A 51,190-nucleotide genomic window follows, 5' to 3' on the forward strand; every position below is an offset into this window, starting at 1 on the left:
CGCGTTGACAGGCACGTTTCTGCAAGGTCATTTAGGGACAACTGCCTGTGAAACAAAGCCAGTTAAACGATCCAATGGCACTACGTAACTTGTCTGCACGCATGGGCCTGCCGAGTCCCCGATGTTTCGAAGAGGTCTCAACTCACCTTCACGGGTGATGCGCGCTACGGCGCGAGCCACCGGCGCATAGATATATGTGACCGCGCCCCCGTGATTCGTCTGTCTTCGTACGGTGATGCCCTTGATGCCTGTGAGGCTGACGGGGTTCGCTCTCACCTGTACGCAGCGGAGCCCAATCCTCATAAGGTGAGCAGTATTGGAGCCGGCTGCCGGAGTCGGCCGCCATGCGTCGGTGGTCATGAGGAGGACTGCGGTGAGCGAGACAAGCCCCAAGCTGCGTGCCGAGCTGGAGGGTATCCCCACGTACAAGCCGGGCAAGCCCGCCGCTGCCGGCGGTCCCGTGGCCTACAAGCTGTCCTCCAACGAGAACCCCTATCCGCCGCTGCCGGGCGTGCTGGAGACGGTGACGGCCGCCGTCTCCTCCTTCAACCGCTACCCGGACATGGCCTGCACGGGCCTGATGAACGAGCTCTCCGAGCGCTTCGGCGTTCCGCTCTCGCATCTGGCCACCGGCACCGGCTCCGTCGGCGTCGCCCAGCAGCTGATCCAGGCGACCTCGGGACCGGGCGACGAGGTGATCTACGCGTGGCGGTCCTTCGAGGCGTACCCGATCATCACGCAGATCAGTGGTGCCACCTCGGTGCGGGTACCGCTGACGGCGGGCGATGTGCACGACCTGGACGCGATGGCCGACGCGATCACCGAGCGGACCCGGCTGATCTTCGTCTGCAACCCCAACAACCCGACGGGCACGGTCGTGCAGCGGGCCGAGCTGGAACGCTTCCTCGACCGGGTGCCGAGTGACGTGCTGGTGGTGCTGGACGAGGCCTACCGAGAGTTCATCCGCGACCCCGAGGTGCCGGACGGCGTGGAGCTGTACCGCACGCGGCCGAACGTCTGTGTGCTGCGCACCTTCTCCAAGGCATACGGCCTCGCGGGCCTCCGGGTCGGCTTTGCGATCGCCCACGAGCCGGTGGCCGCGGCGCTGCGCAAGACGGCGGTGCCCTTCGGGGTGAGCCAACTGGCACAGGAGGCGGCGATCGCCTCGCTGCGGGCCGAGGACGAGCTGCTGGGTCGGGTCGGCTCGCTGGTCTGTGAGCGCAACCGTGTGGTGGAGGGGTTGCGAGCGCAGGGCTGGACGGTGCCCGAGACCCAGGCCAACTTCGTGTGGCTGCGGCTGGGGGAGCGCACGGTCGACTTCGCCGCGGCCTGCGAGCAGCACGGTGTGGTCGTGCGGCCCTTCGCGGGCGAGGGTGTGCGCGTGACGGTCGGGGAGGCCGAGGCGAACGACATCTTCCTGAAGGTGGCAGAGGGCTTCCGCAAGGAGCTGTGACGCGCTGCTGAGAGGCCGCTGCGGGCCGGGGTTTCACGTGAAACCCCGGCCCGTCGTGCGCCAGGGGCCGATCGGTCCCTTCAGGTGTGACCTATCGGACCCGTCCAGGGACCCCCCACCCATCCCGTGTCGAACTGCCATGCGTCATAATTGCTTGTGAATGTGAACGCGTTCACAAGCGCTTCACTTTGCAAGCATTTGTTCCCGAGCCTGTGAGGTAAGGAGCGGCGACGTGGACCTGGCTCTGGCGCCGGAGACCCTGGCGCGCTGGCAGTTCGGCATCACCACCGTCTACCACTTCCTGTTCGTCCCCCTGACGATCTCGCTGGCCGCCCTCACGGCCGGCCTCCAGACCGCCTGGGTGCGTACGGAGAACGAGCGGTACCTCAGGGCCACCAAGTTCTGGGGCAAGCTCTTCCTGATCAACATCGCGATGGGTGTGGTCACCGGCATCGTGCAGGAGTTCCAGTTCGGCATGAACTGGTCCGACTACTCGCGCTTCGTCGGTGACGTCTTCGGTGCCCCGCTCGCCTTCGAGGCCCTGATCGCCTTCTTCTTCGAGTCCACCTTCATCGGCCTGTGGATCTTCGGCTGGGACAAGCTGCCCAAGAAGATCCACCTGGCCTGCATCTGGATGGTCTCGATCGGCACGATCCTGTCGGCGTACTTCATCCTCGCGGCCAACTCCTGGATGCAGCACCCGGTCGGCTACCGGATCAACAAGGCGAGGGGACGCGCCGAACTCACCGACTTCTGGGCGGTGCTGACCCAGAACACCGCACTCGCCCAGGCCTTCCACACGCTCAGCGCGTGCTTCCTGACCGGAGGCGCGTTCATGGTCGGTATCGCGGCCTTCCACCTGTTCCGCAGGAAGCACATCCCCGTGATGAAGACCTCGCTGCGGCTGGGCCTCGTCACCGTGGTCATCGCCGGCATGCTCACCGCCATCAGCGGTGACACCCTCGGCAAGGTCATGTTCAAGCAGCAGCCGATGAAGATGGCGGCCGCCGAAGCGCTGTGGGACGGCCAGGACGCCGCCCCGTTCTCGATCTTCGCCTACGGCGACGTGGAGAAGGGCCACAACAGCGTGGCCATCGAGATCCCGGGCCTGCTGTCCTTCCTGGCCAACGACGACTTCACCTCGTACATCCCCGGCATCAACGACGTGAACAAGGCCGAGCAGCAGAAGTACGGGGCGGGCGACTACCGTCCCAACATCCCCGTCACCTTCTGGGCGTTCCGCTGGATGATCGGCTTCGGCATGACGTCCTTCGCCATCGGCCTCGCCGGACTCTGGCTGACCCGCAAGAAGTTCATGCTCCCGCAGCACCTGAGGGTCGCCGACGACGAGGTGCCGCATCTGGTCCTCTTCAAGAACAAGGCCCTCAGCCCCAAGCTCGGCAGGCTCTACTGGCTCGCGGCGATCTGGACCCTGGGCTTCCCCCTGATCGCCAACTCGTGGGGCTGGATCTTCACCGAGATGGGCCGCCAGCCATGGGTGGTCTACGGCGTCCTGCAGACCCGGCACGCGGTCTCCCCCGGCGTCTCCCAGGCCGAGGTCCTCATCTCGATGATCACCTTCACGGCCCTGTACGCCATCCTCGCCGTCGTCGAGGTCAAGCTGCTCGTGAAGTACGTCAAGGCCGGTCCGCCCGAGCTCACCGAGGCCGACCTCAACCCGCCAACGAAGATCGGCGGCGACACCCGTGACGCCGACAAGCCGATGGCCTTCTCGTACTAGGCCGAGGGAGATCGAGTCATGGAACTTCACGACGTCTGGTTCGTGCTCATCGCCGTCCTGTGGACCGGCTACTTCTTCCTGGAGGGCTTCGACTTCGGGGTCGGTGTCCTCACCAGGCTGCTCGCCCGCAACCGGGTCGAGAAGCGTGTCCTGATCAACACCATCGGACCCGTCTGGGACGGCAACGAGGTGTGGCTCCTGACGGCGGGCGGCGCGACCTTCGCCGCCTTCCCCGACTGGTACGCCACGCTCTTCTCCGGGTTCTACCTGCCGCTGCTGGTCATCCTGGTCTGCCTGATCGTCCGGGGTGTCGCCTTCGAGTACCGGGCCAAGCGGCCCGAGGAGAACTGGCAGCGGAACTGGGAGACCGCGATCTTCTGGACCTCACTCATTCCCGCGTTCCTGTGGGGTGTGGCCTTCGGCAACATCGTGCACGGGGTGAAGATCGACCAGCACTTCGAGTACGTCGGTTCCTTCTGGGACCTGCTCAACCCGTACGCCCTGCTCGGCGGACTGGTGACGCTGACGCTGTTCACCTTCCACGGAACGGTGTTCACGGCCCTGAAGACCGTCGGGGACATCCGGGAACGGGCGCGAAAGCTGGCGACCAAGGTCGGCCTCGTCACGGCCACGCTGGCATCCGTCTTCCTTCTCTGGACGCAGGTCGACAGCGGGGACGCCAAGAGCCTGGTCGCGCTGGTGGTGGCTGTGGCCGCGCTGGTCGCCGCCCTGGTGGCCAACCAGGCCGGGCGTGAGGGCTGGTCGTTCGCGCTGTCGGGCGTCACCATCGTGGCCGCCGTGGCCATGCTCTTCCTGACGCTCTTCCCGAACGTCATGCCGTCCTCGCTCGACACGGACTGGAACCTGACGGTCACCAACGCCTCGTCGAGCCCGTACACCCTGAAGATCATGACCTGGTGCGCGGGGATCGCCACACCGATCGTCCTGCTCTACCAGAGCTGGACCTACTGGGTGTTCCGCAAGCGCATCGGCACGCAGCACATCGCCGAAGCCGTGCACTGAGCCCAATATGGGGCGTGTTTCACGTGAAACGTGCCCCTTGAGAAGAGGGTGTGTTTCACGTGAGACCGATCGACCCGCGTCTGCTCCGGTACACCCGGGCCACCCGCCTCTTCCTGGTGGCCGTCGTCGGGCTGGGCGGCGTCGGGGCCCTGCTGGTCATCGCTCAGGCGATGCTCATCGCCGAGGTCGTGGTGGGCGCGTTCCAGCATGGCCTGCCGGTCGCTGAACTGCGGACTCCCCTGCTGCTGTTGGCGGCTGTGGCGGTCGGCCGTGGACTCGTCTCCTGGCTCACCGAGCTCGCGGCCCACCGGGCGAGCGCGGCGGTGAAGTCGGAGCTGCGGGGACGGCTGCTGGAGCGGGCCACCGCGCTGGGGCCCGGGTGGCTGAGCGGGCAGCGGACGGGGTCCCTCGTCGCTCTCGCCACCAGGGGAGTCGACGCCCTCGATGACTACTTCTCGCGCTATCTCCCGCAGTTGGGGCTGGCGGTGGTCGTGCCGGTGGCGGTGCTGGCGCGGATCGTGACCGAGGACTGGGTCTCGGCTGCCATCATCGTCGGGACCCTGCCCCTCATCCCGGTCTTCATGGTGCTGATCGGCTGGGCCACCCAGTCCCGGATGGACCGTCAGTGGCGGCTGCTGTCGCGACTGTCGGGGCACTTCCTGGACGTCGTCGCGGGGCTGCCGACCCTGAAGGTGTTCGGCCGGGCCAAGGCGCAGGCCGAGTCCATCCGGCGCATCACCGGCGAGTACCGGCAGGCGACCATGCGCACCCTGCGGATCGCCTTCATCTCCTCCTTCGCCCTGGAGCTGCTGTCGACGCTCTCGGTGGCGCTGGTCGCCGTGACGATCGGGATGCGCCTCGTCCATGGCGAGATGCACCTGTACGACGGCCTGGTCATCCTCATCCTGGCTCCTGAGGCGTATTTGCCGCTGCGCCAAGTGGGCGCGCAGTACCACGCGGCGGCGGAGGGACTGGCGGCCGCCGAGGAGATCTTCTCGGTGCTGGAGACGCCGGTACCCGCATCGGGCACGGCCGCGGCGCCCGCCGGTGCGCTGGCCTTCGAGCAGGTCACGGTCAGGTACCCCGGCCGCTCGGGGGACGCCGTCACGGACCTGTCCTTCGAGGTCGAGCCCGGGGAGACGGTGGCGCTGGTCGGGCCCAGCGGGGCGGGCAAGTCGACGCTGCTGAACGTCCTGCTGGGCTTTGTACGGCCGGCCGAGGGGCGGGTGAGGATCGGAGGAACCGATCTCGCCGAGACCGACCTGGAGGAGTGGCGGTCACGCGTCGCATGGGTGCCGCAGCGGCCCCAATTGTTTGCCGGGACGATCGCCGAGAACGTGAGGCTGGCACGACCTGACGCCGACGAGGCCGCGGTGCGGCGGGCGTTGGGGGACGCGGGGGCGTTGGAGTTCGTGGACGCCCTTCCTCTGGGGGTCGACACCGTACTCGGCGAGGACGGGGCCGGACTCTCCGCCGGGCAGCGGCAACGGCTCGCGCTGGCCCGGGCGTTCCTCGCGGACCGGCCGGTCCTGCTCCTCGACGAGCCGACTGCGGCGCTCGACGGAGCCACCGAGGCGGAGGTCGTGGCGGCGGTACGGCGGCTGGCGGCCGGACGCACGGTGCTGCTGGTGGTGCATCGACCGGCGTTGCTCGCGGTGGCGGACCGGGTGGTGCGGCTGGCGGAGCCTACGGCACCGGCTCCTGCGGACGCCATGGTCAGGACGTCCACGGCACGCACGGTCGCCGAGGACGGTGGCCCCGCGTCATCGGAGCCCGGGACGACCGAGCCGTCGGCAGAGGCGCGCAGCGTGCTTGCCCGCGTGCGCGCCATGTCCGGCCCCCGACGAGGCCGGCTCGCGCTCGCGCTGCTGCTCGGCAGCCTCGCGCTCGCCAGCGCCGTAGGACTGATGGCCACCTCCGGTTGGCTGATCTCACGGGCCTCGCAGCAGCCGCCCGTGCTGTATCTGATGGTGGCCGTGACGGCGACCCGCGCCTTCGGGATCGGGCGGGCCGTGTTCCGGTACGCGGAGCGGCTGGTGTCGCACGACGCCGTGCTGCGCATGCTCGCCGACACCCGGGTCGCCGTGTACCGGCGCCTGGAACGGCTGGCGCCCGCCGGACTGCGCACGACCCGCCGCGGTGATCTGCTCTCGCGGCTCGTCTCCGACGTGGACGCCCTCCAGGACTACTGGCTGCGCTGGCTGCTGCCTGCCGGTGCCGCCGTCGTGGTGTCGGCGGCCTCCGTAGGTTTCACGGCCTGGCTGCTGCCGGAGGCCGGTGCCGCGCTCGCCGGGGGCCTGCTGGCCGCGGGTGTCGGTGTCCCGCTCCTCACGGGAGCCGTGGCCCGCCGCGCCGAGCGCAGGCTCGCCCCCGCCCGCGGGGAACTCTCGACCCGCGTGACCGATCTCCTCACCGGGACCGCGGAGTTGACCGTCGCCGGTGCCCTGCCCGCCCGTACCGCCCAGGCACGGCGGGCCGACGGCGTCCTCACCCGGATCGCCTCCCGCGCCGCCACCGCCACCGCACTCGGTGACGGCCTCACCGCTCTGATCTGCGGCCTGACCGTCACCGCCGCCGCCCTTGTCGGCGCCCAGGCGGTCGGTTCCGGGAGGCTCGGCGGGGTCGCCATGGCCGTCGTCGTGCTCACCCCGCTGGCAGCCTTCGAGGCCGTCCTCGGACTGCCGCTCGCTGTGCAGTACCGCCAGCGGGTGCGCAGGAGTGCGGAGCGTGTCCACGAGGTGCTGGACGCGCCCGAGCCGGTGCGGGAGCCGGGACACGCCCGGCAGGCGCCCGCTTCGCCGTTCCCGGTCGTCCTCAAGGGGCTGACCACCCGGCACGAGGGCCAGGACCGGGACGCCCTCGCGGGCCTCGACCTGACCCTCGTGCAGGGCCGGAGGATCGCCGTGGTCGGCGCCTCCGGTTCCGGCAAGACGACGCTCGCGCAGGTGCTGCTGCGTTTCCTGGACGCGAAGGCCGGCACTTACAGCCTGGGCGGTGTGGATGCGTACGGGCTGCACAGCGACGACGTACGGCGGCTGGTGGGGCTGTGCGCCCAGGACGCCCACCTCTTCGACAGCTCGGTGCGCGAGAACCTGCTCCTCGCCAAGAAGGACGCGACCGAGGACGAGCTGCGGGACGCGCTGCGGCGGGCCCGCCTGCTCGACTGGGCCGAGAGCCTGCCCGATGGACTCGACACCCTGGTGGGGGAACACGGGGCGTGGCTGTCCGGCGGTCAGCGTCAGCGGCTCGCGCTGGCCCGGGCGCTGCTCGCCGACTTCCCCGTCCTCGTCCTGGACGAGCCTGCCGAGCATCTCGACCTGCCCACGGCCGACGCCCTCACCGCCGATCTGCTGGCCGCCACGGAGGGGCGTACGACACTCCTCATCACGCACCGTCTGGCGGGACTGGAGTCGGTGGACGAGGTGGTCGTACTCGACGAGGGACGAGTGGTGCAGCGGGGCCCTTACGCGGAGCTGGCGGGGGCGCAGGGGCCGTTGCGGAGGATGGCCGAGCGGGAGGCGGAGTCGGAGTTGCTGGTGGCGGCGCGCTGAGGACGGTGACGCCCGCGCCCCTCGGGCGCGGGCGGGAGTCAGTCGGGCAGGAGCGGCAACTACAACCGCTCCAGCATCCGCTCGATCACAACGGCCACCCCGTCGTCGTTGTTGGCGACGGTCCGGCCCGAGGCCGCGGCGATCACGTCGGGGTGGGCGTTGCCCATCGCGTACGACTGTCCCGCCCAGGTGAGCATCTCGACGTCGTTGGGCATGTCCCCGAAGGCGACGACCTGTTCGTGCGAGATCCCGCGCTCGGCGCAGCACAGGGCGAGCGTGCTGGCCTTGGAGACTCCGGGGCCGCTGATCTCCAGCAGGGCGCTGGGGCTGGACCGGGTGACGTTGGCGCGGTCACCGATGGTGAGGCGGGAGAGGGTGAGGAAGGCGTCCGGGTCGATCGAGGGGTGGTAGGCGAGGATCTTCAGCACCGGCTCGGCGGCACCGGGGCCGCCCTCGGCAAGCAGTTCCTCCGCGGGGGCGAGGTTGTCCGGGATCTCCATGTGCAGCTTGGGGTAGTCCGGCTCCTGGTAGAAGCCGTACGTCTGCTCCACCGCGTACACCGTGCCGGGTGCCGCCTCGCGCAGCAGCCGTACGGCGTCCAGCGCGTTCTCCCGGGCCAGTGCGCGTACTTTCACGAACCGGTGGGCACCGGGGCCACCGTGCAGGTCGACCACCGCGGCGCCGTTGCCGCAGATGGCGAGGCCGTGGCCGTGGACGTGGTCGCTGACGACGTCCATCCAGCGGGCCGGCCGGCCGGTGACGAAGAAGACCTCGATACCGGCCTCCTCGGCGGCGGCGAGGGCCGCGACCGTGCGGGGGGACACCGACTTGTCGTCGCGCAGCAGGGTGCCGTCGAGATCAGTGGCGATCAGGCGCGGCGGTATGTCGGCGGCCGGGGTTTCGGGCTCTCGAGTCGCTGAGGTCACCGGGTCATTCTCCCGCATATGCCTGCACGACCGTGCGGGTGCCCACACAGGTGAGACATAGATGACGCGAGGGCGGACCCCACCCGCCCCGGTGCGTCTGTCTCAGCCCAGCTGTGCCGGTGCCTCCATGGCGATCTGCTCGAAGACCTTCTGCTCGGCGGCGAAGTCCGAGTCGGGGATCGGCCAGTGGATCACGAGCTCCGTGAAACCGAGCTCCCGGTGGCGGCCCGCGAAGTCGACGAACGCGTCGAGGGATTCGAGCGGGCGGCCGCGGTCCGGGGTGAAGCCGGTGAGGAGGATCTTGTCCAGTGTGCTCGCCTCCCGGCCGAGCGCCGCGCAGGCGTCGGTGAGCTTGTCGACCTGGCCGCGAAGGGCCTGGAGGGACTGCTCGGGTGTGCCGTTCTCGTACAGCTTCGGGTCGCCGGTGGTCACCCACGCCTGCCCGTGGCGTGCGGCGAGCTTCAGGCCGCGCGGTCCGGTGGCGGCCACCGCGAAGGGCAGCCGGGGCCGCTGGAGGCAGCCGGGGATGTTGCGGGCCTCGTGCGCCGAGTAGAAGTCGCCCTCGTAGGACACGGAGTCCTCGCTGAGCAGACGGTCGAGCAGCGGGATGAACTCGGCGAGCCGGTCGGCACGCTCGCGCGGGGTCCACGGGTCCTGGCCGAGTGCGGTGGCGTCGAAGCCGGTGCCGCCCGCGCCGATGCCGAGGGTGACCCGGCCGCCGGAGATGTCGTCGAGGGTGATCAGTTCCTTGGCGAGGGTCACCGGGTGCCGGAAGTTCGGCGAGGTCACCAGGGTGCCCAGGCGCAGCCGGTCCGTGACGCCCGCTGCGCCGGTCAGGGTGGGCACGGCTCCGAACCAGGGGCCGTCGCGGAAGGTGCGCCAGGACAGGTGGTCGTAGGTGTAGCCGGTGTGGAAGCCGAGTTGCTCCGCGCGCTGCCATGTCTCGCGGCCCCCCTCGTTCCAGCGGCGGTGGGGGAGGATCACGGTGCTCAGACGCAGACTCATGTGTCCGAGCGTATGCGGCCGACGCTGTTTCACGTGAAACAGTGACTCACGGTCACTGTGTGCGGCTGCTGAGCCAGGGGCTGAGACCGCTGAGTCCGACCGGGATGAACTCCTTGTGCACGCGGTCGCCCGGGAGCGGCACCATCAGGAAGTGGCTGGGCGGGAAGCGGCGCGCCTTCACCCAGGCGTGGCCTTCATAGAGGGCGCGGAGGAAGGCGGGGACGTCGTCGCGGGCGACGTCGGGGCACTCGACCCCGTCCACGGTGATCAGGGCGTCGTCGTCCGGGAACAGGCGCACATCCACGCGGGGCCGGCCGCCGAGCTCGACATAGGCCTCGTGGGGCATTGTGCCGTCCGGGTCGGTGGTGACGCCGACGCCCGCCGCGCTGCGGCGGGAGGTCTGGTCGGCGCCGATGTCGTGGGTCACCTCGATGACGAGCGCGTACTCGGCGGCGAGAGCGCGGAGCGCGGTGACGGCGGCCTCGGTGGTGGGGAGGTGGTCCCTGCCGTTGTCCATGGCGTCGATCATCTCCCACCGGGTTCAGTGAGACTGGGGAAACCGCAGGTAGCGCGGTGGCACGGCCTGGGTCAGCCACACCCCGTTGGCGCTGACGTGGAAGATGTGGCCGTCGTGGTGCATGGCGTGCGCGTCCACGGAGAGGACGACAGGTCGGCCGCGGCGGGCGCCGACCCGGGTCGCGGTCTCGCGGTCGGCCGACAGGTGTACGTCGTGCCGGTTCATGGGGCGCAGTCCCTCGGCGCGGATCGCGTCCAGGTGGGGGGCCACGGTGCCGTGGTAGAGGTACGGCGGCGGGGTCGCCGGTGGCAGGCCGAGGTCGACGTCGATGCTGTGGCCCTGGCTGGCGCGGATGCGGGTGCCGTCGATCGCGAAGCGCTGTTTGTCGTTGGCGGCGACCACGTGGTCCAGTTCGTCCCGGGTGAAGCGGAAGCCGTGCGCGGTGGCCGCGGCGATCAGTACGTCGATCTCGACCCAGCCGGCCTCGTCCAGCGTGAGCCCGATCCGCTCGGGCTGGTGGCGCAGATGCTTCGAGAGGTACTTCGACACCTTCACGGTGCGTCTCTCGTCGCTCTCGCGTGGATTGTTCTCGTTCATCCCGTCAGAGTGCCGGGAGAGACGTGAATCACGCGAATGATTTTGGCCCCGATGTTTGATCCACAACCAACTGTAGTTATCCACAGGTTACTTGGCGTTTCTGTGGACAACTCCCTGTCATGTCAGCCCTCTTCGTCAAGATCGACTGGCAGCCTCCCACTTGACGTGAGCGCATCCAACTTCCTTGCCCGTACCTCCCGTTCAGCCGCCAGCACGAAGAACTCCGCCACCCGCTCCGTCCCAACCAGCCCCTGCACCGCCCGCAACGTCTCCTCGGGAACGGCCACGGAACGTGACACGGGACGGCCTTCCGACGTCTCCTCGGAACCGAGGTGCTGTCGCAGTTGCTGTGCCGCCAACAGCCTCATCGCACGGGCCAGTTCGGCGTCCACCGTGTGCTGCGCGAGGGGGCGCAGCCGTCGTACGAGGGAGGTGGCTTCGGTGGCTTCGGCGTCGGTCGGGCGGTGTGGTCCTCGCAGGTAGCGGGCGAAGACGTGCTCGGTGGTGAACTCCAGGAAGCGCGCGGCGATGTGCTCGACCTGGCCCCTCAACTCCCGCAGATGGCCGGAGATCGCCGACAGCGGGACGCCGGCCGCGTGCAACTCGACTGCCACAGCGAGCTCTTGGGGGCTGGGCACGAGGAAGAGGTCCTCGGTTCCGGGCACCGGCTCCAGTACGCCGAGTTCCACCGCCTCGGCGACCGCTGCCTCGTCGGGGATGCCGCCGAAGCGCGCGTCCAGTTCGGCGCGGGAGATGCGGACGGCTTTCTCGTCGGTCCACGGTCCGTCGACCTCGGCGACCAGCCCGAGGATCCCGCCGAGGCCGCGGCCGGAGTCGTATGCCTCCAGGAGCTCCTTGATGGAGGCCAGGCCGTAGCCGCGGTCGAGGAGGTCGGCGATCTGCCGCAGCCGGGCGAGGTGGGTGTCGGTGTAGATGTTGGCGCGGCCGCGGCGCTCGGGGCGGGGGAGCAGTCCGCGGTCCTGGTAGGCGCGGATGGTGCGGACGGTGGCGCCGCTGAGATGGGCGAGGTCCTCGATCCGGTAGGCGGGGGTGTCGCTCACGAGGCCGCCCTCGCCGCCGGTGACTGCTTCAGGTACGCCACCGCACGGCTCAACGACCCTTCCCGCGAAGGGTGGTAGGACCGCCGGAGGTAGCGCGGTACGGCAGCGCCGAGCGCCCCCCAGGCCGGCAGCAGGCCCCTGCGTACGGCCTTCTGGTGTTCCTTGAAGGAGTAGCGCTGCCGCCCGGCCGGCTGTGGATCGTGGCGCATCAGGTAGGCCGTCCCCCATACCCACAGGTACAGCATCACCGGGGCCGTCACCGCCATGCCCGCGATGCGGCGGGTGTAGCGGGGTGTGCCGGTGCCGCCGCAGTGCTGGTACAGGTCGAAGGCGACCGCGCGGTGTTCCACCTCCTCGGCGCCGTGCCAGCGCAGCAGGTCGAGCATGACCTCGTCGGGCGCCGGCCCGTCGAGGCCGTCGGCGGCCAGGACCCAGTCGCCGAGCACCGCCGTGAACTGTTCGACAGCGGCGACGACCGACAACCGGAACCGCAGCCACTCTCGCGCGGGGACGGGCGCGTTGAGCGGGGGGCGCTCGCCGAGCAGCCGCTCGAAGAGGAGTTCGACGTACTGGGTGAAGCCGGCGGTGTCGAGCCGCTGCGCCGCCAGATGGTCCAGTACGTGTGTGTGCTGGACGCTGTGTGTGGCCTCCTGGCCCATGAATCCCTTGACCTGGGCGAGGAGTTCGGGGTCTTGGACGAGCGGCAGGGCCTCCTTGAAGACCTTCACGAACCAGCGCTCCCCCGTCGGCAGCAGCAGGTGCAGCACGTTGATGACGTGGGTGGCGGTGGGCTCGCCGGGGATCCAGTGCAGGGGCGTGCGGGACCAGTCGAAGGTCACTCGGCGCGGGGCGATCTGGTGGCTCACTGCGGTGGCTCCAGCCGTGCGATGGCGCGGAGTGCCTTGGGCGCCCACCGGGCCAGGACGTGCGCGCCGCGGGCCTCGGGGGTGACCGGTACGACGGCCTGGTTGCGCACGACCGCTCTCAGGATCGCGTCGGCGACCTTCTCGGGCGGGTAGTTGCGGAGCTTGTAGAGGCGGGCCGTGCGCTTCTGGCGGCGTTTCTCCTCGTCGGCGTCGACACCCGCGAAGCGCGCGGTGGAGGTGATGCCGGTGTTGACGAAGCCGGGGCAGATCGCCGAGACACCGATCCCCCGGCCCGCCAGTTCCGCGCGCAGGCTCTCGCTGAGCATGAGGACGGCGGCCTTGGAGGTGCCGTAGGCGGACAGCGCCCTGGAGGGCTGGTAGGCGGCCGCCGAGGCGGTGTTGACGATGTGGCCGCCCTGTCCGCGCTCCGCCATCTGCCTGCCGAAGAGCCGGCAGCCGTGGATGACGCCCCACAGGTTGACGTCGAGGACCTTTTTCCAGTCCTCGGTGGTGGTGTCGAGGAAGGGGCCGCCGAGGCCGATGCCGGCGTTGTTGACCAGGACGTCGACCACGCCGTACTCGGCGGCGACCTTGTCGGCGAGTTGCTCCATGGCCTGTTCGTCGGAGACGTCGACGGTCTCCGCCCAGGCCTCGGGGGCGCCGAGCAGCCGGGACAGTTCGGCGGTGCGGGCGGCGGACTCGGTGTCCCGGTCGACGGCCACCACGCGCGCGCCGGCCTCGGCGAAGGCGAACGCGGTGGCCCGTCCGATGCCGCTGCCCGCGCCGGTGACGAGGACGAGCTGTCCGCCGAACCGGTCGGCGTACTTCCCGGTCGCCTGCGCGATGGTGCGGCCGCCTTCGACGGACATCACGAACTCCGTGATCCACGCGGAGAGCTGGTCGGGCCGGGAGCGGGGGATCCAGTGCTTGGCGGGGAGGGTGCGCCGGGTCAGCTGTGGCGCCCACTGCTCCAGGCCGTCGTAGAGCTTCTCGGAGAGGAACGCGTCGCCCAGGGGCGTGATGAGCTGCACGGGTGCGTGTGCGTACGCGTCGGTGCGCGGGCGGCGCAGCCGGGACCGGACGTTGTCGCGGTACAGCCAGGCGCCGTGGGCCGCGTCGGTGGGCAGCGAGGAGGTCGGGTAGCCGTCGGCGGGGACCTTCTCGGCGCGCTCCAGCATGCGGGGCCAGGCCTTGCCGAGTGGGCCGCGCCAGGCCAGTTCGGGCAGGGCTGGGGTGTGCAGCGCGTACACGTACCAGGACTTGGCGCCCTGGCCGAGGAGCTGGACGACCCGGCGGGGGGTGGGGCGCCTGAGGCGGCCCGCGATCCAGTGGCCGAAGTGGTCGAGGGACGGTCCGGACATGGAGGTGAAGGAGGCGATGCGGCCCTCGGTGCGCCGGACGGTGACGAACTCCCAGGCCTGTACCGAGCCCCAGTCGTGTCCTACCAGGTGCACGGGCCGGTCCGGGCTCACGGCGTCCGCGACGGCCAGGAAGTCGTCCGTCAGCTTCTCCAGGGTGAACCCTCCGCGCAGCGGCTTCGGTGCCGTGGAGCGGCCGTGGCCGCGGACGTCGTAGAGGACGACGTGGAAGCGGTCGGCGAGGCGGGAGGCGACCTCGGACCAGACCTCCTTGCTGTCCGGGTAGCCGTGCACGAGGACCACGGTCGGCTGCCCGGGGTCGCCCAGTTCGGCCACGCACAGTTCGATGCCGCCGGTGCGTACCCGGCGCTCGCGCACACCTTCGAGCAAGGTCACTTCTCCTCCGCCCAGCGCCGCACGTGCGGCAGGTCGTCGTCCAGCCAGAAGGCGCTCTGCTCGGGGTCCGCGGAGTCGGTGACGACCAGGATCTCCTCGAACTTCGCGCCCGTCCCCCGGAATCCGAGGTGGGGTTCGACCGCCCACAGGCCCGGCTGCGGCGGGTGGTCGGAGAAGCGGTACGGCGACCACAGGGGCGACCAGCCCTCACGGTGACCGTGCAGCGCGTCGGCCGCCAGGCCCTTCAAGGACTGGGTGCCGAACCCGAGGACGTGGGGTGACCAGCGGCGCTGCTTGACCTGGTCGACCTTGTGGGCGATCACGCCGAAGGGGTACGCGCGGTGCCGGTTGGCGTAGCCCTGGCGGATCATGAGGCGGTCCACGTCCTCGTAGATCTCGCGCAGCGACCGCCGCTCCCGGACCTCGCGCAGGATCAGCTCGCGGTGTGCCTCCAGGTCGGCCATCAGCCTGTCCTGGACGGGGTTGACGCCGAGCGAGCCGGAGTAGCCGATGTCCGCGGTGTATCCCTCGTACACCGGGGCCATGTCCAGGATGAACGGCAGCCCCGGCTCCAGGCGGCGGTCGGTCGGGAAGAACTGGAGCGGAAGGCGGAAGCCCGTGAACGCGGTGCGGTCCCCGAACCAGGCGAAGGGCAGGTGGAACCAGTCCCGGACACCCCGCTCGCGCAGCCACTCGCGCTGCATCCGGGCGGCCTGCCGCTCGCTCACGCCGGGCTCCAGACGGGCCGCGACCGCCTCCGCGCATGCGTACGCGAGCCGCTGGACCTGCCGGAATCCCCGCAACCGGGTGGAGAGTTCGCCGTTCGCTGCCGTCGTCATGCCGCCTCGTCCCCGTCGACCGCGGTACGTGCCCGTAACGTGACACTGGCGAATGTGACAGTCATCAGAGGCTGCGTCAATAGGGCCCGGCCGGCCTGTGGAAAAACCCGCCGATGTGGAAAACGGAGGCCGCGTTGTGGGACTTCAGGGTGACCCCTAGGTGCCCGTACGCCTGGAGTCTGATGCCGATGCAGCTCTGCGGGGTGACGACCTGAGTGGTCCGCGTCACTACTGTCGGGGACGTGACTGTGATCGCGACCGAAAGCCTGAGCAAGCGGTTCCCCCGGGTGACCGCGCTTGACCGGCTCTCCTTGGACGTCGGACCCGGTGTGACCGGACTCGTCGGAGCCAACGGAGCCGGCAAGTCCACCATGATCAAGATCCTGCTGGGTCTGTCTCCCGCCTCCGAGGGCCGTGCCGAAGTGCTCGGGCTCGACGTCGCGACCAAGGGCGCCGCCATCCGTGAGCGGGTCGGCTACATGCCGGAGCACGACTGCCTGCCGCCCGACGTCTCGGCCACCGAGTTCGTCGTGCACATGGCCCGCATGTCCGGCCTGCCGCCCACCGCCGCGCGCGAGCGCACCGCGGACACCCTGCGCCATGTCGGCCTGTACGAGGAGCGCTACCGTCCCATCGGCGGCTACTCCACCGGCATGAAGCAGCGCGTGAAGCTCGCGCAGGCCCTGGTGCACGACCCGCAGCTGGTCTTCCTCGACGAGCCGACCAACGGCCTCGACCCGGTCGGCCGCGACGACATGCTGGGCCTGATCCGCCGTATCTACACCGACTTCGGCATCTCGGTCCTGGTCACCTCGCACCTGCTGGGCGAGCTGGAGCGGACCTGCGACCACGTCGTCGTCATCGACGGCGGCAAGCTCCTGCGCTCCAGCTCCACCACCGACTTCACCCAGACCACGACGACCCTCGCGGTCGAGGTCACCGACACCGACGAGCACCCGGACGGCACCCGCGCGGTGCGCGAAGCGCTCCACGCGCGCGGGGTGGAGGTCCTCGACGCCCAGAGCGGTCTGCCGGGCGCCGGCCACATCCTGCTGCTGACCGCACAGGACGAGGAGACCTACGACGTCGTCCGCGACGTCGTCGCCGACCTCGGCCTCGGCCTGGTGCGCATGGAGCAGCGCAGGCACCACATCTCGGAAGTCTTCACGAACGAGGACGAGCAGCGGAAGGAGGCCGTAGGCCATGGCAGTTGAGCACCCGGTCACCGCCCCCTCGGGTGACCAGTCCCGCATCCACAACATCGGCTACCGCAGCTACGACGGCCCGCGCCTGGGCCGCTCCTACGCCACCCGCTCGCTGTACTCGCAGTCCCTGCGCGGCGCCTACGGCCTCGGCCGCTCGGTGAAGTCCAAGGTGCTGCCGATGCTTCTGTTCGTCGTGATGTGCGTGCCCGCGGCCATCATGGTCGCCGTCGCGGTCGCCACGAAGGCCAACGACCTGCCCGTCGACTACACCCGCTACGCGATCATCATGCAGGCCGTCATCAGCCTGTACGTCGCCTCGCAGGCACCGCAGTCCGTCTCGCGCGACCTGCGCTTCAAGACGGTGCCGCTGTACTTCTCGCGGCCGATCGAGACGGCCGACTACGTGCGCGCGAAGTACGCGGCGCTGGCCTCCGCCATGTTCATCCTCACCGCGGCTCCCTTGATCGTGCTCTACGTGGGCGCGCTGCTGGCCAAGCTGGACTTCGCCGACCAGACCAAGGGCTTCGGGCAGGGACTCGTCTCCGTGGCGCTGCTCTCGCTGCTCTTCGCCGGCATCGGCCTGGTCATCGCGTCGGTCACCCCGCGCCGCGGCTTCGGCATCGCGGCGGTGATCGCCGTCATGACCATCTCCTACGGCGCGGTCTCCACCCTCCAGGCGATCGCCGACGCCCAGGGCAGCACGTCCGCCATCCCGTGGATCGGCCTGTTCTCCCCGGTCACGCTCATCGACGGACTCCAGTCGGCCTTCCTCGGCGCGAGCTCGGCGTTCCCCGGCGCAGCCGGACCGAGCAACGGCGAAGGGGTCGTCTACGTCCTCGCCGTCCTCGGCCTGATCGCCGCGAGCTACGGCCTCCTGCTGCGCCGCTACAAGAAGGTGGGACTGTGACCACGCTCCAGATCGACCACGTCTCCCGCTGGTTCGGCAACGTGGTCGCCGTCAACGACATCACCATGACGATCGGCCCCGGCGTCACCGGCCTCCTCGGCCCCAACGGCGCCGGAAAGTCCACCCTCATCAACATGATGGGCGGCTTCCTCGCCCCCTCCACCGGCACCGTCACCCTCGACGGACAGCAGGTGTGGCGCAACGAGGCGATCTACCAGCACATCGGCATCGTCCCCGAGCGCGAGGCGATGTACGACTTCCTCACCGGCCGCGAATTCGTCGTCGCCAACGCCGAGTTGCACGGCCTCGGCGCCAAGGCCGCCCAGAAGGCGCTGGCCACGGTCGAGATGGAGTACGCGCAGGACCGCAAGATCTCCACGTACTCCAAGGGCATGCGCCAGCGCGTCAAGATGGCGTCCGCCCTGGTCCACGACCCCTCGCTGCTCCTGCTCGACGAGCCGTTCAACGGCATGGACCCCCGCCAGCGCATGCAGCTCATGGACCTGTTGCGGCGCATGGGCGACGAGGGCCGCACCGTGCTGTTCTCCTCGCACATCCTCGAGGAGGTCGAGCAGCTCGCCTGGCACATCGAGGTCGTCGTCGCGGGCCGGCACGCGGCCAGCGGCGACTTCCGCAAAATCCGCCGCCTGATGACGGACCGCCCGCACCGCTACCTGGTGCGCTCCAGCGACGACCGCGCCCTCGCGGCCGCGCTGATCGCCGACCCGTCGACGTCCGGCATCGAAGTCGACCTGGCGGAGGGCGCGTTGCGCATCCAGGCCGTCGACTTCGGCCGCTTCACCGCGCTGTTGCCGAAGGTCGCGCGCGACCACGGCATCCGGCTGCTCACGGTCTCGCCGTCCGACGAGTCCCTCGAGTCCGTCTTCTCGTATCTCGTCGCGGCGTAGGAGGCCCAAGATGTACGACCCCACAGTCGCCCGACTCACCTACCGGGCCCTGCTCGGCCGTCGCCGGGCCCTCATCCTGGGCGCCCTGCCGGTGCTGTTGATCCTCATCTCCGTGATCGTGCGCGGCCTCGTCGGCGCCGACGACCAGACCGCTTCCGACCTGCTGGGCGGGCTCGCGCTCGCGACCATGGTGCCGATCATCGGCGTCATCGCGGGAACCGGCGCGATCGGCCCGGAGATCGACGACGGCTCGGTGGTGTACCTGCTGTCCAAGCCGGTCAAGCGGCCGACGATCATCTTCACCAAGCTGATCGTGGCGATCGCCGTGACGATGGTGTTCTCGGCCCTGCCGACGCTGATCGCGGGCTTCATCCTCAACGGCAACGGGCAGCAGATCGCCGTTGCCTACACGGTGGCCGCGCTGGTCTCCTCGATCGCCTACGCGGCGCTCTTCCTGCTGCTGGGCACGGTGTCCCGGCACGCGGTGGTCTTCGGGCTCGTCTACGCGCTGGTCTGGGAGGCCCTGTTCGGCTCCCTGGTCGCCGGGGCGCGGACCCTGAGCGTCCAGCAGTGGTCGCTGGCCGTGGCCCACAAAGTCGCGGGCGGGGATCTGGTCACCTCGGACGTCTCACTGCCGACGGCCACGGTGCTGCTGGTCGTGGTGACCGTCCTCGCGACCTGGTACGCGGGGCAGAAGCTGCGGTCGCTGAAGCTGGCGGGCGAGGAGTAAGCGCCCCTGACGTCCCGCTTATTGACGGGGACTTCATCCTTGTCCGGGAACACTGGACAAAGGGGAACGTTCGGCTGCGAGTCGAAGGGAACGGGCATGGCAGACGACTGGGACGACCTCGTCCTGGACGAGGACTTCATACGGTCCGCCGGGACGACCGAGCCGTCTGCACGCGCCCGCATGCTGGCAGCGCGCTGGCGCGACGAGCAGCCCGAACCACAGCCCTGGCGCTCCGACGAGCCACCTGCCGGGTGGTTCTTCAGCAAGCGCCGACGGCGGTGGCGGCGCCGGTAGGCTCGAACACACGGCCGGATTTAATCGGTGGCGCCCAACACGTCGTACCGGCACAGTGGTTGTGTCCACACCGCCGGACGATCGTCCGGCGCCGCGTTCTGGGAGAGGAGCCGGGCGATGTCCATGCACGACAGTACGTCCAGCTCCCGTCGGGGCGGCCCGCGGAGGACTCCGGTGTAGTTACGCCACCGTCGAGTCCACCCGCAGGACTGCCCGGGGCGGCCGCTTCGAGCACGCGATGTCGCTCTCGCGTGAGGCCGCCCACCCGGAGGATTGGCCGAGTGGTAAGGCACTGGCTTGCTAAGCCAAGGTCGGGCCTGGAAAGCCCGCGCACGTTCGATTCGTGCATCCTCCGCAAGACGTTGTCACTGGGACCTGGCCGGACTTACTGGCCCGGGTAGGTCGCGACGTTTCGCTTGGCTCGGCGGACACGCCGATGTGTGGGCGGTGTTCCGGAACACCGGGATCACCGCCGTCTGCGGTGTCGCGAGGGCCTCTTCCCCGGCCCCAAGACCGAGCGGACCACCTCACCGGACTACCGTCGGCTCCGGATGCAGCGGAGCTCCGGGCGGCCGGTGACCGGCTCGTACCGGCCGACGACTGGATCGAGACCGGCGAGCAGGCCGTCGCCGTCAGGGCCAGGGTCGAGGAGCGCGGCGGTGGGTGGCCGGGTGCAGCGTGCACGGTGACCAGCTCGGCCCCGGCCTCGAAGCGGCAGTGGGACCGGTACACGCGCTGCCGGCCTTCGACGAACTCCCCGCCCGGCGGGACGGCCCGTAGCCGTCAGCCGAGCAACCGCTCCAGCACCAGCGCGATCCCGTCCTCCTCGTTGGAGGACGTCACCTCGTCGGCCACCGCCTTGAGTTCCTCGTGCGCGTCCGCCATCGCCACGCCGTAGGACGCCCAGGCGAACATCGGGATGTCGTTGGGCATGTCGCCGAAGGCGATCGTGTCCGCGGCCTTCAGCCCCAGGCGGCGGGCGGCCAGGGAGAGGCCGGTCGCCTTCGACAGACCCAGCGGGAGCAGCTCGACGATGCCCTCGCCCGCCATCGCGACCGTGACGAAGCCGCCGGCGGCCCGCTGGGCGGCCTGGGCCAGTTCGTCGTCCGACAGCGTCGGATGCTGTACGTAGATCTTGCTCAGCGGGGCCGCCCACAGGTCCGCGACGTCGGTGAGCGGAATCGACGGCAGCGTGCCGGTCACCGCGTATCCCGCGCCGACCAGCACCTCCCCTTCCAACCCGTCCCGGCTCGCCGCCAGGTACAGCGGGCCGACCTCCGCCTCGATCTTCGCCAGGGCCACACCCGCCAGCTGCCGGTCCAGCGTCACCGACGTCAGCAGACGGTGCTCGCCGGCGTCGTACACCTGCGCGCCCTGCCCGCAGACCGCGAGACCGTCGTAACCGAGGTCGTCGAGGATGTGCCGGGTCCAGGGGACCCCGCGTCCCGTCACCACGATGTGGGCGGCGCCCGCCGCGGTGGCCGCGGCGAGCGCGTCACGGGTGCGCCGGGTGACCGACTCGTCGGAGCGCAGGAGCGTCCCGTCGAGGTCGGTCGCGATCAGCCGGTACGGAAAGCCGCTGCTCACTTGGCGACCGGCTCCAGCAGCTCCCGGCCGCCCAGGTACGGACGCAGCACCTCGGGCACCCGCACCGAGCCGTCGGCCAGCTGGTGGTTCTCCAGGATCGCCACGATCGTGCGCGGTACGGCGCACAGCGTGCCGTTGAGCGTCGCCAGCGGCTGGACCTTCTTGCCGTCGCGCATACGGACGGACAGGCGGCGGGCCTGGAAGCCGTCGCAGTTGGAGGCCGAGGTCAGCTCGCGGTACTTGCCCTGGGTCGGGATCCACGCCTCGCAGTCGTACTTGCGCGAGGCGGAGGCGCCGAGGTCGCCCGAGGCCACGTCGATGACCTGGAAGGGCAGCTCGAGGCCGGTGAGCCACTGCTTCTCCCAGTCCAGGAGCCGCTTGTGCTCGTTCTCGGCGTCCTCCGGGGCGACGTACGAGAACATCTCGACCTTGTCGAACTGGTGCACGCGGAAGATGCCCCGGGTGTCCTTGCCGTAGGTGCCGGCCTCGCGGCGGAAGCACGGCGAGAAGCCGGCGTAGCGCAGCGGCAGCTGGTCGGCGTCGAGGATCTCGTCCATGTGGTACGCGGCGAGAGGGACCTCGGAGGTGCCGACCAGGTAGAAGTCGTCCTTCTCCAGGTGGTAGACGTTCTCCGCGGCCTGGCCGAGGAAGCCGGTGCCCTCCATGGCGCGCGGGCGGACCAGCGCCGGGGTCAGCATCGGCGTGAAGCCGGCCTCGGTGGCCTGTGCGATCGCCGCGTTGACGAGCGCGAGCTCCAGGAGCGCGCCGACGCCGGTCAGGTAGTAGAAGCGCGAGCCGGACACCTTGGCGCCGCGCTCGACGTCGATGGCGCCCAGCGCCTCGCCGAGCTCCAGGTGGTCCTTGGGCTCGAAGCCCTCGGCGCCGAAGTCGCGGATGGTGCCGTGCGTCTCCAGGACGACGAAGTCCTCCTCGCCGCCGACGGGGACGTCGGGGTGGACGAGGTTGCCGAGCTGGAGGAGGAGGCGCTTGGTCTCCTCGTCGGCCTCGTGCTGCTCGGCGTCGGCCGCCTTGACGTCGGCGGCGAGCTGACCCGTCTTCCGCAGCAGCTCGGCCTTCTCGTCCCCGGTGGCCTTGGGGATGAGCTTGCCGAGCGACTTCTGCTCGGAACGCAGCTCGTCGAAGCGGACGCCGGACGACCTGCGCCGCTCGTCGGCAGACAGGAGGGCGTCGACGAGGGCGACGTCCTCTCCACGGGCGCGCTGGGAGGCGCGCACTCGGTCGGGGTCCTCACGGAGCAGGCGAAGGTCAATCACGCGGTCAAGGCTACCGGTGCGGGGATACGGCCCACGACTCACATTCCCAGCCGTACCGAATCATGTCTTACGTTCCGTTATGGGTGAATTGCGGAGGGTGTCAATTAAAGGCACCCCCCGGTCCCCGGGACGAGGCATGCGCGGGGAGTGGGGTTGACTCGACTCCCTTGCGGAGGGCTGGACTTGGCGCGGGGTTGTCCACAGAAATCCACACCCCTCGAAAAGTTATCCACAGGGTGTGCGGGGGATCTGTGGATTTCGGAATTGATCACTCCGAAACCTGGGGATCACACCGAGGATTCCCTTCACAAACCCGCATTTACCCCTACATTCGAGTGGAAAGTGGTCACTCCAAGGGGTTACTCAAGGGAAAAGAATGGACGAAGGGTGATGTGCGCTCTCGTGAACGGCGGAGCGGCCTGTAGGCCGATTTGTCGACAGGGTCGTGCTTTGGTGTCGACTTGTCCCCAGGTCGAGATGCGCACCTGTGGATAACTTCTGTGGATAACTAAAATCTGCAGGTAGGACAGGTCAGAATCGCCCGTCCTGGCATCGGGCAACCCAGTCCGAGGCCGCCATGAACTCCTCGTCGGAGGTGCCGGGGAGCGGCGCCCGCAGGTCCACCAGTTCCTTGTTCGCACGTGGGTACGAACCGAGGAAACGCACCTCGTGGCAGATCCGCTTCAGCCCCATCAGCGCCTCCGCCACCCGGCGGTCGGTGATGTGGCCCTCGGCGTCGATGCAGAAGCAGTAGTTGCCGATGCCCGCGCCCGTGGGCCGGGACTGGAGCAGCATCAGGTTGATACCGCGGGCTGCGAACTCTCCGAGCAGGTCGCGCAGTCCGCCGGGGTGGTCGTCGCGCTGCCACAGCACGACGGAGGTCTTGTCGGCGCCGGTCGGGGCGGCGGGCCGGGCCGGACGGCCGACCAGCACGAACCGCGTCTGCGCGTTCTCGGCGTCGTGGATCCCGGTCTCCAGCGCCTCGAGGCCGTACCGGGCGGCCGCGAACTCGCCGGCGAAGGCCGCGTCGTACTGGCCGTCCTGGACGAGTCGGGCCGCGTCCGCGTTCGAGGCGGCCGACTCCCAGTGGACGTCCGGGAGGTGCTTCTTCAGCCAGTTGCGCACCTGCGGCTGGGCGGCCGGGTGCGCGGAGACCGTCTTGATGTCCGCGAGTTTGGTGCCCGGCCTGACCAGCAGGGCGAAGGTGATCGACAGCAGCACCTCGCGGTAGATCATCAGCGGGGCGCCCGCGACCAGTTCGTCGAGGGTGGTGGTGATGCCGCCCTCGACGGAGTTCTCGATCGGCACGAACGCGGCCTCGGCCTCACCGGCGCGCACCGCGTCCAGCGCGGACTGCACCGACACATAGGGGATCAGCTCACGGGTCGCCGCCTCGGGAAGCGTCCGCAGCGCGACTTCGGTGAAGGTGCCCTCAGGGCCGAGATACGCATAGCTCGCTGGCATGACCTCACCCTAATGGCCCTTGTGGAGGGGGGCCCGCGTGTCTCACGACCGGGTGAACCCGCGTGACCTCACCCCTCCAGCAGCCGCTGCCCCACGTACTCCCCCTGCGCCGCGCCGCCCGGTACCGCGAACAGACCGCTGGACTCGTGCCGGATGTACTGGGAGAGCGCGTCCCCGCGGTCGAGCTTGCGCTGGAGCGGGACGAAGCCGCGCAGCGGGTCCGCCTGCCAGCAGACGAACAGCAGCCCCGCGTCCGGTGCCCCGTCGGCGTCGATGCCGTCGTGGTACGAGAACGGGCGGCGCAGGATGGCCGCGCCGCCGTTCTGGTCGGGCCGGGTGATCCGGGCGTGCGCGTTGACCGGCACCACCAGAGTCCCCTGGGCGTCCGTCTTCTCCAGGTCCATCGCGGTCGTCTCGGTGCCCCCGGACAGCGCCGCGCCGTTCGCCTTGCGGCGCCCGATGACGGCCTCCTGGGCTCCGAGCGACAGCTTCTCCCAGTCGTCCAGCAGCATCCGGATCCGTCGTACGACCGCATAGGAGCCGTTCGCCATCCACGCGGGCGTGCCGGATTCCGGGACGAAGAGGCGCTGGTCGAAGTCGGGCTCGCTCGGCTTCGGATTGCGTGTGCCGTCCAGCTGGCCCATGAGGTTGCGGGCCGTCATGGGGTGGGCCGTGGCTCCCGGCGTGCGGTTGAAGCCGTTCATCTGCCAGCGCACCTTCGCCGCGCTGCCCGCGTCCTTCTGAACCGCGCGCAGGGCGTGGAAGGCGACCAGGGCGTCGTCGGCGCCGATCTGCACCCACAGGTCGCCGTTGCTGCGGGCCTTGTCGAGCAGGTCGGAGGAGAAGTCGGGCAGGGGGTCGAGGGCGACGGGGCGCTGCTTCTCCAGCCCGGTGCGGGAGAAGAAGCTGTGGCCGAAGCCGAAGGTCAGGGTCAGGGAGGAGGGCCCGGCGTCGCGGGCCACATCCGTGTCGTGGGATCCAGCAACCTCCCCCGCCATCAGCCGCCGAGCCGTCTCCGACCAGCGACGCAGCAGCGCGGTGGCCTCCTTGCGGCCGGCGCCGGCCGCCAGGTCGAAGGCGACGAGATGGCCGCAGGCCTGGAGGCCCTCGGTGATGCCGGGCTGATGTTTCCCGTGAAACATCACCTCGTCGCTGCCGATCGAGGTCAGGGGAGTCGCCGCGGCGGGGGCGGCGGCGTACCCCGCGGCCCCGCCGGCGGCTCCGAGGACGAGCCCGGTGGCGCCGGCGGTGCCGAGCAGGGCCCGGCGGGAGATGCCCTCCCGCGAAGAGGGGCTCTCCTGCGCCGGGGCGCCTTCGTCGACGACGGGGAGAGACTGTTCAGCCATGGTGCGGTCAGCCGATCTGCGCGTTCTTGGAGACGGTCGTCTGGTCGATGTCGGAGGTCCGCACGGTCACGGCGACCTTCCAGTCGCCCGCCATGGGGATCTGCACGTTGCTCGCCGACCAGTGGCCCGTGGTGATGCGGTCGGGGGTGACGGCCAGCGGTCCGATCTTCTTGGCCTCCAGGGTGAGGGCGACCTTCACCTCGGGAATGTCGAAGGCCCGGCCGTTGGTCCGCTGGACGTAGACGTGCATCTCGTTGCCGCCCACGCGCGCGGGGTCGAAGTCGACCGTCACGACACCCTTGCCGTCCGTGCCGCCGGTGTCGAAGGACATGTCCAGCGTCACCGCCCCGGACCCGGCCGTCGAGGAAGAGGAGGGAGAGGAGGAGGAAGCGGACTGGGCCGCCTTGGCGTCCTCCTCGGTACGGCCGGGCTCGGTCTGCGTCAGCACGGTCGTGACCGCCAGCAGGACGACCGCGACCCCCGCCTCGGCGAGCACCGAGCGGCGCAGCCCGAACCGGTTCGGATCGGCGTCCCGCGTGCGCTTCTGCCGCGCGGTGTCCATCGCGGCCTGCTGCCGGGCGAGCTGAGCGGCCCGCTTGGAGTCACCGGAGGTCTTGGAACCGGTCCCCTTCGAACCGGCCCCCTTCGAACCGGAGCCCTTGCCATCGGCAGCCTTCGCGGCATCGCTCCCCTTGGCACCCCCTGCCTTCGCGGCCACCCGCTCCTTCTGAGGCGCCCGCTTGCCCTGCCGTACGACGGTGTCCGCGAGCTGCGCCGTCCACCGCCGCGAGATGAACGCGACGCCGACCATCAGCGCCACCAGCCCGATCTTGACCAGCAGCAGCTGCCCGTACCGGGTCCCGGTGAACGCCGACCAGGAGCCGAGCTGCCGCCAGGACTGGTAGACGCCGGTCGCGACCAGCGCGACCACGCTGCCGAAGGCGACCTGCGAGAACCGTCGTACGGCGGTCGACTCGATCGGCGCGTCGGAGCGGTACAGCGCGACGAGCAGCGCGGTCAGTCCGCCGAGCCAGGTGGCGACGGCCAGCAGGTGGACGACGTCGACGGGCATCGCGATGCCCGCCTGGAGACCGACGGAGGCGTGCTCGGCCATCGCCCAGCTCGCCGCGAGCCCGGCCGCGACGACGGTCCCGCCGATCGCGAGCCCGAAGGTGAGGTCGCGCTTCTCCTCGTCCTCGCGCTTGTCGTAGGCCCCGAAGAGCACGGAGATGAACAGGGCCGCCGCCGCGAGCAGCAGCAGCCGGGAGACCAGGGCCGCGCCCGCTTTGGTCTGGAGCACGTTCCCGAGCAGGTCCAGGTCGAAGATGTCCCCGACCTTCCCGGAGCCCGTGTAGGAGCCGCGCAGCAGGAGTAGCAGCAGGGTGGCCGAGGTGAGCGTGAGCCAGCCGCCGACGACGAGCCGCTGCATGGGCCGCACTCCGGCGCCGCGCTGCCAGCAGCCGAGCACGAAGGCGGCGCCGCCGACCAGGACGATGAAGCCGGCGTACGACATGTACCGCCCGAAGCCGTACAGCCAGCCGACGACCCCGCCGCCCGTCGTGTCCCCGGAGACGGAGACGGAGGTGGTCGAGGGGGCGCCGATCGAGAAGGTGAAGGCGCCGGCGACGGGATGGCTGTCGGCGGAGACGACCTGGTAGGTGACGGTGTAGGTGCCGTCGGGCAGGCCGCTGTGGAGTTTCACGCCGTACGTCGTGCCGTCGGCCTCGAACGGCTTGCCCTGCTGGACGGCCTTGCCCTTGGGGTCGAGGACGCGCAGCGAGTCGTCCGACAGGGCGACCTTCTCGGAGAAGGTCAGCGAGACCTGGTCGGGCGCCTTGTCGACCACCACCCCCTGCTGGGGGTCGCTGCCGGTGAGCGCGGCGTGCGCGGAGGCAGGGCCGGCCGTGGTCAGCAGCAGGCCACACGCGGCCAGGAGCAGCAGTACCAGGGTCCGGACGCGGGGGGCGATGGTCTGCGTCAAGGTGATCCCTCCCTCAGTGTCCGGTCTTCGGGACGTAGGTCGCCGACTTCACCGGCATCTTCACGACGACGGGGTCGGACTTGGCGAAGTGCAGTTCGACGGTGACCGTCTGGCCCTGCTTCGGAGTCTGCTTCAGCTTGTCGAACATCAGATGGTTGGCGCCGCTTTTGAACACGAGTTGACCGTGGGCCGGGACGGAGAGGCGGGAGACCTCCTCCATCGCGCCGCCGGTGGTCTCGTGCATGGTGACTTCGCCGTCGTCGCTGGTGACCGAGGTCAGCTCGTCCTTCGACGAGCCGGAGTTGGCGATGGTCAGGAACCCGGCGGCCATGTCGGCGGAGACGGGCTGCGGGATGTAGGCGCCGGAGACGGTGAGGCCTCCCGAGGAGCCCTCGGAATCCGAGCAGCCGGCCAGCAGCAGGGCTGCCCCCGTCAGTACGGCGAGGCCGGTGGAAGAACGTTTCATGGGTTCTGCCCCTTGATGATCTTGGGCAGGTCCTTGGTGTAGTCGTCGACGGTGGCGTCCTCGCCGTACAGGACGTACCCCGCGTCGGTCCTGGGGGAGAAGGCGACGACCTGGGTGCCGTGCACCGAGACGGTCTTGCCGGTCTTCTTGTCCTTGTGGGTCGGCTCGATGGAGATGCCGAGGGTGCGGGCGCTCGCCTGGATGGTGGCGAAGTCGCCGGTCAGGCCCACGAAGGTGGTGTCGATGCCCTTGAGCCACTTGCCGAGCTCGGCGGGGGTGTCGCGGGCCGGGTCGGTGGTGACGAACACGACGGTCAGCTTGTCCTGCTCGGACTTGGGCAGCTGCTTCTTCGCGACGGCGATGTTGTTCATCGTCAGCGGGCAGATGTCGGGGCAGTGGGTGTAGCCGAAGTAGACCAGCGTCGGCTTGCCCTTGGTCTCCTTGCGGAGGTCGTACTTCTCGCCCTTGGTGTCGGTGAGGACCAGGTCCGGCTTCTCGAACGGCTGATCGAGGACGGTGGCCGCCTTGTCGGAGCCGGCCTCCTCCGAGACCACGGAGACGGGCGAGGAGCTGTCGTCACCGCTGCCGCAGGCGGAGAGGGTCAGAGTGGCGGCGGCGACCAGCGCGGCCGCGGCGAACGTCTTCTTGCGCATATCGAAATGCCCCAGATGTAAGAATTTCGGTGCGCGCCGGGGTCGTACAACCCCGGCGCGCCTCCCGCGGAACAGGTCAGGCGTCGCTGCGCCGGCGGCCGGCGAGCACGCCGTAGGCCACGCCCAGCGCGCCGACGACGATGCCGACCACGCCGAGGACACGGGCGGTGGTGTCACTGCTGTCACCGTCGGTGGTCGCGGCGGCGTTCTCGGTCTTGGCGTCCGCCTCCTCGGCGGCCGACGAGCCGTGGTGTCCGTCCTCGGAGGCCGCGGACAGCGCGAGCACGGGAGCCGGCGTCTCGGGCTCCTCCGCGCCGTCCTCCTGGACCTCGATCCAGCGCACGACCTCCTTGTTGGAGTACGTCTGGATCGCCTTGAAGACCAGTTCATCGGCGTCCTCGGGCAGGGCCCCGACGGAGACCGGGAACTTCTCGAAGTAGCCGGGCTGGATGCCGCTGTCCTTGCCGGTGGCGGTCCAGGTGACCTTGGAGACGGCCTCGGTGATCTGCTCGCCGTGCAGCTCGAGGGGCTTGGCCAGCTTCGACTTGGTGACCTGGATCTTCCAGCCGGCCATCGGCTCCGGCATGACCGAGGCCAGCGGGTGGTCGGCCGGGAAGGCGACCTCGAGCTTGGTGGTGGAGGCGTTGTCGCGCTCGTTGGGGACCTTGAAGTCCACGACCGCGTAACCGCCCTTGGCGGCGGTGCCCTCGGCGGCCACGCTGACGTGCGCGAACGCGGGTGAGGACAGGACGACGACAGCGGTGGCGGCGACGGCACCAGTGGCGGCGAGACGAGAAGCCTTCATGAAGAGCACTCCGCTTCGAAAGGGATTCCGGTGAAGAGGGATACGCGTGCGCACACGCGCGTGCCGCACGACGGCGGCCCCCCATGTCCAGGTCCCTCGGGAAGTGGAGTGGTGGTCGCGTCGCTTCAGGCGGCGAGAACGAGTGCGGTGGCGGCCGGCGGGCCGCGCCTGATCACCGTGTGCTGGAGTGCCGCGGTACGCGGTCGGGGTGGTGCCAGTGACGCCGCCGGCAGGGCGCGCGGTCCGGCGTCGGGAGCCCCCGGCAGCCCCGCGCGCAGGGCCCGCACCAGCGCGAGCGCCCCGCGCAGGGACCGTACGAGCGCCGCTTCCGCGACCGCATGCGCCGAGCAGGTGGACAGTTCGGCCAGCCGCAGCAGCGCAAGGTCCCCGCGCCGCAGCAGCCACCCGGCGGCGACGGCCGCCAGGACGTGCCCGAGGACCATCGGCAGGGACGGCCAGACGGAGGAGGAGCCGGTCATGGCGTCCGCGGAGTGGTGCACCGCGGTCGTGCCCGCGCCGGGAGAGAGCCGGGCGTCGGTGAGGAGCTTCTGGGCCTGCGCCGGGCTGATCGCCGCGGCGGTGGTCCCGCACAGCAGGCGCGCGGCCTGCTGGACCAGTGCGGTGTCGGACGCCTGCTGAGCCGAGGGCATCGACGACATCGACGACATCGCCGTCGTGCCGTGCTGCCCGAGCCCGAACAGCACATGCAGCGCGGTCTGTCCGACCGCGAGCAGCGTTGCGATCCCCGCCAGCGAGCGTTCGCGCCCGGCAAGAGGTGCCACGACGAGAACGGCCCCGAGGAAGCCCGCGGCGAGCGTCCACAGCGGAACCGTGGCGCAGGAGGCGATCGAGTGACCGGCCGCGGCCAGCACGACGCAGACCGCGGCGAACACCGCGGCCCGCAGTACCCGGAGATCCCCTCCGGGGCGCGCGTGGGGGGCAGTCATGGCGGGCTCATCATCGCACTGGGCTTATGAGCGCCATACGGCAGGTCCACAAGATGACGTACGGGGCATACGACCGGAAGGTCACTTCCGACCCGAGCTGCCCCACATACACCGTCCGTTGCTCCGGATGTATCCCCCATATGGGCGGCATCACGTCAACGATGTGCTTACACCGGGGCACGCGCGGCAATACGTAACGGTATGTCGAGCCGCGGCCGGGAGGCTGGAGCATGAGCATCTGGTGGTCACTCCATTTGCGGCGCGAGGCTGCGAGCGTTCCGCTCGCCCGGCGTCTGCTGCTCGGCACCATGGAGACCGCGGGCGTCGACCCGGACGTCTCCTACGATCTCTCCCTCGCCCTCAGCGAGGCATGCGCCAACGCCGTGGAGCACGGCGGGGAGAGCGGCCCGCAGGACTCCTCGGCGGCCTACCGGGTCACCGCCTACCTCGACGGCGAGAAGTGCCGTATCGAAGTCACCGACTCCGGCCCGGGCTTCCCGCCCGTGCGGCCCCGCCTCACCCCCGTGGAGGCGGAGAACGGCCGCGGCCTCTGTCTCATCCACGAACTCGCCGACCACGTCCAGATCGGCAACAAGCCGGGCCGCGGCGCCGTGGTGAGCTTCGACAAGATCCTCAAGTGGCGGGAGGACGCACCGCTGATGGCGGTGTGAACCGCGGAACCGAGGAATTCAGCGTTTTTTCAGCATCCTCAGGTCTCGCACAGCGTCCCCTCACGGTCCTGACGGACAGCATTCCTACGGTCCCGGTCATGACGGGAAACCACAGGAACTCCAGCATCACCCGGCGCCGCGCCCTCGCGGTGACCGGCGGGACGGTGGCGGCCGGCGGGCTCGCCGCGGCCGGGTACCAGTCGGCCTTCGCCGACACCACCGAAACAACAGATGCCACAGGCACCGCCGAGGCGACGGCCACCGGCGCCTGCATGACGCTCATGTCGAGCGTCACCGAAGGGCCGTACTACCTCGACGGCGCGCTGGTCAGAAAGGACATCACCGAGGGCAAGAGCGGTGTCCCGCTGACGCTGCGGCTGACCGTCGTGGACGCCACCGACGGCTGCACCCCGGTCAAGGGCGCGGCCGTGGAGATCTGGCACTGCGACGCCTGGGGCTACTACTCCGGCTACACGACCGCCAACCCCGGCGGCTCCGCGCCCGCGGAGAGCGAGGACGGCTCGACCGCGAACGACAACACCTACCTGCGCGGCTACCAGATCGCGAACGCCAACGGGGTCGTGAAGTTCGAGACGATCTTCCCGGGCTGGTACACCCCGCGCACCTGCCACATCCACGTGAAGGTGCACACCGGCGGCGAGAAGGAGGACGGCAGCTACGAAGGCGGCAAGGTCAACTACACCGGCCAGCTGTTCTTCGACGACACGATCGCCGAGGAGATCTTCGCTCTGGAGCCCTACTCCCGGCACTCCGGCAGCTACACCGTCCTCGACGACGACATGGTCTACGACGGCGGCGGCGCCTCCAGCGGACTGCTCACCCTCAAGGCGGTGCACAAGACAGACCCGTCCAAGGGCTTCAAGGGCTCCCTGGCCCTCGCCATCGACCCGGACGCCGAGAACACGGGCGCGGGCAGCGGCGGTGGCGGCGAGGGAGGCACGCCCCCGAGCGGCGCCCCGACGGGCGAGCCCCCGAGCGGCGCTCCGTCCGAAAGTGCCAGTCCCTCGGCCTCCGCGTCCTCGTAGGGTACGGCCATGAGCAGCCGCGAGGACGAGGCGCTGGCCCTGGCCGCCGTGGACGCGCTGACCGGTCAGCTGGCCCTGGCCCCCAAGCCGGGCCTGCCCGACCCGCGCGACCTCGGAGCCCGCGCCACCCGCAAGGACCACAGTTCCCTGCGCTGGTCGGCCAGGGCACTCGCGCCCGGCCTCGCGGCGATGGCCGCCGCCGCCCGCCGCACCGGCGAGCCCAGTCCCCAACTGCGTGCGGAGCTGGGCGCGATCGGGCGGTGCACCGAGCACTCGGTGGGCCTGGCCGGAGGCGGCCACCGCGGTGCCCTGTGGACCCTGGGTCTGCTGGTCGCCGCGGCGGCCCTGGACCCGGGTGCCCGGTCCGAGGACGTGGCCACGGCCGCCAAGAAGATCGCCGCGCACAGCGACAAGCGGGCCCCGCGCCGCCCCTCCAGAGGCTCCTCGGTGTCCGCGAAGTACGGCGCGGCGGGCGCCCGGGGCGAGGCGCGGGCCGGATTCCCGCACGTACGGCGGGCGTTGGACGCACTGGCCAGGTCCCGCCAGGCGGGTGCCGACGAGACCGAGGCCCGCCTGGACGCCCTGCTCACCGTGATGTCCACCCTCCAGGACACCGAACTCCTCTACACGGCGGGCCCCTTGGGTCTCCGGCACGTCCAGGCGGGCGCCCGCGGGGTCCTGGAAGCGGGCGGCACGACGACGGACGCGGGCCGCGCGGCCCTGCTCGCCCTCGACGCCGACCTATACACGCGCGCGTGGAGCCCTCGCGGCAGCGCGGGGCTGCTCGCGGGGGCGCTGTTCGTGGACGCGCTTCCGGTCAAGGCCGACCCGAGAGCGGCCTGACACCGGTCGTCCGGCGAGCATCGGTCAGTTCGCGAGCGCGGGCGCCTCGACGTCCCTCCCCGGGGCGCCCGTCTCCGGGAGACGGCCCGCGGCCCGCCTGGTCGCCGGTCCCATCGCGTACGACGCCACGAGTGTCGCCCCGCCGAGCAGCAGCCACCCCGGCGTGCCCCACTCCACCAGCAGCGTGGTCAGGACCAGCGGCCCCAGTGTCCGGGCCACCGTCACCCCGGTTCCGAAGAACCCCTGGTACTCGCCGACCCGCTCGGCCGGAGCCAGGTCGAAGGAGAGCTGCCAGGACCCGGCCGACTGCCCCATCTCGGCCACCACCTGCAGCACGGCCCCGACGACCAGCGCGCCCACGGCCACCCACGGCGAGGCCCCCGCCGACAGCGCGAACACCGCGCAGGCCGCCAGCATGACCCACCCCGACCGCCGCACCGCGCGCGTGGCCGACCCGAGCCCGGCCACCCCGCGGGCCATCCGCACCTGGAACACCATCACGGCCCCGGTGTTGAGCACGAACAGCGCGGAGACCAGCCAGGTCGGAGCCGCGGTCCGCTCGGCGATCCACAGCGGAATCCCCAGGCTCAGCAAGGGCATCCGCAGCAGCAGGACGGTGTTCAGCAGGGTGATCACGGCGTACGGCCGGTCGCGCAGCACACCGGACCCGTGAGGCTTGCCCACGGCCCCGCGCGGCGCCACCGACGGCAGCCGCAGCAACAGCCCGGCACACACCAGGAAGCTCACCGCGTCCACCGCGAACACCCCGAGGTACGCCGCCCGCGTCCCGGCGTGCAGCGCCAGCCCGCCGAGCCCCGCGCCGACGGCCAGCCCGGCGTTGAGCGTCGCCTGGAGGTGGGCCAGCAGCCCGGTCCGCTCCCCGGCGGACACCAGCCCCGCGAGCAGTGCCTGCCGGGCCGCGGCGAGCCCCGACTGCGCGGAGGCGTAGGCGCAGGCCGCCAGGACGAACGGCACGAAGTCCCGCACCACCAGGAAGGACGCCACCGCCAGCCCCGTGGCCAACGCCAGCAGCACCGCCGTACCGCGCGCCCCGCGCCGGTCCGCGAGCCGGCCGAGCGGCACCCCCACCACCGACCCGACCGCCCACCCGACGGTCAGCCCGAGCCCCACCCGCGCGGGGGCCAGCCCGACGACGTGCGTGAAGTACAGCGCCGACGTCACGTAGTAGGCGCCGTCCCCGACGGAGTTGCTCAACTGGGCGAGCGCCAGGACGCGTTGCGGCCCCGCGGGCGGGACGAGTGAGTTCGTCATGGGGACGACACTAAAAGCGTGGTGGACCGCTCGGCAGACCCAATGAAGGCCTCTGGGAGTGGCCCAATTCCAGCACCCGGACGAGCGCCTCCAGCGCCTCCGGATACGCCCCCTCCCCGGGCGTCCCGTACCCCACGACGAGCCCCTCGCGGGAGTTCGCCGCATGAAAGTGCTCCCGCAGCGATCCCACCGCCAGCCCCTCGACCGCGCGGCCCGCGCCAGCACCGCCGCCTCGTCCCCCACCTCGACCAGGGCATGCAGCCCGGCCGCGATTCCCTGGACCCGCCATCGCGCCCCCAGCCGCTCCACCAGCCGGTCCCTGCGTCGCCGGTACCTGAGCCGGCACGCGCGCACGTGACGGTCGTACGCATGACAGCGGATCAGCTCGGCGAGGGCCAGCTGCCCGAGGGTCTCGGTGCTGTGGTCGCTGTGCAGCTTGGCGTCGGCGACGGGGCCGACGAGGTGCGGCGGCAGCACCATCCAGCCGAGCCGGAGCGCGGGCCCGAGCGTCTTGGACGCCGTCCCCAGGTAGACGACCTGCCCCGGAGCCATCCCCTGGAGCGCCCCGACCGGCTGCCGGTCGTACCGGAACTCCCCGTCGTAGTCGTCCTCGACGACCAGCGCCCCACGCGCGCGTGCCCAGTCGGTCAGCGCCCGCCGCCGGGAGGGGTGCAGCGTCACGCCGGTCGGGTACTGGTGGGCGGGAGTGACGACGACGGCCGCGGGATCCCCGAGCCCGTCGACCTCTACGCCCGACTCGTCGACCGGCACCGGCACCACCCGCCCACCGGCACGTCGTACGACCTCCCGGTGGAAGGGCAGCCCGGGGTCCTCCATGGCGATGGTCCCGCCCTCCAGGACCCGCGTGAGCAGCGCGAGCCCCTGCACGGCCCCGGAGGTGACGACGATCCGCTCGGGCGGGGCGGCGACACCGCGGGTCCGCCCGAGATACTCGGCCAGCGCGGTCCGCAGTTCCATACGTCCCAGGGGGTCGCCGTAGTCGTACGCGGAGACCGGTGCGCGGTCGACGGCCTTACGCAGGGCACGCATCCAGGCGGCGGCCGGGAATGCCCCCACGTCCGGGCTCCCGGGCCGCAGATCGAAGCGAGGCGCACGCGCGCGTACGCCTCTCTCGGCTGGTCTGGCCTCGGCGGACAGCAGCGGAGCGACGACGGTCCCGGCCCCTTGCCGAGCGGTGAGATACCCCTCGGCGATCAACTGGTCATAGGCAGCCTTCACGGTCCCCCGAGAGACCCCCAACTCTTCGGCGAGCCGCCGAGTGGCAGGCAACCGGGCCCCAGGAGTCAACCGACCACAGCGAACGGCATCGCGCAGAGCACGCTCAAGCCCCGCACGACGCCCTTCACCAGGGTGTGGATCCAGATGCAGGTCCACTGCAACCCCCTAGGGGCGCGGGGCTGTATCTATGTGCGGCTCCGCCGCGGGTGCGCGACCAGCCACGACGAACCCGCAGCCGAACGACTAGCCCTTCAGACCCGCCATCCACGCCTCGACCTCATCAGACTGCCGGGGCAGACCGGAAGACAGGTTCCGGTTCCCCTCGGACGTCACCAGGATGTCGTCCTCGATCCGCACCCCGATCCCCCGGTACTCCTCGGGCACGGTCAGGTCATCGGCCTGGAAGTACAGACCGGGCTCGACGGTCAGCACCATCCCCGCCTCGAGGACCCCGTCCACATACGCCTCCACGCGCGCGGCAGCGCAGTCGTGGACGTCCATGCCCAGCATGTGCCCGGTTCCGTGCAGCGTCCACCGCCGCTGGAGCCCCAGCTCCAGCACCCGCTCCACCGGTCCCTCGACAAGACCCCACTCCACGATCCGCTCGGTCAGCACCCGCTGGGCCGCGTCATGGAAGTCCCGGTACTTCGCGCCCGGCTTCACGGCCGCGATCCCGGCCTCCTGGGCGTCGTACACGGCGTCGTAGATCCTCTTCTGGATCTCGCTGAACCGGCCGTTGATCGGCAGTGTGCGCGTCACGTCGGCGGTGTAGTACGTGTGCGTCTCGACCCCGGCGTCGAGGAGCAGCAGATCACCCGAGCGCACCGCCCCGTCGTTGCGCACCCAGTGCAGCGTGCACGCGTGCGGTCCGGCCGCGGCGATCGTGCCGTAGCCGACGTCGTTGCCCTCGACGCGCGCGCGGAGGAAGAACGTGCCCTCGATGTACCGCTCGGAGGTGGCCTCGGCCTTGTCGAGGACCTTCACCACGTCCTCGAAGCCCCGCACCGTCGAGTCGACGGCCTTCTGGAGCTCGCCGATCTCGAACTCGTCCTTGACGAGCCGTGCCTCGGACAGGAAGACCCGCAGCTCCTCGTCCCGCTCGGCGGTGACCTTGTCGGTCAGCGCGGCCTCGATGCCGGCGTCGTAGCCCCGTACGACCCGCACCGGACCGGTGGCCTCGCGCAGCGCGTCCGCCAGCTCGCGCACGTCGGAGACGGGGACGCCGTACAGCTTCTCGGACTCGGTCAGCGAGTGCCGCCGCCCGACCCACAGCTCGCCCTGCCCCGACAGCCAGAACTCACCGTTCTCGCGGTCGGAACGCGGCAGCAGGTACAGCGTGGCGGTGTGGCCGCCGGAGACGGGCTCCAGGACGAGTACGCCGTCCTCGGTCTGGTTGCCCGTGAGGTACGCGTACTCGACGGACGCCCGGAAGGGGTACTCGGTGTCGTTGGAGCGGGTCTTCAGATTGCCCGCGGGGATCACCAGCCGCTCGCCGGGGAAGCGCGCGGAGAGCGCCGCACGGCGGGCCGCGGTCTCGGTGGCCTGCGCGATCGGCTGCAGATCGTGCAGCTCGGTGTCGGCCCAGCCGGACTTCATGCTCTCGGCCAGCTCGTCGGAGACGCCCGGGTACAAACCGTTCTTCCGCTTCTTGATCGGCTCTTCGGACTCATCTTCCGGGGTCGCCGGGGTGAGCTCTTCGGCCACGGTCATCCTCCTACGAAACGGCACTGGACCCCGTCCATCGTACGGTCGTACGGAAGGGGCCCAGGGCCGAAAGACCTGTTACCACGTGCTAATCGAAGTGAGCCGCGAGTAGCACGACGTCCTCCTCCGAGTCCGCCTCGCCCAGCCCGTCCGGCAGCACGGTCCGCAGCACGTGGTCGGCGACGGCGCCGGGGTCACCGCGCAGCGCCTTCGGCACCCCGGCCGCCGCCGCGTGCAGGCGCGCGAAGGCACGGTCGGTGGGGTCGCCGGTGCGGTGCAGCAGCCCGTCGGTGTACAGCAGAACCGTCTCTCCCCGCTCGGCGCTCAGCTCCACGCTCGGCGCCTCCCAGCAGGCGAGCATGCCGAGCGGCGCGGACACGGACGTCTCCACGAACTCGGTGCGCCGCTCGCCGATCAGCAGCGGCGGGCAGTGCCCGGCACCGGCCAGCGTGATCTTTCGGAGCGCGGGCTCGCAGAAGGCGAACAGGGCGGTGGCGGAACGGGCCGGCTCGGTCAGCCGGAGCAGCAGCTCCAGATCGGACAGGACCGCGACCGGGTCCTCGCCCTCCATCACGGCGTACGCCCTCAGGGAGGCTCTGAGCCGGCCCATCGCGGCGATCGCGCTCGGGCCGCTGCCGGTGACGGAACCGACCGCCAGGCCCAGCGCCGCGTCCGGCAGCGGCAGCGCGTCGTACCAGTCGCCGCCGCCGCGCGGGCCGGTGCGGTGCCGGGCGGCGAGCCGGACGCCGGCGACGCGGGGGAGCCGGGACGGCAGCAGCTCCTCGGCCATCGTCGCCAGGCACGCGCGCGTGCGCTCGACCTCGAGGAGCCGGGCCAGGTGCTCGGTGGCGTAGCGGACGTACAGGCCGACGAGGTGGCGCTGGCGCTCGGACGGTTCGGCGGGCTCGTCGTAGAGCCACACGGCGGCACCGAGGCGGCCGGCGTCGTCGGTGGACAGGGGGAGCGCGTAGCAGGCCGCGTACCCGAGGCGGGCGGCCACCTCGCGGTGGCGCGGGTCGAGGCCGTCCTCGGCGAGCAGGTCGGGCTGGGCGATCTCGCCGTCGCCGCCCGGCAGTCCGTCGAGAATGCGGCCGTACGACATCGCGCTGCGCGGCACGGTCTCGATGTGCCCGAGGTCGGCGCGGGCGAGTCCGAGGCCGATGGTGGTGTCGGGGCCGAGGCGGTCGTCCGGTTCGAGGACGACGAGTCCGCGCCGGGCTCCCACGAGGGCCGCTCCGGCGTGCAGGAGTTCCTGGAGGGCCTCGGACAGCGCGTCCGTGCGGGCGAGGCGTTCGGTGAGTTCGTGCAGGGTGGTCAGGTCGGAGACCCAGCCGGCGAGCCGGTCCTGGAGCAGGGCGCCGGGTGCGTTCGGCGCGGGGGCCGAAGAGGTGCCCGGGGCGGCAGGCGCGGGCGCGACAGTGTGTGCGGGTGCGGGAACCGTTGAATCGATTCCAGCCACTTTCGGAGGGTGCGGGGCGTTCATGGCGTCCGGCTTTCCGACCGGTGCGTATTGCTCAAAAGCATCGCAAACCCCCATGTCATTCTGCGCCGCTAGCAGTGTCTCCACATGTACACGCACTCGTGAGGGGATGTCCAGCATTGTCCTGCCGGGATTCCTGGTGTCCGTGGGTAACCGGTGGAGAGCGGGCTGGTGGGCAAAGTTGGCTAAAAACTGCCTCGGGTTAAGGTGTATTGAGGTCGACTGGCCTTGCTCCACAGAGCGTCACAGCGGTCGTGATGGGTACGTACTCGGTAAGGACCAGGGGTGGTTGGACTGTCACCCGGAACCTGGTGACCGACCCGGGCGTCTTAGCCACCGACGATCGAGCCCCATCCTCCCGTGGCGGAGGCGGAGAGAAATACGCGGGACGGCAAAACGCCAGACTTCGCCACCCCCCGCCACGCCCATGCTTTTGATAGACGCAGTATGGGGTTCCCCTTGTCTCGGACAAGGGTGTGATGCGCCAACAGGTACGCACAGTGAAGTGATCGACACATGGTGTGATGTGGTCCACGGTGTTGCCAGCGGTGCAACGGAAAGGAACGAGCGCTCATGCGCGAGATCCTCGGAAGGCGACGCAGGCTCCTGTCCCAGCGCAGCGACGGAAGGCCTGAATTGTTCAGCGCGGCCCTGACCTTCGCGACGGAATGGCAGTGGCCCGTACTCCCGGGTGTGGCACCGGACCCGGAGGGCCGGGCCCGCTGCGGATGTCCCGACCCGGAGTGCACGGTCCCCGGCGCCCATCCCTTCGACCCGGGCCTGCTCGCGGCCACCACGGACGAGCGCATGGTGCGCTGGTGGTGGACCAACCGCCCGGCCGCGCCGATCGTCCTGGCCACCGGCGGCGGCGCCCCCTGCGCGGTCAGCCTGCCGGCCCTCCCGGCCGCCCGCGCCCTGGCCGCGCTCGACCGCCAGGGCATGCGCCTCGGCCCGGTCGTCGCCGCGCCGACCCGCTGGGCGATCCTCGTGAAGCCGTACTCCCTCGAACAACTGGGCGAGCTGCTGTACGCCCAGGACCACGTCCCCGGCTCCCTCCGCTTCCACGGCGAGGGCGGTTACCTCGCCCTGCCCCCGTCCGAGACCGGTCACGGCGACATCACCTGGGAGCGGGCTCCGCTTCCCGGCTCGGCCTCCCCGTGGGTCCCCGACGTCGAGGCCGTGGTGGACGCCGTGGTCGAGGCCCTCACTCGTACGGGTGTGAGCGCACCCGAGTTGTAGGGGTGTCGGGCGCGGGCGCGACCGGGCGCCCGCGCCAGCTCGTTATCGTCCGCTTCATGAACCTTCGCCTCCTTGCCCTGTCGGCTGCCGTGGTGTGCGCGGTCGCGCTGCCCCTGGCCATGGCCTCCGCGGGACAGGTGGGCGACGGAGGCCGTACGGTCGTCCGCGATCTCGTGCGTGTTCCCGGAGCGCCTTCCGCTCTACGGCCCTCCGCGGTGCCTTCCGCTGTACGGCCCTCCGCGGACTCCTCTGCCGCACGGCCGACCGCTGCCGATGACTACAAGGCGCCCCTCGCCGACCCCCGCCGCTCCCCGCTGCTGCTCGGTCTGGGTCTCGCCACCGCCGCGCGCTGCGGTCCCGAACTGACCTCCCCCGACGGCGTCGAGGCGCAGACCTGTGTGCTCACGCAGGGCGATGAGACCTGGGCGCGGACCTACTACCGCAATGCGACGGGCACCGCGCTGGACGCCGCGCTCAGCTTCATGGAACCCGGCGGACGCACCGTGCAGCTGCACTGCGCGGTAGGCGCCGGGGACGAGCCGGACAGCTGTGAGACGCCCCGGGAGCGCACCCAGGGGACGCCGGCCGACTACACGGCGCTCGCGGAGTTCGCCCGGCGGGGCAGCGGACCACTGCTGCTGCGGGTCGGGAGCAACTCCGGGGCAACGAAGGGCAGTTGACGCGCGGCGGCGTTCCGTAAAGCTGCCCGGGCACAGAAAGACCCGGTTGCTGGCGACGGGGGATGCACCAGCAACCGGGCTACTGGAACCGTAACAAGAGATCGGCTGTTCGCAAATTCGACCGTGCCGTTCCCTGGCTTATTCGGACACCGATTCTCCTTCTCCTGGGGGGAGTTGTGAGGGGAACCGGTCGTTCGGTGAAGGATCGGTGCGGCTGACCGGTCGGTCAGCCGCACCGGTTTCGTCAACTCAGCGTGACCTGGCGGTTGGTGAGGCCACCACGGGCCCGGCGCTCGTCGGCGGTCAGCGGTGCGTCCGTGGCCAGGGCGCCCGAGAGACGCTCGGCGAACTCGGCGGCCGGCTTCTCGACATCCTCCGCGGTGACCCCGCTCGGCAGGTCCCAGACCGGCACCGTGAGGCCGTGGGCACGGAAGGAACCGACGAGCCGGGTGCCCTCGCCGAGGCTCGACCTCCCGGCCGCGTGCAGTCGCGCGAGCGCGTCCAGAAGTTGCTCCTCGGGGTGCGGCATCACCCAGCGCAGGTGGTTCTTGTCCGGCGTCTCGCACCAGTACGCCGCGTCGACACCGGTCAGCCGGACGGTCGGGATGGCGGCGGCGTTGGCCCGCTCCAGGGAGGCGGTCACCTCGGGCGTGGCGTTCTCCGCGTCCGGGACCCAGAACTCGAAGCCCTCGTGCACAACTGGCTCGAACGCGCCTTCGGGATCGAGCAGATCCTGCAGCCGCGGACCGTCGGCAGGAGCGCGCCGGCCCTCGACCGGGGTGCCCGGAGCCGCCGTGAGCGCGCGCTGGAGGGTGTCGGCGAGATCGCGGCTGATGTCGCCCGACGCCGTGTCGTTCTGCAGGCCGAGCAGGACCGAGCCGTCGTCCCGGCGCAGAGCGGGCCAGGCCATCGGCAGGACCGTGGCCAGCGTGACCGACGGGACGCCCTCGGGGAGGCCGCTCCTGAGGGTCAGCTCGACCGTGGCCGCGGGGACCAGCTCGCGCAGCGCCACCCAGTCGCCCTCGCCCGCGAGGCCCTCGAACGGGCGGTGCACCAGCTCGGTCGCGGCCTGCGCGGCGGCCCGGCCGTGGCAGGCCTTGTAACGGCGGCCGCTTCCGCACGGGCAGGGTTCGCGGGCACCGACGACCGGGATCTGACCATCAGCGCCTACGGCGCGGGCACCATCCGTGATCTGAGGGCGCTTGGCCTTCGTCTGAGGTCGCTTCTTGGCCATCGTGGCTGTCTCCCGGTTACGGCTCGTCTCGTACGGGCGCGAGCCTAGCCGCTTGCGACTTGGCCGACCGAAGCCTGTGGACAACACACCGCTGTGTTCTGCACGGACCCGCGGCCCAGGTCGCCTCAGTCGAGATCGTCGAACGCGTCCGAGAAGTCCAGGTCGGGTATCGCGACCGACGGGGCCACCACGCGCGTGGCGAAGTCGTCCCGGCGGCAGCCGGCATCCGGATCGTGAACGTCCGCGTGGACGATCACCCAGACCGTGACCTCGCCCCGGGCGTCGTCCCTGACACCCCAGTCGTCGGCCAGCGCGGTGATGATGTTGAGCCCGCGGCCGCCGTGCGCGGTGACCGAGGGCGTGGCCGGAGCGGGGCGGGTGGGCCCACCGCCGTCCGTCACCTCGACCGTGAGTCTGCCGCCCGACTCCACCCGCCAGGCGGCACGCACGTCACCGTCCCCGGCCAGGGCGTCGCCCAGCGGTCGGCCGTGTTTGCACGCGTTGCTCAAGAGTTCGGAAAGAATCAGTACGGCGTCGTCGATGACCGATTCCGCCACGCCACCCCTGCGCAGCTGCACGCGCATACGGTGTCTCGCTTCCCCCACGCCCGCAGGGCCATGGGGTACGGCCATGCTCGACGACGTGGGCACCTCCTGTGCCACCACCAACGCCACCCCCGAGACCTCCTTCGCCCCACGCCACGGTGTGGATGCCCCATTGGCCTGTACCGGAAACCGGCCAGTCACGTTCCGCCGACGCATTCGATACGCTCGAACACGCACCGAACGCGCCGGGGCACACCCTGTGACGGAGGGGACGTCAGCGGCCCAGCCGGTCGAGCACCGCGCGCGGGCGGTTGGTGATGATGGCGTCGACGCCCAGCTCGACGCAGAGGTCCACGTCCTCGGGTTCGTTCACGGTCCACACGTGCACCTGGTGGCCCGCCTGCTTCAGGCGCTCGATGTAACCGGGTTGGTTGCGCACGATCCGGATCGAGGGGCCCGCGATCCGCACCCCCGCGGGCAGCCGGCCGTCCCGCAGCCGGGGCGAGACGAACTGGAGCAGATAGACCGTCGGCAGCGTCGGCGAGGCCACCCGCACGCGATGCAGCGACCGGGCCGAGAAACTCATGACCCTGATCGGCGACTCGGCGGCCGAGGCGGGGGCGTCCAGGCCGAACCTCTTCAGGAGCAGCAGCAGCCGCTCCTCGACCTGGCCCGCCCAGCGCGTCGGATGCTTGGTCTCGATGGCCAGCTCCACCCGCCGCCCCGCGTCGGCGACGAGTTCGAGCAGCCGCTCCAGCGTGAGGACGGAGGTGTCCTCCCGGTCCTCGGGCCGGTACACCCAGTCCGGCTCCTCGTCGCGGGTGCGCCAGAACTCCCGCGTCCTGCGCGAGCCGAAGTCCAGGGCCGCGAGGTCGGCGAGCTCCAGGGCCGAGACCGCTCCGCGGCCGTTGGACGTACGGTTGACCCGGCGGTCGTGGACGCACACGAGATGACCGTCGGCCGTGAGGCGGACATCGCATTCGAGGGCGTCCGCACCGTCCTCGATCGCCTTCCGGTACGCGGCGAGAGTGTGCTCGGGAGCGTCTTCCGAGGCTCCGCGATGGGCGACGACTTGAGTCAGCTGCTGCCGTGCGTGGGTCACCGCGTCATGGTGCCACCGCTCGGGGGTACGCGTGCGAACGGAGGCATATGTATTGCGCCTCATTTGTCTTACATGGCCTATATAAAGAGCAGCCTCGGACCCACAGGCACCGCTTATGGTGCCCTGACGGCCCGTGGGAAAAGCTGACGGCATACAAAAGGACATGCACAGCTGACGCACGCCGGACACGAAAGCGGCACCGGCCGAGCGTGACCGAGTGCGACCGACAACCGACAGCCGTGGACCTAGGAGAGAAGCTGTGAGCACCGAGAACGAGGGCACCGCGGTACCCCCGGCCCCGTCCGCACCCCCCGTGCCGGTGGACGCTCCCGCGGCTTCGGCACCCCAGGCCTCCGACGCGGGCGCCCCCACCACCCCGATCCCGCCGCACCCCTCCGGCGGCGCCCAGGGCCCGGAACTCGTGCACGCGGGACCGGCTCCGGCGTACGCCTCGGCGCAGGGGCAGGGGCAGGGGCAGGGGCAGGGGCAGGGGCAGGGGCAGCAGGGTGGTGCGGGCGGTCCCGAGGGCGCCTGGCCGCCGCCGCAGGCTCCGGGTACCCCCTTGTACGCCGACGGCGGTACGGGCGGCTCCGGTCCGACGGGTGCCTGGGGTGCGGGTTACCAGCAGCCCGCGCCGAAGCCGAAGAGCGGCCGCGGTGGTCTCGTCGCCGCGATCCTGGTGGCCGCGCTGGTCGCCGGCGGCCTCGGCGGCGGTCTCGGCTACACCCTGGCCAAGAACAACGACAACGGCTCCTCGACGACCCTCTCCGCCTCCGACAGCGGCGGCAGCGTCAAGCGTGACGCCGGCACCGTCGCGGGCGTGGCGCAGAGGGCCCTGCCCAGCACGGTCACCATCGAGGCCGAGTCCACCAGCGGCGAGGGCGGCACCGGAACCGGGTTCGTCTTCGACACCCAGGGCCACATCGTCACCAACAACCACGTGGTCGCCGACGCGGTCGACGGCGGCAAGCTGACCGCCACCTTCCCGAGCGGCAAGAAGTACGACGCCGAGGTGGTCGGCCACGCGCAGGGCTACGACGTGGCGGTCATCAAGCTCAAGAACGCACCGAGCGACCTCAAGCCGCTCACCCTCGGCAACTCCGACCAGGTGGCGGTCGGCGACTCCACGATCGCGATCGGCGCCCCCTTCGGCCTGTCGAACACCGTCACGACGGGCATCATCAGCGCGAAGAACCGTCCGGTGGCCTCCAGCGACGGCAGCGGCAGCAACGCCTCCTACATGAGCGCGCTGCAGACGGACGCGTCGATCAACCCCGGCAACTCGGGAGGCCCCCTCCTCGACGCGCAGGGCAACGTGATCGGCATCAACTCCGCGATCCAGTCCACCAGCGGCGGCGGTCTCGGCGGCACCAGCCAGTCCGGCTCGATCGGCCTCGGCTTCGCCATCCCGATCAACCAGGCCAAGTACGTCGCCCAGCAGCTCATCCAGACCGGCAAGCCGGTCTACGCCAAGATCGGCGCGTCCGTCTCCCTGGACGACTCCACGGGCGGCGCGAAGATCACCACCGAGGGCGCCGGCGGCTCCGCTCCGGTCGAGGCAGGCGGCCCCGCGGCCAAGGCCGGCCTCAAGCCCGGCGACGTCATCACCAAGCTGGACGACCACGTCATCGACTCCGGCCCCACCCTGATCGGTGAGATCTGGACCCACAAGCCCGGCGACAAGGTCAAGATCACCTACGAGCGCGACGGCAAGACCCACACGGTCGATCTCACCCTGGGCTCCCGCACCGGCGACAGCTGACCTCCACCCGCCCGCCCCGACCCGTTACTCTGGTCCCCGCGCCGCGATCACCGGCGGCGCGGGGTGGGTTGCCCGAGCGGCCTAAGGGAACGGTCTTGAAAACCGTCGTGGCGCGAGTCACCGTGGGTTCAAATCCCACACCCACCGCAGCATGAACGGCCCCTGACCAGGTAAATCGGTCGGGGGCCGTCGCGATGCGCGCTGTTCGGTCTGAACGCTGTCCCGGGTCCACTGTCGGTGCCTCTTGTTAGCTTGCTCGTCGAGACCGGTCGGAGAACCCTTGAGGTCCGCGGTTAAGGGGGGTGGGCACAAAGGTCCCCGGGTTCGCCTCGGGACTGTGAGCCCAAGGCCGTGGCATCCACCCCCCTCCTCGGAGTCCAGGTGGGGCGCGCCACTGTAGGAGCGGGGCCGACGGCCCTCCACATGGTCGGGGGTTCGCGCCCCACCACCAGCCGATGTGCCAGGTCAGCCAGGTGATGGTGGGCGGGGGCGGGTTCGGTGTCCGATCAGTCCGGGAGGCGATCCGGTGGGTCGTCCAGAACAGGGGGCCGGCTCGCAGGGGGAGGAAGCCCTCGGGCTCAGGCGCTCCAGGAAGTGCTCGAACAGCGCCCAGGGCAGGTCGAATTGCCGGCGCGGCAGGGCGCGGCGTGAACCGTCGCCGGGTGCCCCTGGCACGACCGCCCTCGCGCGAGAAACCTGTCGGCGTCGTCTACAACTCGTAGTCCCGCGCCAGTTCCTCCCAGTCGATCTCCCGCAGCCCCTCCTGCGCGTCGCATCCCGACGGCACGCGCGCGTGGGGCTGGAACCAGATGATCGTGAGGTGGCTGCCGTAGAGGATGGGGTCACGGGACGGGATCAGGGCCGTGGAGCGGAAGACGCCGACGCAGGCGACCGCCGGCAGCATCTCGACCGGGCCGAAGGCGCCCGGGTAGTGGTCCGGGTACTCGTGCGGGGGCGGGACCAGGTGTACGGGGGCGGTCGGGTAGTCGTGTTCGGCCGATCGCAGCAGGCCCTTGATCCTGAGCTCGTTGACCGGTCTGCACGGGTAGCCGTCCAGCATGCCGCCGTACGTCGACGTCAGGCGCAGCTCCCCGAGGTCGACCCTGCGGCCGGAGGTCAGGACGAGCCGGGACAGGGTCATGATCGGCACTCTGTGGCGCTCCCATGGTTCTGGCGGTGCTGGCGGTGCTGGCGGTGCTGTGGTTCTGGTCGTGCCGTTGTCGGGCTGGTTCTATGGCCGGCGCCCCGTCATCCGCGCCGCCGACGCGATCGTCGCCCGTGCCTCGCGTTCCGTGAGCCCCGCGTTGAGGGCCGCGTCCACCAGGGGCGCGACCAGCGCCGGGCCGATGCCGTTCTCGTAGGCGCGGCAGGCGGCCCAGAAGAGGCGGGTGTTGCGCTGGCCCTCGTGGGCGGCGAGGACGAACTGGACCAGGCCCTGGCCCTGGTCGCCGGCCGAGGGGTGGGTCGCGGGATGGGCGGGGCGCGGTGGAGGCAGGAGCAGGCGGAGCAGGGCCGGCGGGCAGACCGCGGGGGCGAGGTGGGCGGTGCCCGGGGCCGTCGCGTAGGTGCCGTGGTCGGTGCGGGAGCCGGGGCCGACGAGGTAGCCGCCGGCGCCCCGGATGTCGATGCCGGGGGCGAGGCGCCCGGCCGAGTTGGGGACGGCGGCGTCGGGCGGACCGGTCAGCCACAGGTGGCGGCCGCCGCTCGGGGTCAGGACGACGACCGTGTCGGGGATCGTGAAGAGATGGCGCAGGGCCAGTTCGCGCAGGGCCGCCGAGGAGTCCGTGCCCGACTTGGTGTCCAGGTCGACGCCGATCAGATGGTGGGGCGGCAGGCCGCACGCGATGCCGTAGCCCGTGGCCCAGGGGGCCGCCGCGAAGAGCTCGCGGATGCGGACGGGGTCGGTCGAGGCGTCGTAGACCCCGTGGCCGAACGCGCCGCACTCGCCGTGGCAACGGGTGGCCAGGGAGTCGTCGGCGCGGTGGGGGGAGCGCAGAGCCGGGAGTTTGGTGCGGGACAGGGGGATGACGGCCAGTCCGCGTTCGGCGGCTGACAGGGCGTGTGCGAGGGCCAGCGTCGTGGCCTGCCGGTCTGTGGTGGCCATGCCTCCATGTTCGTACGAGTGTTCGAAAAAGGGAAGGGGTGGCGGGTGCGACGCGCCGAGGTCGTGGGATTGGCCGGAAAAGTGCCGGAACGATTCCGCTGTTGCCGCGCTTGACGATCAAGAGTACGTATCGCCCCGAGTTGATGTCTAAGGTCGCGAAAGGGGTTTATCGACTTGTCCTCACGCTTCAGGGGGAATAACCGCTTCCGCTCTGGTTCGCCGGGGATTCGGTGGGCAACTCTGGTCTCGCGACGTCGTGCACAGCATCGGGGTGGTCGGCCAACTGCCCTGAGAACAGCCTTACTTGACGTACTACCGGCTAGCAACAGGCCGGGTTCTGGAGGAAACACCATGGCAAGCATCCGTACCGCCCGCGTCATCGCCGCCGTCTCCGCCCTCCCGCTCGCCGCCGCACTCTTCACCGGCGTCGCGGCGGCGGACAACGGCGGCTCCGCGGGCGACGGATCGAACGCGGGTGTCGCGAGCGTCGTGGGCAGCGGCGTCGGACACGACAACAAGGGCAACTCGTCCACCACGCAGCAGAGCGCCGTCGGCTCCGGGGCGTCGAACCAGAGCAACACGGCACAGGTCAACGGCTCTGCGTTCACGGCCGTCAACCAGGGGAACAACAACACGTCGGTCAACTTCACCCCTCTGTGGTGGTGATCGACGAGGGCTGAGCGGCCCTTGACCGGGGGGCTTCATGGGGTGGGACACGTCCGCGCGGCGGTGCTTCGGCGCCGCCGCGCAGGCGTGTTCGCGTGAGCGGGGACGCCGTTTTCGTGGGCGGGGCGAGAGCGGTCCTGCGTGCATCGCACCAGCCTTGACACCGCATCAGATCTGACGGACAGTCAGGAAATCTTGCGGACAAGGAGGTTGGCGTCATGGCCGACGATCCGGACGACCTGACGGACCGGCCGGAGTCCCACGGTCCGGCCGCCCAACCCCGGCCCCCAGACCCGGCGGACGACCTGCTGACCCGTCTCAAGGCCTATGAAGGACATCCCGCCGCCGTCTCCGCCCGCGGCAAGGACCCCGTCAACCTCCCCATGATCCGCCACTGGTGCGAAGCCCTGGGTGACACCGACCCGGTCTACGCCGGACCCGACGCCATCGCCCCGCCCACCATGCTCCAGGCCTGGACGATGGGTGGTCTCACCGGACACACCGGCCGTGCCCAGGCGTACGACGAACTCCTCGCCCTCCTCGACGCGTCGGGCTGCACCTCGGTCGTCGCCACCGACTGCGAGCAGGAATATCTCCAGCCGCTGCACCCCGGCGACGAGATCACCTTCGACACGGTCATCGAGTCGGTCTCCGCCCGCAAGACCACCAGACTCGGCACCGGCCACTTCGTCACGACCCGCACCGATGTCCGCGTCGGCGAGACCCTCGTCGGCACCCACCGCTTCCGCATCCTCAAGTACGCGCCCGCACAGCGGAAGAAGACCGCTCCCCGGCCCCGCCCCGTCGTCAACCGTGACAACGCCGGCTTCTGGGAGGGCGTCGAACAGCACAGGCTCCTCATCCAGCGCTGCACCGCCTGCGCGACCCTCCGCTTCCCGTGGCTGCCGGGCTGCGCCCACTGCGGCGGCCCCGACTGGGACACCGTCGAGGCGAGCGGAGAGGGGACCGTGTACTCGTACGTCGTCATGCACCACCCGCCCTTCCCGGCCTTCGACCCTCCCTACGCCGTCGTACTGGTCGAACTCGCGGAGGGCGTGCGGATGATCAGCAACGTGGTCGGGACGCCGTACGACAAGGTGCGGATCGGGATGCCGGTGCGGCTCGCCTTCCGGTCGTACGACGGTGATCTCACCCTTCCCGTCTTCCGTGCCGCCGCCGAGGAGGCCGCCGTATGAGAGCGGGCGACGAGCTGCCACCCCTCGAGATCCCGGTCACCCGGACGCTGATCGTCTCGGGCGCGATCGCCTCCCGTGACTACCAGGATGTGCACCACGACCCGGAGTCGGCCCGGCAGAAGGGCTCCCCGGACATCTTCATGAACATCCTGACGACGAACGGCCTGGTGGGGCGGTACATCACCGACCACTTCGGACCACGGACCGTGCTGAGGAAGGTGGCCATCAGGCTGGGCGCGCCCAACTACCCCGGCGACACCATGGTGTTGAACGGAACCATAGAGACCGTCGAAGGCACCACCGCGACCGTCCGGATCGTCGGGTCCAACGGCATCGGCGACCACGTGACGGGGACGGTCACCTTCTCCCTCAGGGACGCGGCATGAGCACACGCGCGCGTGACCGGCTCGGCGGCCTGGCCGCGATCGTCGGCATCGGGGCGACGGAGTTCTCCAAGGACTCCGGCCGCAGCGAACTGCGCCTGGCCGCCGAGGCGGTCCGCGCGGCGCTCGACGACGCCGGACTCACGGCGGCCGACGTGGACGGCATGGTCACGTTCACCATGGACACCAGCCCGGAGATCACCGTCGCCCAGGCCTGCGGAATCGGCGAGCTGTCCTTCTTCTCCCGCGTCCACTACGGCGGCGGCGCGGCCTGCGCGACCGTCCAGCAGGCGGCGCTCGCCATCGCGGCGGGCGTGGCCGAGGTCGTGGTCTGCTACCGCGCCTTCAACGAACGCTCCGGCCGCCGCTTCGGCTCCGGCGTCCAGCACCGCGAACCCTCCGCCGAGGGAGCCGCCCTGGGCTGGTCCCTCCCCTTCGGCCTGCTCACCCCGGCCTCCTGGGTGGCGATGGCGGCCCAGCGCTATCTGCACACCTACGGCCTCACCCCGGAGGCCTTCGGTCATGTGGCGGTGACCGACCGCGCGTACGCGGCCACCAACCCGGCGGCCTGGTTCCACGGCCGCCCCATCACCCTCGCCGACCACGCGGCCTCCCGCTGGATCGTCGAGCCGCTCCGGCTCCTGGACTGCTGCCAGGAGACCGACGGCGGCCAGGCGATCGTCGTCACCTCCCTCGCACGCGCGCGTGCCCTCCCCCACCGGCCCGCCGTCGTCGCGGCCGCCGCCCAGGGCGCGGGCCGCGCCCAGGAACAGATGACCAGTTTCTACCGCGACGACCTCACCGGCCTCCCCGAGATGGACGTCGTCGCCCGCCAGCTGTGGCGGACCTCGGGCCTGACCCCCCAGGACATCGACGTCGCGATCCTGTACGACCACTTCACCCCGTTCGTCCTGATGCAGCTGGAGCAGTTCGGCTTCTGCGGGAAGGGGGAGGCGGCGGACTTCGTACGAGAGGCCCGGCTCCCCCTCAACACCCATGGCGGCCAGCTGGGCGAGGCGTACCTCCACGGTATGAACGGCATCGCGGAAGCCGTACGCCAGCTGCGGGGGACGGCCGTGAACCAGATACCGGAGGCGGGACGGGTGCTGGTGACGGCGGGTACGGGAGTTCCCACCTCAGGGCTGGTGCTCACCGCGGACAGGTGACCCCGCAGGGGTGAACCCGTAGTAGACGTGCTCCCCTCGTCCACCTTCAGGAGGTGCAGTCAGCCCCACCTCTACAACCTGAGGGGGAGTCTTCTTCGGGACCTGTGGCCGATGAGCGGGGGGCGTCGCGAATCTAGCGTGGAGCCATGACCACACCCGTCTGCACCAGCGCTTCGAAGGCCGCCGTCCCGGCGACGCAGACCCTCGCGTACCCCTCGTTCGCCTCGTACGTGAAGGCCCGCCAGCCGGTGCTGCTGCGTACGGCTCGGTCGCTGACCGCGAACCCGAGCGACGCGGAGGACCTGCTGCAGACCGCCCTGACCAAGACCTACGTCGCCTGGGAGCGCATCGAGGACCACCGGGCCCTCGACGGCTATGTGCGCCGCGCCCTGCTGAACACGCGTACCTCGCAGTGGCGCAAGCGCAAGGTCGACGAGTTCGCGACGGACGAGATCCCCGAGCCCGACCCCCTGCCCGGCGGCGACGACCCCGCGGAGCAGCAGGCGCTGCACGACGCGATGTGGCGGGCGATCATGAAGCTGCCGGCGCGGCAGCGGGCGATGGTCGTCCTCAGGTACTACGAGGACCTCAGCGAGGTGCAGACGGCCGAGGTGCTCGGGGTCTCCGTAGGGACCGTGAAGTCCGCGGTGTCCCGGGCGCTGGGCAAACTCCGCGAGGACCCGGAGCTTGTGCTGGCCCGCTAGGGGGTCGTGGTCTCGGGCTGGTGAGGGCTGCTGGGGCGTCGTGACGTCGGCTGGTTCACCTGCTGGGGAGTCGTGACGTCGGGCTGGTGCGGTCGGCTGGGGAGTGGTGGTCTCGGGCTGGTGCGCCCCGCTAGGAAATCGTGACGTCGGGCTGGTGCTGCCGGCCGGGGATCTGTGCCCTCGAGTCGTGTCCCTGCTGGGGGATCGCCACCTCGTGCTGATGTCGCATGCTGGGGAATCGTCACCCTGGGCTG

The 51,190-nt window shown here is 70.7% G+C and carries 45 protein-coding genes, 2 tRNA genes and 1 pseudogene; 22 read left to right on the forward strand and 26 right to left on the reverse strand.

Features of this window, described 5'->3' with window-relative positions; all coding sequences use genetic code 11:
• Window positions 1-373: 373 nt before the first annotated feature.
• The 4 genes from hisC to cydD all read left to right on the forward strand — a co-directional run bounded on the left by hisC (window position 374) and on the right by cydD (window position 7,768).
• Complete coding sequence (hisC, locus tag ABZT06_RS32245) at window positions 374-1,453, forward strand: histidinol-phosphate transaminase (protein WP_355748835.1); 1,080 nt, start codon at window positions 374-376, stop codon at window positions 1,451-1,453.
• Between the two features lie 232 nt (window positions 1,454-1,685).
• A complete protein-coding gene (locus tag ABZT06_RS32250; protein WP_355748838.1) occupies window positions 1,686-3,194 on the forward strand; it encodes a cytochrome ubiquinol oxidase subunit I in 1,509 nt (502 codons plus the stop codon).
• A gap of 18 nt (window positions 3,195-3,212) precedes the next feature.
• Complete coding sequence (gene cydB, locus ABZT06_RS32255) at window positions 3,213-4,217, forward strand: cytochrome d ubiquinol oxidase subunit II (RefSeq protein ID WP_355748841.1); 1,005 nt, start codon at window positions 3,213-3,215, stop codon at window positions 4,215-4,217.
• Window positions 4,218-4,276: 59 nt separating this feature from the next.
• Window positions 4,277-7,768 (forward strand): thiol reductant ABC exporter subunit CydD, encoded by a 3,492-nt coding sequence (gene cydD, locus ABZT06_RS32260; protein WP_355748844.1) that lies wholly within the window; start codon window positions 4,277-4,279, stop codon window positions 7,766-7,768.
• Window positions 7,769-7,827: 59 nt separating this feature from the next.
• Here the strand turns inward: cydD and ABZT06_RS32265 are convergent, their stop codons facing one another.
• From ABZT06_RS32265 to ABZT06_RS32300, 8 genes are all read right to left on the reverse strand, one after another.
• Window positions 7,828-8,712 carry an HAD hydrolase family protein gene (locus ABZT06_RS32265; protein ID WP_355748847.1) on the reverse strand — a complete coding sequence of 295 codons (885 nt, stop codon included), beginning with the start codon at window positions 8,710-8,712 and terminating at the stop codon, window positions 7,828-7,830.
• Between the two features lie 84 nt (window positions 8,713-8,796).
• Entirely contained in the window at window positions 8,797-9,699 is a 903-nt protein-coding gene (locus ABZT06_RS32270; protein WP_355748855.1) for an LLM class flavin-dependent oxidoreductase, read from the reverse strand.
• Window positions 9,700-9,751: 52 nt separating this feature from the next.
• Entirely contained in the window at window positions 9,752-10,216 is a 465-nt protein-coding gene (locus ABZT06_RS32275; RefSeq protein WP_355748858.1) for a hypothetical protein, read from the reverse strand.
• A gap of 24 nt (window positions 10,217-10,240) precedes the next feature.
• The gene (locus ABZT06_RS32280) at window positions 10,241-10,813 is read right to left on the reverse strand and encodes an RNA 2'-phosphotransferase (protein WP_355748861.1); all 573 of its coding nucleotides are present in this window, start codon (window positions 10,811-10,813) and stop codon (window positions 10,241-10,243) included.
• 122 nt (window positions 10,814-10,935) lie between these two features.
• A complete protein-coding gene (locus tag ABZT06_RS32285; RefSeq protein WP_355748864.1) occupies window positions 10,936-11,874 on the reverse strand; it encodes a MerR family transcriptional regulator in 939 nt (312 codons plus the stop codon).
• Complete coding sequence (locus tag ABZT06_RS32290) at window positions 11,871-12,740, reverse strand: metal-dependent hydrolase (RefSeq protein WP_355748868.1); 870 nt, start codon at window positions 12,738-12,740, stop codon at window positions 11,871-11,873. The genes ABZT06_RS32285 and ABZT06_RS32290 overlap by 4 nt, the downstream gene beginning before the upstream one ends.
• The gene (locus tag ABZT06_RS32295) at window positions 12,737-14,494 is read right to left on the reverse strand and encodes an SDR family oxidoreductase (RefSeq protein ID WP_355748870.1); all 1,758 of its coding nucleotides are present in this window, start codon (window positions 14,492-14,494) and stop codon (window positions 12,737-12,739) included. Before ABZT06_RS32295 ends, ABZT06_RS32290 begins: the two co-directional genes overlap by 4 nt.
• Window positions 14,491-15,333, reverse strand: a complete 843-nt coding sequence (locus tag ABZT06_RS32300) for a M24 family metallopeptidase (RefSeq protein WP_355748873.1) — start codon at window positions 15,331-15,333, stop codon at window positions 14,491-14,493. Before ABZT06_RS32300 ends, ABZT06_RS32295 begins: the two co-directional genes overlap by 4 nt.
• 248 nt (window positions 15,334-15,581) lie before the next feature.
• Here ABZT06_RS32300 and ABZT06_RS32305 point away from each other — a divergent pair, with 248 nt between their 5' ends.
• From ABZT06_RS32305 to ABZT06_RS32330, 6 genes are all read left to right on the forward strand, one after another.
• Entirely contained in the window at window positions 15,582-16,547 is a 966-nt protein-coding gene (locus ABZT06_RS32305) for an ABC transporter ATP-binding protein (protein WP_355749085.1), read from the forward strand.
• Window positions 16,537-17,445 carry an ABC transporter permease subunit gene (locus tag ABZT06_RS32310; protein WP_355748876.1) on the forward strand — a complete coding sequence of 303 codons (909 nt, stop codon included), beginning with the start codon at window positions 16,537-16,539 and terminating at the stop codon, window positions 17,443-17,445. The genes ABZT06_RS32305 and ABZT06_RS32310 overlap by 11 nt, the downstream gene beginning before the upstream one ends.
• Window positions 17,442-18,353 carry an ABC transporter ATP-binding protein gene (locus ABZT06_RS32315; protein WP_355748879.1) on the forward strand — a complete coding sequence of 304 codons (912 nt, stop codon included), beginning with the start codon at window positions 17,442-17,444 and terminating at the stop codon, window positions 18,351-18,353. The genes ABZT06_RS32310 and ABZT06_RS32315 overlap by 4 nt, the downstream gene beginning before the upstream one ends.
• A 10-nt stretch (window positions 18,354-18,363) precedes the next feature.
• A complete protein-coding gene (locus tag ABZT06_RS32320; protein WP_355748882.1) occupies window positions 18,364-19,083 on the forward strand; it encodes an ABC transporter permease in 720 nt (239 codons plus the stop codon).
• Between the two features lie 96 nt (window positions 19,084-19,179).
• A complete protein-coding gene (locus tag ABZT06_RS32325) occupies window positions 19,180-19,377 on the forward strand; it encodes a hypothetical protein (protein WP_355748885.1) in 198 nt (65 codons plus the stop codon).
• A gap of 267 nt (window positions 19,378-19,644) precedes the next feature.
• A tRNA-Ser gene (locus tag ABZT06_RS32330) sits at window positions 19,645-19,732 on the forward strand.
• 428 nt (window positions 19,733-20,160) lie between these two features.
• Here ABZT06_RS32330 and ABZT06_RS32335 read toward each other — a convergent pair.
• The 9 genes from ABZT06_RS32335 to ABZT06_RS32375 all read right to left on the reverse strand — a co-directional run bounded on the left by ABZT06_RS32335 (window position 20,161) and on the right by ABZT06_RS32375 (window position 29,900).
• The gene (locus ABZT06_RS32335; protein ID WP_355748888.1) at window positions 20,161-20,964 is read right to left on the reverse strand and encodes an HAD family hydrolase; all 804 of its coding nucleotides are present in this window, start codon (window positions 20,962-20,964) and stop codon (window positions 20,161-20,163) included.
• A complete protein-coding gene (serS, locus tag ABZT06_RS32340) occupies window positions 20,961-22,238 on the reverse strand; it encodes a serine--tRNA ligase (protein ID WP_355748891.1) in 1,278 nt (425 codons plus the stop codon). Before serS ends, ABZT06_RS32335 begins: the two co-directional genes overlap by 4 nt.
• Window positions 22,239-22,769: 531 nt before the next feature.
• A complete protein-coding gene (gene pheA, locus ABZT06_RS32345; protein WP_355748894.1) occupies window positions 22,770-23,702 on the reverse strand; it encodes a prephenate dehydratase in 933 nt (310 codons plus the stop codon).
• Between the two features lie 68 nt (window positions 23,703-23,770).
• Entirely contained in the window at window positions 23,771-25,048 is a 1,278-nt protein-coding gene (gene efeB, locus ABZT06_RS32350; RefSeq protein ID WP_355748897.1) for an iron uptake transporter deferrochelatase/peroxidase subunit, read from the reverse strand.
• A 7-nt stretch (window positions 25,049-25,055) separates the two neighbouring features.
• On the reverse strand, window positions 25,056-27,029 hold the full coding sequence (locus ABZT06_RS32355; RefSeq protein ID WP_355748901.1) for a copper resistance protein CopC: 1,974 nt from the start codon (window positions 27,027-27,029) through the stop codon (window positions 25,056-25,058).
• Between the two features lie 13 nt (window positions 27,030-27,042).
• Window positions 27,043-27,495: a copper chaperone PCu(A)C gene (locus tag ABZT06_RS32360; protein WP_355748904.1), complete on the reverse strand. Its 453-nt coding sequence runs from the start codon at window positions 27,493-27,495 to the stop codon at window positions 27,043-27,045.
• Window positions 27,492-28,148 (reverse strand): SCO family protein, encoded by a 657-nt coding sequence (locus ABZT06_RS32365; RefSeq protein WP_355748907.1) that lies wholly within the window; start codon window positions 28,146-28,148, stop codon window positions 27,492-27,494. The genes ABZT06_RS32360 and ABZT06_RS32365 overlap by 4 nt, the downstream gene beginning before the upstream one ends.
• A 76-nt stretch (window positions 28,149-28,224) precedes the next feature.
• On the reverse strand, window positions 28,225-28,953 hold the full coding sequence (locus tag ABZT06_RS32370; RefSeq protein WP_355748910.1) for a YcnI family protein: 729 nt from the start codon (window positions 28,951-28,953) through the stop codon (window positions 28,225-28,227).
• Between the two features lie 125 nt (window positions 28,954-29,078).
• Window positions 29,079-29,900: a hypothetical protein gene (locus ABZT06_RS32375; protein WP_355748913.1), complete on the reverse strand. Its 822-nt coding sequence runs from the start codon at window positions 29,898-29,900 to the stop codon at window positions 29,079-29,081.
• Between the two features lie 230 nt (window positions 29,901-30,130).
• On the opposite strand from ABZT06_RS32375, the gene ABZT06_RS32380 reads away from it, so the two are divergent.
• The 3 genes from ABZT06_RS32380 to ABZT06_RS32390 all read left to right on the forward strand — a co-directional run bounded on the left by ABZT06_RS32380 (window position 30,131) and on the right by ABZT06_RS32390 (window position 32,460).
• On the forward strand, window positions 30,131-30,571 hold the full coding sequence (locus ABZT06_RS32380; RefSeq protein ID WP_355748916.1) for an ATP-binding protein: 441 nt from the start codon (window positions 30,131-30,133) through the stop codon (window positions 30,569-30,571).
• Between the two features lie 98 nt (window positions 30,572-30,669).
• Window positions 30,670-31,617, forward strand: a complete 948-nt coding sequence (locus ABZT06_RS32385) for an intradiol ring-cleavage dioxygenase (protein WP_355748919.1) — start codon at window positions 30,670-30,672, stop codon at window positions 31,615-31,617.
• Between the two features lie 9 nt (window positions 31,618-31,626).
• Window positions 31,627-32,460: a triphosphoribosyl-dephospho-CoA synthase gene (locus ABZT06_RS32390; protein WP_355748922.1), complete on the forward strand. Its 834-nt coding sequence runs from the start codon at window positions 31,627-31,629 to the stop codon at window positions 32,458-32,460.
• Between the two features lie 24 nt (window positions 32,461-32,484).
• On the opposite strand, the gene ABZT06_RS32395 is transcribed toward ABZT06_RS32390, so the two are convergent.
• The 4 genes and pseudogenes from ABZT06_RS32395 to ABZT06_RS32410 form a co-directional block, all read right to left on the reverse strand.
• Window positions 32,485-33,732 (reverse strand): MFS transporter, encoded by a 1,248-nt coding sequence (locus ABZT06_RS32395; protein ID WP_355748925.1) that lies wholly within the window; start codon window positions 33,730-33,732, stop codon window positions 32,485-32,487.
• 10 nt (window positions 33,733-33,742) lie between these two features.
• Window positions 33,743-35,127: pseudogene (locus ABZT06_RS32400) on the reverse strand (PLP-dependent aminotransferase family protein).
• A gap of 87 nt (window positions 35,128-35,214) precedes the next feature.
• A complete protein-coding gene (locus ABZT06_RS32405; RefSeq protein ID WP_355748928.1) occupies window positions 35,215-36,681 on the reverse strand; it encodes an aminopeptidase P family protein in 1,467 nt (488 codons plus the stop codon).
• Between the two features lie 82 nt (window positions 36,682-36,763).
• Window positions 36,764-38,275, reverse strand: a complete 1,512-nt coding sequence (locus ABZT06_RS32410; RefSeq protein WP_355748931.1) for a PP2C family protein-serine/threonine phosphatase — start codon at window positions 38,273-38,275, stop codon at window positions 36,764-36,766.
• Window positions 38,276-38,728: 453 nt separating this feature from the next.
• Between ABZT06_RS32410 and ABZT06_RS32415 the strand changes: the two genes are divergently transcribed.
• Window positions 38,729-39,394 carry a bifunctional DNA primase/polymerase gene (locus ABZT06_RS32415; protein WP_355748934.1) on the forward strand — a complete coding sequence of 222 codons (666 nt, stop codon included), beginning with the start codon at window positions 38,729-38,731 and terminating at the stop codon, window positions 39,392-39,394.
• A 56-nt stretch (window positions 39,395-39,450) separates the two neighbouring features.
• Complete coding sequence (locus ABZT06_RS32420) at window positions 39,451-40,074, forward strand: hypothetical protein (RefSeq protein WP_355748937.1); 624 nt, start codon at window positions 39,451-39,453, stop codon at window positions 40,072-40,074.
• A gap of 244 nt (window positions 40,075-40,318) precedes the next feature.
• On the opposite strand, the gene ABZT06_RS32425 is transcribed toward ABZT06_RS32420, so the two are convergent.
• The 3 genes from ABZT06_RS32425 to ABZT06_RS32435 form a co-directional block, all read right to left on the reverse strand.
• Window positions 40,319-41,308 carry a DUF5926 family protein gene (locus tag ABZT06_RS32425; protein WP_355748939.1) on the reverse strand — a complete coding sequence of 330 codons (990 nt, stop codon included), beginning with the start codon at window positions 41,306-41,308 and terminating at the stop codon, window positions 40,319-40,321.
• A gap of 125 nt (window positions 41,309-41,433) precedes the next feature.
• Window positions 41,434-42,069, reverse strand: coding sequence for an ATP-binding protein (locus ABZT06_RS32430; RefSeq protein ID WP_355748941.1), 636 nt, complete (start codon window positions 42,067-42,069; stop codon window positions 41,434-41,436).
• Between the two features lie 58 nt (window positions 42,070-42,127).
• Window positions 42,128-42,955, reverse strand: coding sequence for a glycerophosphodiester phosphodiesterase (locus ABZT06_RS32435; protein WP_355748944.1), 828 nt, complete (start codon window positions 42,953-42,955; stop codon window positions 42,128-42,130).
• 259 nt (window positions 42,956-43,214) lie between these two features.
• Between ABZT06_RS32435 and ABZT06_RS32440 the strand changes: the two genes are divergently transcribed.
• Window positions 43,215-44,717 carry a trypsin-like peptidase domain-containing protein gene (locus ABZT06_RS32440; RefSeq protein WP_355748947.1) on the forward strand — a complete coding sequence of 501 codons (1,503 nt, stop codon included), beginning with the start codon at window positions 43,215-43,217 and terminating at the stop codon, window positions 44,715-44,717.
• Window positions 44,718-44,779: 62 nt separating this feature from the next.
• Window positions 44,780-44,864: transfer RNA gene (locus ABZT06_RS32445), tRNA-Ser, on the forward strand.
• A gap of 562 nt (window positions 44,865-45,426) precedes the next feature.
• Here ABZT06_RS32445 and ABZT06_RS32450 read toward each other — a convergent pair.
• Together ABZT06_RS32450 and ABZT06_RS32455 are read right to left on the reverse strand one after the other, a co-directional pair.
• The gene (locus ABZT06_RS32450) at window positions 45,427-45,858 is read right to left on the reverse strand and encodes a hypothetical protein (RefSeq protein ID WP_355748950.1); all 432 of its coding nucleotides are present in this window, start codon (window positions 45,856-45,858) and stop codon (window positions 45,427-45,429) included.
• 90 nt (window positions 45,859-45,948) lie between these two features.
• The gene (locus tag ABZT06_RS32455; protein WP_355748953.1) at window positions 45,949-46,821 is read right to left on the reverse strand and encodes a bifunctional DNA primase/polymerase; all 873 of its coding nucleotides are present in this window, start codon (window positions 46,819-46,821) and stop codon (window positions 45,949-45,951) included.
• A gap of 351 nt (window positions 46,822-47,172) precedes the next feature.
• Here ABZT06_RS32455 and ABZT06_RS32460 point away from each other — a divergent pair, with 351 nt between their 5' ends.
• The 5 genes from ABZT06_RS32460 to ABZT06_RS32480 all read left to right on the forward strand — a co-directional run bounded on the left by ABZT06_RS32460 (window position 47,173) and on the right by ABZT06_RS32480 (window position 50,936).
• Window positions 47,173-47,487 carry a hypothetical protein gene (locus tag ABZT06_RS32460; RefSeq protein WP_355748956.1) on the forward strand — a complete coding sequence of 105 codons (315 nt, stop codon included), beginning with the start codon at window positions 47,173-47,175 and terminating at the stop codon, window positions 47,485-47,487.
• 218 nt (window positions 47,488-47,705) lie between these two features.
• Complete coding sequence (locus ABZT06_RS32465) at window positions 47,706-48,683, forward strand: bifunctional MaoC family dehydratase N-terminal/OB-fold nucleic acid binding domain-containing protein (protein ID WP_355748959.1); 978 nt, start codon at window positions 47,706-47,708, stop codon at window positions 48,681-48,683.
• Window positions 48,680-49,069: a MaoC family dehydratase gene (locus tag ABZT06_RS32470; protein WP_355748962.1), complete on the forward strand. Its 390-nt coding sequence runs from the start codon at window positions 48,680-48,682 to the stop codon at window positions 49,067-49,069. The genes ABZT06_RS32465 and ABZT06_RS32470 overlap by 4 nt, the downstream gene beginning before the upstream one ends.
• Window positions 49,066-50,232, forward strand: coding sequence for a lipid-transfer protein (locus ABZT06_RS32475; protein WP_355748965.1), 1,167 nt, complete (start codon window positions 49,066-49,068; stop codon window positions 50,230-50,232). Before ABZT06_RS32470 ends, ABZT06_RS32475 begins: the two co-directional genes overlap by 4 nt.
• Window positions 50,233-50,378: 146 nt before the next feature.
• Complete coding sequence (locus tag ABZT06_RS32480; protein WP_355748968.1) at window positions 50,379-50,936, forward strand: SigE family RNA polymerase sigma factor; 558 nt, start codon at window positions 50,379-50,381, stop codon at window positions 50,934-50,936.
• Window positions 50,937-51,190 lie beyond the last annotated feature (254 nt).

It is taken from the genome of Streptomyces sp. NPDC005483 (assembly GCF_040606035.1).
GTDB lineage: Bacteria > Actinomycetota > Actinomycetes > Streptomycetales > Streptomycetaceae > Streptomyces.

Coding starts and splice junctions, on each gene's coding strand:
- cydB (WP_355748841.1), top strand. CDS start 3,213: ATGGAACTTCACGACGTCTGGTTCGTGCTCATCGCCGTCCTGTGGACC.
- ABZT06_RS32265 (WP_355748847.1), bottom strand. CDS start 8,712: ATGCGGGAGAATGACCCGGTGACCTCAGCGACTCGAGAGCCCGAAACC.
- ABZT06_RS32270 (WP_355748855.1), bottom strand. CDS start 9,699: ATGAGTCTGCGTCTGAGCACCGTGATCCTCCCCCACCGCCGCTGGAAC.
- ABZT06_RS32275 (WP_355748858.1), bottom strand. CDS start 10,216: ATGGACAACGGCAGGGACCACCTCCCCACCACCGAGGCCGCCGTCACC.
- ABZT06_RS32280 (WP_355748861.1), bottom strand. CDS start 10,813: ATGAACGAGAACAATCCACGCGAGAGCGACGAGAGACGCACCGTGAAG.
- ABZT06_RS32300 (WP_355748873.1), bottom strand. CDS start 15,333: ATGACGACGGCAGCGAACGGCGAACTCTCCACCCGGTTGCGGGGATTC.
- ABZT06_RS32310 (WP_355748876.1), top strand. CDS start 16,537: ATGGCAGTTGAGCACCCGGTCACCGCCCCCTCGGGTGACCAGTCCCGC.
- ABZT06_RS32320 (WP_355748882.1), top strand. CDS start 18,364: ATGTACGACCCCACAGTCGCCCGACTCACCTACCGGGCCCTGCTCGGC.
- ABZT06_RS32325 (WP_355748885.1), top strand. CDS start 19,180: ATGGCAGACGACTGGGACGACCTCGTCCTGGACGAGGACTTCATACGG.
- pheA (WP_355748894.1), bottom strand. CDS start 23,702: ATGCCAGCGAGCTATGCGTATCTCGGCCCTGAGGGCACCTTCACCGAA.
- efeB (WP_355748897.1), bottom strand. CDS start 25,048: ATGGCTGAACAGTCTCTCCCCGTCGTCGACGAAGGCGCCCCGGCGCAG.
- ABZT06_RS32360 (WP_355748904.1), bottom strand. CDS start 27,495: ATGAAACGTTCTTCCACCGGCCTCGCCGTACTGACGGGGGCAGCCCTG.
- ABZT06_RS32365 (WP_355748907.1), bottom strand. CDS start 28,148: ATGCGCAAGAAGACGTTCGCCGCGGCCGCGCTGGTCGCCGCCGCCACT.
- ABZT06_RS32370 (WP_355748910.1), bottom strand. CDS start 28,953: ATGAAGGCTTCTCGTCTCGCCGCCACTGGTGCCGTCGCCGCCACCGCT.
- ABZT06_RS32375 (WP_355748913.1), bottom strand. CDS start 29,900: ATGACTGCCCCCCACGCGCGCCCCGGAGGGGATCTCCGGGTACTGCGG.
- ABZT06_RS32380 (WP_355748916.1), top strand. CDS start 30,131: ATGAGCATCTGGTGGTCACTCCATTTGCGGCGCGAGGCTGCGAGCGTT.
- ABZT06_RS32385 (WP_355748919.1), top strand. CDS start 30,670: ATGACGGGAAACCACAGGAACTCCAGCATCACCCGGCGCCGCGCCCTC.
- ABZT06_RS32390 (WP_355748922.1), top strand. CDS start 31,627: ATGAGCAGCCGCGAGGACGAGGCGCTGGCCCTGGCCGCCGTGGACGCG.
- ABZT06_RS32395 (WP_355748925.1), bottom strand. CDS start 33,732: ATGACGAACTCACTCGTCCCGCCCGCGGGGCCGCAACGCGTCCTGGCG.
- ABZT06_RS32405 (WP_355748928.1), bottom strand. CDS start 36,681: ATGACCGTGGCCGAAGAGCTCACCCCGGCGACCCCGGAAGATGAGTCC.
- ABZT06_RS32410 (WP_355748931.1), bottom strand. CDS start 38,275: ATGCTGGACATCCCCTCACGAGTGCGTGTACATGTGGAGACACTGCTA.
- ABZT06_RS32415 (WP_355748934.1), top strand. CDS start 38,729: ATGCGCGAGATCCTCGGAAGGCGACGCAGGCTCCTGTCCCAGCGCAGC.
- ABZT06_RS32420 (WP_355748937.1), top strand. CDS start 39,451: ATGAACCTTCGCCTCCTTGCCCTGTCGGCTGCCGTGGTGTGCGCGGTC.
- ABZT06_RS32425 (WP_355748939.1), bottom strand. CDS start 41,308: ATGGCCAAGAAGCGACCTCAGACGAAGGCCAAGCGCCCTCAGATCACG.
- ABZT06_RS32430 (WP_355748941.1), bottom strand. CDS start 42,069: ATGCGTCGGCGGAACGTGACTGGCCGGTTTCCGGTACAGGCCAATGGG.
- ABZT06_RS32450 (WP_355748950.1), bottom strand. CDS start 45,858: ATGACCCTGTCCCGGCTCGTCCTGACCTCCGGCCGCAGGGTCGACCTC.
- ABZT06_RS32455 (WP_355748953.1), bottom strand. CDS start 46,821: ATGGCCACCACAGACCGGCAGGCCACGACGCTGGCCCTCGCACACGCC.
- ABZT06_RS32460 (WP_355748956.1), top strand. CDS start 47,173: ATGGCAAGCATCCGTACCGCCCGCGTCATCGCCGCCGTCTCCGCCCTC.
- ABZT06_RS32465 (WP_355748959.1), top strand. CDS start 47,706: ATGGCCGACGATCCGGACGACCTGACGGACCGGCCGGAGTCCCACGGT.
- ABZT06_RS32470 (WP_355748962.1), top strand. CDS start 48,680: ATGAGAGCGGGCGACGAGCTGCCACCCCTCGAGATCCCGGTCACCCGG.
- ABZT06_RS32475 (WP_355748965.1), top strand. CDS start 49,066: ATGAGCACACGCGCGCGTGACCGGCTCGGCGGCCTGGCCGCGATCGTC.
- ABZT06_RS32480 (WP_355748968.1), top strand. CDS start 50,379: ATGACCACACCCGTCTGCACCAGCGCTTCGAAGGCCGCCGTCCCGGCG.